Annotated in this window: 60 protein-coding genes and 2 pseudogenes (1 of these 62 cut by a window edge); 43 read left to right on the top strand and 19 right to left on the bottom strand. The window is 36.5% G+C overall.

From position 1 onward, the window contains the following. Positions 1 to 207 carry the 3' portion of a hypothetical protein gene (locus ACQKN3_RS07160; RefSeq protein ID WP_427710475.1) on the top strand. It extends 51 nt beyond the left edge of the window, so 207 of the gene's 258 nt are visible here — the last part of the coding sequence; its start codon lies off the left edge, out of view; the stop codon is at positions 205 to 207. Between the two features lie 56 nt (positions 208 to 263). Here ACQKN3_RS07160 and ACQKN3_RS07155 read toward each other — a convergent pair whose 3' ends face one another. Further along, positions 264 to 455, bottom strand: a complete 192-nt coding sequence (locus ACQKN3_RS07155) for a hypothetical protein (protein WP_008408460.1) — start codon at positions 453 to 455, stop codon at positions 264 to 266. 161 nt (positions 456 to 616) lie between these two features. On the opposite strand from ACQKN3_RS07155, the gene ACQKN3_RS07150 reads away from it, so the two are divergent. Together ACQKN3_RS07150 and ACQKN3_RS07145 are read left to right on the top strand one after the other, a co-directional pair. Then, the gene (locus tag ACQKN3_RS07150) at positions 617 to 2,833 is read left to right on the top strand and encodes a YcdB/YcdC domain-containing protein (RefSeq protein WP_427710473.1); all 2,217 of its coding nucleotides are present in this window, start codon (positions 617 to 619) and stop codon (positions 2,831 to 2,833) included. A 231-nt stretch (positions 2,834 to 3,064) separates the two neighbouring features. Continuing rightward, a complete protein-coding gene (locus ACQKN3_RS07145; protein ID WP_251688640.1) occupies positions 3,065 to 3,496 on the top strand; it encodes a homoserine dehydrogenase in 432 nt (143 codons plus the stop codon). Positions 3,497 to 3,627: 131 nt separating this feature from the next. On the opposite strand, the gene ACQKN3_RS07140 is transcribed toward ACQKN3_RS07145, so the two are convergent. After that, complete coding sequence (locus ACQKN3_RS07140; RefSeq protein ID WP_427710471.1) at positions 3,628 to 4,974, bottom strand: MATE family efflux transporter; 1,347 nt, start codon at positions 4,972 to 4,974, stop codon at positions 3,628 to 3,630. 323 nt (positions 4,975 to 5,297) lie between these two features. Between ACQKN3_RS07140 and ACQKN3_RS07135 the strand changes: the two genes are divergently transcribed. After that, positions 5,298 to 5,879, top strand: coding sequence for a 3D domain-containing protein (locus ACQKN3_RS07135; protein WP_427710469.1), 582 nt, complete (start codon positions 5,298 to 5,300; stop codon positions 5,877 to 5,879). A gap of 265 nt (positions 5,880 to 6,144) precedes the next feature. On the opposite strand, the gene ACQKN3_RS07130 is transcribed toward ACQKN3_RS07135, so the two are convergent. Next, positions 6,145 to 6,348 carry a hypothetical protein gene (locus tag ACQKN3_RS07130; protein ID WP_427710467.1) on the bottom strand — a complete coding sequence of 68 codons (204 nt, stop codon included), beginning with the start codon at positions 6,346 to 6,348 and terminating at the stop codon, positions 6,145 to 6,147. A 168-nt stretch (positions 6,349 to 6,516) separates the two neighbouring features. On the opposite strand from ACQKN3_RS07130, the gene ACQKN3_RS07125 reads away from it, so the two are divergent. After that, positions 6,517 to 6,849, top strand: a complete 333-nt coding sequence (locus ACQKN3_RS07125; RefSeq protein WP_251688632.1) for a redox protein — start codon at positions 6,517 to 6,519, stop codon at positions 6,847 to 6,849. A 51-nt stretch (positions 6,850 to 6,900) separates the two neighbouring features. Then, a complete protein-coding gene (locus ACQKN3_RS07120; RefSeq protein WP_241368462.1) occupies positions 6,901 to 7,110 on the top strand; it encodes a hypothetical protein in 210 nt (69 codons plus the stop codon). A 74-nt stretch (positions 7,111 to 7,184) separates the two neighbouring features. Here ACQKN3_RS07120 and ACQKN3_RS07115 read toward each other — a convergent pair whose 3' ends face one another. From ACQKN3_RS07115 to ACQKN3_RS07105, 3 genes are all read right to left on the bottom strand, one after another. Further along, positions 7,185 to 8,357: a hypothetical protein gene (locus tag ACQKN3_RS07115; protein WP_427710465.1), complete on the bottom strand. Its 1,173-nt coding sequence runs from the start codon at positions 8,355 to 8,357 to the stop codon at positions 7,185 to 7,187. 1 nt (position 8,358) lies between these two features. Continuing rightward, entirely contained in the window at positions 8,359 to 8,934 is a 576-nt protein-coding gene (locus tag ACQKN3_RS07110) for a hypothetical protein (RefSeq protein WP_427710463.1), read from the bottom strand. 142 nt (positions 8,935 to 9,076) lie between these two features. Beyond that, positions 9,077 to 10,369, bottom strand: coding sequence for an MFS transporter (locus ACQKN3_RS07105; protein ID WP_427710461.1), 1,293 nt, complete (start codon positions 10,367 to 10,369; stop codon positions 9,077 to 9,079). A 191-nt stretch (positions 10,370 to 10,560) separates the two neighbouring features. Here ACQKN3_RS07105 and ACQKN3_RS07100 point away from each other — a divergent pair, with 191 nt between their 5' ends. Beyond that, positions 10,561 to 11,811, top strand: coding sequence for a helix-turn-helix domain-containing protein (locus ACQKN3_RS07100; protein WP_427710459.1), 1,251 nt, complete (start codon positions 10,561 to 10,563; stop codon positions 11,809 to 11,811). A 58-nt stretch (positions 11,812 to 11,869) separates the two neighbouring features. Here ACQKN3_RS07100 and ACQKN3_RS07095 read toward each other — a convergent pair whose 3' ends face one another. After that, positions 11,870 to 12,289 (bottom strand): hypothetical protein, encoded by a 420-nt coding sequence (locus ACQKN3_RS07095; RefSeq protein WP_427710457.1) that lies wholly within the window; start codon positions 12,287 to 12,289, stop codon positions 11,870 to 11,872. A 166-nt stretch (positions 12,290 to 12,455) separates the two neighbouring features. Here ACQKN3_RS07095 and ACQKN3_RS07090 point away from each other — a divergent pair, with 166 nt between their 5' ends. After that, the gene (locus ACQKN3_RS07090; RefSeq protein WP_427710455.1) at positions 12,456 to 13,427 is read left to right on the top strand and encodes an alpha/beta hydrolase; all 972 of its coding nucleotides are present in this window, start codon (positions 12,456 to 12,458) and stop codon (positions 13,425 to 13,427) included. Positions 13,428 to 13,503: 76 nt separating this feature from the next. Here the strand turns inward: ACQKN3_RS07090 and ACQKN3_RS07085 are convergent, their stop codons facing one another. Beyond that, positions 13,504 to 14,877 carry a PLP-dependent aminotransferase family protein gene (locus ACQKN3_RS07085; protein ID WP_427710453.1) on the bottom strand — a complete coding sequence of 458 codons (1,374 nt, stop codon included), beginning with the start codon at positions 14,875 to 14,877 and terminating at the stop codon, positions 13,504 to 13,506. Positions 14,878 to 15,023: 146 nt separating this feature from the next. Between ACQKN3_RS07085 and ACQKN3_RS07080 the strand changes: the two genes are divergently transcribed. The 6 genes from ACQKN3_RS07080 to ACQKN3_RS07055 all read left to right on the top strand — a co-directional run bounded on the left by ACQKN3_RS07080 (position 15,024) and on the right by ACQKN3_RS07055 (position 21,164). Next, positions 15,024 to 15,911 (top strand): DMT family transporter, encoded by an 888-nt coding sequence (locus tag ACQKN3_RS07080; RefSeq protein WP_427710451.1) that lies wholly within the window; start codon positions 15,024 to 15,026, stop codon positions 15,909 to 15,911. A gap of 208 nt (positions 15,912 to 16,119) precedes the next feature. Then, the gene (locus ACQKN3_RS07075; protein ID WP_427710449.1) at positions 16,120 to 16,788 is read left to right on the top strand and encodes a response regulator transcription factor; all 669 of its coding nucleotides are present in this window, start codon (positions 16,120 to 16,122) and stop codon (positions 16,786 to 16,788) included. Continuing rightward, the gene (locus tag ACQKN3_RS07070) at positions 16,785 to 17,798 is read left to right on the top strand and encodes a sensor histidine kinase (protein WP_427710447.1); all 1,014 of its coding nucleotides are present in this window, start codon (positions 16,785 to 16,787) and stop codon (positions 17,796 to 17,798) included. The genes ACQKN3_RS07075 and ACQKN3_RS07070 overlap by 4 nt, the downstream gene beginning before the upstream one ends. Positions 17,799 to 17,960: 162 nt before the next feature. Then, the gene (locus ACQKN3_RS07065; protein ID WP_427710445.1) at positions 17,961 to 18,377 is read left to right on the top strand and encodes a hypothetical protein; all 417 of its coding nucleotides are present in this window, start codon (positions 17,961 to 17,963) and stop codon (positions 18,375 to 18,377) included. Between the two features lie 20 nt (positions 18,378 to 18,397). Continuing rightward, positions 18,398 to 19,165, top strand: a complete 768-nt coding sequence (locus tag ACQKN3_RS07060) for an ABC transporter ATP-binding protein (protein WP_427710443.1) — start codon at positions 18,398 to 18,400, stop codon at positions 19,163 to 19,165. After that, entirely contained in the window at positions 19,155 to 21,164 is a 2,010-nt protein-coding gene (locus ACQKN3_RS07055) for an ABC transporter permease (RefSeq protein WP_427710441.1), read from the top strand. Before ACQKN3_RS07060 ends, ACQKN3_RS07055 begins: the two co-directional genes overlap by 11 nt. 171 nt (positions 21,165 to 21,335) lie before the next feature. Here the strand turns inward: ACQKN3_RS07055 and ACQKN3_RS07050 are convergent, their stop codons facing one another. Then, positions 21,336 to 23,036, bottom strand: a complete 1,701-nt coding sequence (locus ACQKN3_RS07050; protein ID WP_427710439.1) for a M3 family oligoendopeptidase — start codon at positions 23,034 to 23,036, stop codon at positions 21,336 to 21,338. Between the two features lie 191 nt (positions 23,037 to 23,227). Here ACQKN3_RS07050 and ACQKN3_RS07045 point away from each other — a divergent pair, with 191 nt between their 5' ends. Next, the gene (locus tag ACQKN3_RS07045) at positions 23,228 to 24,184 is read left to right on the top strand and encodes an arsenic resistance protein (RefSeq protein ID WP_427710437.1); all 957 of its coding nucleotides are present in this window, start codon (positions 23,228 to 23,230) and stop codon (positions 24,182 to 24,184) included. A gap of 127 nt (positions 24,185 to 24,311) precedes the next feature. Further along, positions 24,312 to 25,241: a serine O-acetyltransferase EpsC gene (epsC, locus tag ACQKN3_RS07040; RefSeq protein ID WP_251688601.1), complete on the top strand. Its 930-nt coding sequence runs from the start codon at positions 24,312 to 24,314 to the stop codon at positions 25,239 to 25,241. A 56-nt stretch (positions 25,242 to 25,297) separates the two neighbouring features. Here epsC and ACQKN3_RS07035 read toward each other — a convergent pair whose 3' ends face one another. Continuing rightward, positions 25,298 to 26,050 (bottom strand): CPBP family intramembrane glutamic endopeptidase, encoded by a 753-nt coding sequence (locus ACQKN3_RS07035; protein ID WP_427710435.1) that lies wholly within the window; start codon positions 26,048 to 26,050, stop codon positions 25,298 to 25,300. A gap of 198 nt (positions 26,051 to 26,248) precedes the next feature. On the opposite strand from ACQKN3_RS07035, the gene ACQKN3_RS07030 reads away from it, so the two are divergent. The 3 genes from ACQKN3_RS07030 (at position 26,249) to ACQKN3_RS07020 (ending at position 28,556) form a co-directional block, all read left to right on the top strand. Continuing rightward, complete coding sequence (locus tag ACQKN3_RS07030) at positions 26,249 to 26,776, top strand: YceI family protein (RefSeq protein WP_427710433.1); 528 nt, start codon at positions 26,249 to 26,251, stop codon at positions 26,774 to 26,776. A 126-nt stretch (positions 26,777 to 26,902) separates the two neighbouring features. Further along, positions 26,903 to 27,496 carry an NADPH-dependent FMN reductase gene (locus tag ACQKN3_RS07025; protein WP_427711631.1) on the top strand — a complete coding sequence of 198 codons (594 nt, stop codon included), beginning with the start codon at positions 26,903 to 26,905 and terminating at the stop codon, positions 27,494 to 27,496. A gap of 121 nt (positions 27,497 to 27,617) precedes the next feature. After that, a complete protein-coding gene (locus ACQKN3_RS07020; RefSeq protein ID WP_427710431.1) occupies positions 27,618 to 28,556 on the top strand; it encodes a ring-cleaving dioxygenase in 939 nt (312 codons plus the stop codon). Positions 28,557 to 28,609: 53 nt separating this feature from the next. Here ACQKN3_RS07020 and ACQKN3_RS07015 read toward each other — a convergent pair whose 3' ends face one another. Further along, positions 28,610 to 29,125, bottom strand: coding sequence for an N-acetyltransferase family protein (locus ACQKN3_RS07015; protein WP_427710429.1), 516 nt, complete (start codon positions 29,123 to 29,125; stop codon positions 28,610 to 28,612). Positions 29,126 to 29,190: 65 nt separating this feature from the next. On the opposite strand from ACQKN3_RS07015, the gene ACQKN3_RS07010 reads away from it, so the two are divergent. The 4 genes from ACQKN3_RS07010 to ACQKN3_RS06995 all read left to right on the top strand — a co-directional run bounded on the left by ACQKN3_RS07010 (position 29,191) and on the right by ACQKN3_RS06995 (position 31,013). Then, positions 29,191 to 29,322 (top strand): hypothetical protein, encoded by a 132-nt coding sequence (locus ACQKN3_RS07010; RefSeq protein WP_427710427.1) that lies wholly within the window; start codon positions 29,191 to 29,193, stop codon positions 29,320 to 29,322. A gap of 13 nt (positions 29,323 to 29,335) precedes the next feature. Next, complete coding sequence (locus tag ACQKN3_RS07005; protein ID WP_427710425.1) at positions 29,336 to 29,575, top strand: hypothetical protein; 240 nt, start codon at positions 29,336 to 29,338, stop codon at positions 29,573 to 29,575. Between the two features lie 114 nt (positions 29,576 to 29,689). Continuing rightward, positions 29,690 to 30,169: a DUF2243 domain-containing protein gene (locus ACQKN3_RS07000; RefSeq protein ID WP_427710423.1), complete on the top strand. Its 480-nt coding sequence runs from the start codon at positions 29,690 to 29,692 to the stop codon at positions 30,167 to 30,169. 34 nt (positions 30,170 to 30,203) lie between these two features. Next, positions 30,204 to 31,013 (top strand): cytochrome c oxidase assembly protein, encoded by an 810-nt coding sequence (locus tag ACQKN3_RS06995; protein ID WP_427710421.1) that lies wholly within the window; start codon positions 30,204 to 30,206, stop codon positions 31,011 to 31,013. 78 nt (positions 31,014 to 31,091) lie between these two features. Here the strand turns inward: ACQKN3_RS06995 and ACQKN3_RS06990 are convergent, their stop codons facing one another. Further along, positions 31,092 to 32,630 carry a glycine betaine uptake BCCT transporter gene (locus ACQKN3_RS06990; RefSeq protein ID WP_427710420.1) on the bottom strand — a complete coding sequence of 513 codons (1,539 nt, stop codon included), beginning with the start codon at positions 32,628 to 32,630 and terminating at the stop codon, positions 31,092 to 31,094. A 245-nt stretch (positions 32,631 to 32,875) separates the two neighbouring features. Between ACQKN3_RS06990 and ACQKN3_RS06985 the strand changes: the two genes are divergently transcribed. From ACQKN3_RS06985 to ACQKN3_RS06970, 4 genes are read left to right on the top strand one after another with little or no spacing between them, the layout of a single operon-like run. Then, the gene (locus tag ACQKN3_RS06985; RefSeq protein WP_427710418.1) at positions 32,876 to 34,441 is read left to right on the top strand and encodes a spore germination protein; all 1,566 of its coding nucleotides are present in this window, start codon (positions 32,876 to 32,878) and stop codon (positions 34,439 to 34,441) included. Next, positions 34,438 to 35,484 carry a GerAB/ArcD/ProY family transporter gene (locus tag ACQKN3_RS06980; protein WP_427710416.1) on the top strand — a complete coding sequence of 349 codons (1,047 nt, stop codon included), beginning with the start codon at positions 34,438 to 34,440 and terminating at the stop codon, positions 35,482 to 35,484. The genes ACQKN3_RS06985 and ACQKN3_RS06980 overlap by 4 nt, the downstream gene beginning before the upstream one ends. Next, positions 35,460 to 36,521, top strand: coding sequence for a Ger(x)C family spore germination protein (locus tag ACQKN3_RS06975; protein ID WP_427711629.1), 1,062 nt, complete (start codon positions 35,460 to 35,462; stop codon positions 36,519 to 36,521). The genes ACQKN3_RS06980 and ACQKN3_RS06975 overlap by 25 nt, the downstream gene beginning before the upstream one ends. 48 nt (positions 36,522 to 36,569) lie before the next feature. Beyond that, on the top strand, positions 36,570 to 37,406 hold the full coding sequence (locus tag ACQKN3_RS06970; RefSeq protein ID WP_427710414.1) for an MBL fold metallo-hydrolase: 837 nt from the start codon (positions 36,570 to 36,572) through the stop codon (positions 37,404 to 37,406). An 87-nt stretch (positions 37,407 to 37,493) separates the two neighbouring features. Here the strand turns inward: ACQKN3_RS06970 and ACQKN3_RS06965 are convergent, their stop codons facing one another. Then, a complete protein-coding gene (locus tag ACQKN3_RS06965) occupies positions 37,494 to 38,351 on the bottom strand; it encodes a manganese catalase family protein (RefSeq protein WP_427710412.1) in 858 nt (285 codons plus the stop codon). A gap of 258 nt (positions 38,352 to 38,609) precedes the next feature. Here ACQKN3_RS06965 and ACQKN3_RS06960 point away from each other — a divergent pair, with 258 nt between their 5' ends. The 5 genes from ACQKN3_RS06960 to ACQKN3_RS06940 all read left to right on the top strand — a co-directional run bounded on the left by ACQKN3_RS06960 (position 38,610) and on the right by ACQKN3_RS06940 (position 43,097). After that, positions 38,610 to 40,604, top strand: coding sequence for a catalase (locus ACQKN3_RS06960; protein WP_427710410.1), 1,995 nt, complete (start codon positions 38,610 to 38,612; stop codon positions 40,602 to 40,604). 327 nt (positions 40,605 to 40,931) lie between these two features. Further along, positions 40,932 to 41,987 (top strand): YkvI family membrane protein, encoded by a 1,056-nt coding sequence (locus tag ACQKN3_RS06955; RefSeq protein WP_427710408.1) that lies wholly within the window; start codon positions 40,932 to 40,934, stop codon positions 41,985 to 41,987. A gap of 241 nt (positions 41,988 to 42,228) precedes the next feature. Continuing rightward, the gene (locus ACQKN3_RS06950) at positions 42,229 to 42,447 is read left to right on the top strand and encodes a helix-turn-helix transcriptional regulator (RefSeq protein WP_251688564.1); all 219 of its coding nucleotides are present in this window, start codon (positions 42,229 to 42,231) and stop codon (positions 42,445 to 42,447) included. Continuing rightward, positions 42,444 to 42,806 carry a hypothetical protein gene (locus tag ACQKN3_RS06945; RefSeq protein ID WP_427710406.1) on the top strand — a complete coding sequence of 121 codons (363 nt, stop codon included), beginning with the start codon at positions 42,444 to 42,446 and terminating at the stop codon, positions 42,804 to 42,806. The genes ACQKN3_RS06950 and ACQKN3_RS06945 overlap by 4 nt, the downstream gene beginning before the upstream one ends. Before the next feature lie 12 nt (positions 42,807 to 42,818). Continuing rightward, positions 42,819 to 43,097 carry a DUF3784 domain-containing protein gene (locus ACQKN3_RS06940; RefSeq protein ID WP_427710404.1) on the top strand — a complete coding sequence of 93 codons (279 nt, stop codon included), beginning with the start codon at positions 42,819 to 42,821 and terminating at the stop codon, positions 43,095 to 43,097. Positions 43,098 to 43,141: 44 nt separating this feature from the next. Here the strand turns inward: ACQKN3_RS06940 and ACQKN3_RS06935 are convergent, their stop codons facing one another. Genes ACQKN3_RS06935 through ACQKN3_RS06925 form a run of 3 tightly spaced genes read right to left on the bottom strand, consistent with a single transcriptional unit; the run spans position 43,142 to position 46,179 of the window. After that, on the bottom strand, positions 43,142 to 44,692 hold the full coding sequence (locus tag ACQKN3_RS06935; RefSeq protein ID WP_427710402.1) for a YndJ family protein: 1,551 nt from the start codon (positions 44,690 to 44,692) through the stop codon (positions 43,142 to 43,144). Then, positions 44,661 to 45,269 carry a DUF4166 domain-containing protein gene (locus ACQKN3_RS06930; protein WP_427710400.1) on the bottom strand — a complete coding sequence of 203 codons (609 nt, stop codon included), beginning with the start codon at positions 45,267 to 45,269 and terminating at the stop codon, positions 44,661 to 44,663. Before ACQKN3_RS06930 ends, ACQKN3_RS06935 begins: the two co-directional genes overlap by 32 nt. Before the next feature lies 1 nt (position 45,270). Further along, positions 45,271 to 46,179 (bottom strand): DoxX-like family protein, encoded by a 909-nt coding sequence (locus ACQKN3_RS06925; RefSeq protein WP_427710398.1) that lies wholly within the window; start codon positions 46,177 to 46,179, stop codon positions 45,271 to 45,273. 174 nt (positions 46,180 to 46,353) lie between these two features. On the opposite strand from ACQKN3_RS06925, the gene ACQKN3_RS06920 reads away from it, so the two are divergent. The 3 genes from ACQKN3_RS06920 (at position 46,354) to ACQKN3_RS06910 (ending at position 47,889) form a co-directional block, all read left to right on the top strand. Continuing rightward, positions 46,354 to 46,986, top strand: coding sequence for a hypothetical protein (locus ACQKN3_RS06920; protein WP_427710396.1), 633 nt, complete (start codon positions 46,354 to 46,356; stop codon positions 46,984 to 46,986). Positions 46,987 to 47,080: 94 nt separating this feature from the next. After that, positions 47,081 to 47,458, top strand: coding sequence for a peptidylprolyl isomerase (locus tag ACQKN3_RS06915; RefSeq protein ID WP_427710394.1), 378 nt, complete (start codon positions 47,081 to 47,083; stop codon positions 47,456 to 47,458). Between the two features lie 29 nt (positions 47,459 to 47,487). Continuing rightward, positions 47,488 to 47,889 carry a hypothetical protein gene (locus ACQKN3_RS06910; protein ID WP_427710392.1) on the top strand — a complete coding sequence of 134 codons (402 nt, stop codon included), beginning with the start codon at positions 47,488 to 47,490 and terminating at the stop codon, positions 47,887 to 47,889. Between the two features lie 118 nt (positions 47,890 to 48,007). On the opposite strand, the pseudogene ACQKN3_RS06905 reads toward ACQKN3_RS06910, so the two are convergent. Beyond that, positions 48,008 to 49,294 (bottom strand): annotated as a pseudogene (locus tag ACQKN3_RS06905) (alkaline phosphatase family protein). A 4-nt stretch (positions 49,295 to 49,298) separates the two neighbouring features. After that, a complete protein-coding gene (locus tag ACQKN3_RS06900) occupies positions 49,299 to 50,546 on the bottom strand; it encodes an MFS transporter (RefSeq protein WP_427710390.1) in 1,248 nt (415 codons plus the stop codon). A gap of 155 nt (positions 50,547 to 50,701) precedes the next feature. Here ACQKN3_RS06900 and ACQKN3_RS06895 point away from each other — a divergent pair, with 155 nt between their 5' ends. The 3 genes from ACQKN3_RS06895 to ACQKN3_RS06885 all read left to right on the top strand — a co-directional run bounded on the left by ACQKN3_RS06895 (position 50,702) and on the right by ACQKN3_RS06885 (position 53,848). After that, positions 50,702 to 51,874 carry an MDR family MFS transporter gene (locus tag ACQKN3_RS06895; RefSeq protein WP_427710388.1) on the top strand — a complete coding sequence of 391 codons (1,173 nt, stop codon included), beginning with the start codon at positions 50,702 to 50,704 and terminating at the stop codon, positions 51,872 to 51,874. Positions 51,875 to 52,047: 173 nt separating this feature from the next. Beyond that, positions 52,048 to 52,713: a metal-dependent hydrolase gene (locus ACQKN3_RS06890; RefSeq protein ID WP_427710386.1), complete on the top strand. Its 666-nt coding sequence runs from the start codon at positions 52,048 to 52,050 to the stop codon at positions 52,711 to 52,713. Positions 52,714 to 52,861: 148 nt separating this feature from the next. Next, positions 52,862 to 53,848 (top strand): GGDEF domain-containing protein, encoded by a 987-nt coding sequence (locus ACQKN3_RS06885; protein WP_427710384.1) that lies wholly within the window; start codon positions 52,862 to 52,864, stop codon positions 53,846 to 53,848. A gap of 172 nt (positions 53,849 to 54,020) precedes the next feature. Here the strand turns inward: ACQKN3_RS06885 and ACQKN3_RS06880 are convergent, their stop codons facing one another. Continuing rightward, entirely contained in the window at positions 54,021 to 54,878 is an 858-nt protein-coding gene (locus tag ACQKN3_RS06880; protein ID WP_427710383.1) for an XRE family transcriptional regulator, read from the bottom strand. 415 nt (positions 54,879 to 55,293) lie between these two features. On the opposite strand from ACQKN3_RS06880, the gene ACQKN3_RS06875 reads away from it, so the two are divergent. The 5 genes and pseudogenes from ACQKN3_RS06875 to ACQKN3_RS06855 all read left to right on the top strand — a co-directional run. After that, on the top strand, positions 55,294 to 55,845 hold the full coding sequence (locus tag ACQKN3_RS06875; protein WP_251688522.1) for a sigma factor-like helix-turn-helix DNA-binding protein: 552 nt from the start codon (positions 55,294 to 55,296) through the stop codon (positions 55,843 to 55,845). Then, positions 55,838 to 56,005 (top strand): YvrJ family protein, encoded by a 168-nt coding sequence (locus ACQKN3_RS06870; protein ID WP_251688520.1) that lies wholly within the window; start codon positions 55,838 to 55,840, stop codon positions 56,003 to 56,005. Before ACQKN3_RS06875 ends, ACQKN3_RS06870 begins: the two co-directional genes overlap by 8 nt. Before the next feature lie 14 nt (positions 56,006 to 56,019). Next, positions 56,020 to 56,205 (top strand): hypothetical protein, encoded by a 186-nt coding sequence (locus tag ACQKN3_RS06865; RefSeq protein ID WP_251688517.1) that lies wholly within the window; start codon positions 56,020 to 56,022, stop codon positions 56,203 to 56,205. Positions 56,206 to 56,574: 369 nt separating this feature from the next. After that, complete coding sequence (locus ACQKN3_RS06860) at positions 56,575 to 56,796, top strand: hypothetical protein (RefSeq protein ID WP_427710380.1); 222 nt, start codon at positions 56,575 to 56,577, stop codon at positions 56,794 to 56,796. A 26-nt stretch (positions 56,797 to 56,822) separates the two neighbouring features. Continuing rightward, positions 56,823 to 57,671: pseudogene (locus tag ACQKN3_RS06855) on the top strand (hypothetical protein); the annotation flags it as partial.

The raw sequence follows: 57,671 nt of genomic DNA, 5'->3' as shown, positions 1-57,671 counted from the left end.
TTTCAATTGATGGATACTGTGAAGGTAATCTTAATCGATGAACAACTGGATAGTGAAACTTATCATTATCGCAAATTTTATGAAGCCCATATTATCAATAAAGTAGGGGAAATTACTAATATTCATATAAGTACAGCTGGAATCATTACCTATGAAGTGGAAATATACGGATCAAAATATTATTTGCTTGAAGAGGAACTTATTTAAATAATGAATATGCAAATGGAAAAATCCCGAGTACTTAAAGTGGTACTCGGGATTTCCTATTTATTTTTCCGTTCAAGTTTCATACCGATAATACGGATGACGATACCAATTAGAATGAACACCCATCCGATGCCGATAAATACATAATTCAATGTTTGGTTAGTGTTAGGTAGGATGCCAAACAAACCTAAACAAACGACTATAATGCCGGAAAATGATACAAGCATTCCTGCTGTTACAATATTCACGAACTTCACCTCTGAAAGATTCTATCATGACTCACTTTTGAACACAATCTCTCCATCGATTCTTGGGTAAAAAGGAATAATTTTATTAAATAAACAATATATTGAAACTATTGCCAATAATTAGGCGTATAATAAAGAGAACATAAAAGGAGGAATTTATTATGAAAAAATGGACAACCGCTTTAGGCATGTCGATTGTTTCACTAGGATTGCTTGCCAGTCCTGCTCTTGCAGAGGCATCTGTGAACCCTAAAGAAGAAAGGGTACCCATCTATGTAGCGATGACAGATGAGAGTGTAACAAAAGAACAACTGATCCAAGTTTTAAAAACGAAATTACCAGATATGTTTGCTGGATACTCCAACAGTGATTTCCAAATGACATCAATGAGTTATCATTATGCCGATGATTTGACGACGCGCTACGAGTTAACATTCCAGAAAAAAGTTAATAAACAAATGGAAAGCGGCAGTGTTTCATTCAGATCGGACAATCTTGAAATAGAGTATTTATATTTCAGTCCTGCAAGTGTGAAGGATGCTTTATTCCCAGGTAAAATATCAGAAGAACAAGGACGTAAAATTGCGGAAGATTTTGTTAAAAAGGTGGCCTCGTCATCCAATTACGTGATATCAACTGAAACACCTAGTTATTTCAGCCGCTTAATTACGGAGCCAATCACTTATAACTACAACTTCACTTCAACTGAAAAAAATATTCCTATCCAGGATCAATCAATTGTAGTGAGTGTACTTGGCGACGGCAAAATCCAGTATTTCACACAAATGAGCCCGGATCAAAAACGCATGTCGTTTGAAGAAGCGACAAATGTTGTGACAAAAGAAAATGCGCTTGAAAAAATGAAAGATCAGTTAAATCTGACATTGCAGTACTCGCTTGATTATTCACTAACATCTTCAAAACCTTCTGTAAAACTTGTTTACTTGCCAGCGCCAAATGTAATTGGATTGCATGCAACATCGAATAAATGGGCAACAGCTACGGGCAAGGTGGACTCTTTAAATGGCAAGGTAGCATTACAACCGCTTGCTCCTAAACAATTAAAAGCACCATCGCCAATTACAATTGACGACGCTAAGGGAATTGCAAAACAGTTAGTAGAAAGCCAGGGGAACACAACTAAATTCACAATCGACCATGCTTATGAACATGAAATGAATGACCAAGCCGTAATCAGTGTTTCTTATTCATACCGTTACCGAAACGGTTCATTCGGCTCATCGATTGAATTCAATAAAAATACAGGGGAACTCATTTCATACTCTGACTTCTATAGCCCAATGCCGTTTGAAGATGATGAAACGGAAAACACAGTACCAAGATTGGATAAAGATAAAGTCCTAGCAGCAGCGGAAAAATATGTGAAGGAACTTGCTCCTACATCCGTACATGAATATGCAAAGGCAAATACAGATCCGGTTTATGATAAAGAATCGAAAGTGCACTATGTGAATTTCCCTCGAATTAAAAATGGACTGATTGTAAATGGGGACAGTCTATCGGTAACAATTGATGATGAAGGGAAATTAAAATCATTCTACCGCTATCCATTAGATATTGAGGAATGGCCAGATGCTGCTGCATCAGTTTCAAGCGAAGAAGCGAAGAAACTGTTTGCTGATGCATTGGATGTTAAGCTAGTTTACCACAGACTGCAAAATGAAGATGGGAAATACGAGCTTGTTTATGTGCCGACGGTTAATGGACAAGAGTACTACCAGATTGATGCCAACAGTGGCGAGATTATCAGCCCATATGCACAAACTGAAAAAGTGAAAGTTACTCATCCGACTGCCGAAAAGGAACTGAACTATTTAATCCAGGCAGGTGCAATTGAAGTGAAGGATCCGAAAACTTTCAATGCTGATACGGCCATTTCACAAGGGCAGGCGCTTCAAACAATTATAAAATCCATCACTTATTTCTATGAGGATTATTATGCATATCGCCAGGAGCAGCCACCAGTGTCGTTCGATGATATCAATCCGGATCACCCATACTATAATGTAGTGGAAACAGCAACACGTTTAGGCATTTTAAATCCGTTGGAAGACGAATTGAACATCGACCAAAAAGTAACAAATGAGCAATTAGCCGTTTGGTACATCCGTGCACTTGGACTTGAACAAGCAGCAAAGCATCGGGATATTTATCAGTTAACGATTAAAGATGCGGCTGATGTCGATCCGAAAAAAATCGGATATGTGGCGATTTCCCATGTGTTAGGACTTCAAGGTGCGGAACAATCGATGTTCCAGCCGAAAAAGGAAGTAACATATGCACAGCTGGCTAAATCTGTTATTGAGCTTGCTTACGTAATTGCAGAAAAGCGAAATAGTGGTTCGTATTACTACTAGGCTCTATTATATTTTTAAACTCGTGAAGTTTTAAAGACTTCACGGGTTTTTTTATATTTTTTTCGTAAAACAAGGAATATATGTTCTCTTTTGTGCAATAGTTAGTGGTTTAACTGTACCGACTTGTGATAAAATAATTTAAAGTGCTAAACTGAAAAAAATCGCGATAATTTTTTTAAAACGTTGTAAGATAGTACAAGTAACGAATCAATAATGGAAGTTGGGAAAAGAATGCAAAAAAATAAATACCGAATTCATAGTAATGTTCTATTTGAAATTGCGCAAAGCCGTTCATTCACAGAAAAGGATAATATCGATGAACGCTTTGATGAAGAGGGCAAAATTAAATTATTAAGTGACCGTGCTGGAGCGGACTTATCACTATCTATTGTAAAAACTGAAGATGGGATCGCTTATTCGGTGAAATGGGACGACTCTGAAGAAGTTTTCAAAGGTTGGAACATGGCATGGGAAGAATTTATTTGGTGCTTAGGTGTTGTCAACAAACCACTTGAAGAAGCGGCAAAAAAAGCAGCTGAAGAAGCAAAACGTCGTGCAGCTGAAGAAGCATTGCTTGCAGAAGAAAATGCAGAGCTTGATGAAGCTGTAGCAGAAGAAGCTTCAACTGAAGAGGCTGCTTCAACTGAAGAATCATCTAAATAATAATGGAAAACGCCTTCGCAAAAATTACGGAAGGCGTTTTTTCGATTCTGCCGTGCAAGTGTAAGTGCTAATGGTTTCCTACAGCAAAAAAACATCCAGCTCCTCATTAGGAAATGGATGTTTTTTTCATGCTATTTATCTGAACCAACAATCGCATAGCGTTCCCATTTTCGACTGCGCCAGCGGAAAATAACGAGCACTGCACGAATCCATTCATCACATGCAATAGCTAGCCACACACCGACAAGACCTAAATCAAGAACGAAGACGAATAAATAACCTAGAGATAAACCGATGACAATCATGGAAACGAATCCAATACGGACAGGATAGGCGGCATCCCCTGAAGCACGCAATGAGTTAATGATTGTAATGTTAATCGTACGTCCTGTCTCCAGGAATATACTTAATAACAGTACACTCGCCCCGATTTTAATAATTTCTTCATTATCAGTAAAGAGGCCCATGAATGGTTCTCTGAAGAGGATGATGATTACGACCATTGACAATGTAAAAATTAACGCCGATTTTACACCAAACCATACTTTATTATAGGCAAGTTCTTTCTCGCCTGCTCCGACATACCGGCCGACCAAAATAGCTGTTGCCATCCCGATAGCCATTGCGAAAAGATAAGTAAACATCGAGATATTCACGGCATACTGACGCGCTGACAATGCCTCAGCTCCTATAAATGTTACATAATAGAGAAGGACGATTTGATTTGTCTGGTAGAGCACCTGCTCAAGCGCAGATGGAACCCCGATTTTTAGGATTTTAGAAATATAGTTTTTAGACAATCTATAATAATCTGCCCATTCGATACGGACTTCTAATGCCTGGTATAAAAGCCAGAAAAATACAGCCGCGGCGAGCACACGACTAATAACAGAAGATATCGCTGCACCTTCCACACCAAGTTCCGGCATTCCGAATTTACCAAAAATTAAAATATAGTTTAAAACAACGTGCACAATATTCATCGCAAGCGACACATACATCGTTTGTTTCGTCCAGCCTTGTACACGAATAATTGAAGACATGGAAGTAATTAAAGCCTGAACGAATATAAATCCTCCGACTATGACTAAGTAGCTTTGGGCTGCTTCCAATACAGCACCCTGCAGATTCATCATCTTCATTAAAAAATCGGAAAACAAAATAAATAACCCGCTAATGACTAAACCGACGAGTAGGTTGAGTGTTACCGATAATGCTGCGATTTGTGATGCTTCTGCAATTAGGCGAGATCCTAAATATTGCGAAACAACAATGGATGCACCTGTACCGATTACCCCCAATATTAAAATTGCTATTTGTATATATTGATTGGCTGTTCCTACGCCTGCTACTGCATCATCCGACACAGCACTTAACATAAATGTATCTGCTAACCCCATCAGCATAAATAGGAACAACTCTAAAAATAATGGCCAAGTTAACTTAAATAAACTTAATTCCTTCGTGCTTTTTTCCAATCAGTTCACTCTTTCTATTGTTTAAATCAAAACAAAAAATATATTAGCATAAATTGTTACTGTAGGATAGTTTTTTACTTTTAGGTTTAAAAAGGGTAAAAAGTCATGAGAAAATTGTAAAAAAATAGGGCTAATTAAGTTGGACTATTAAGTTAATTCAGATATTTGTAATATATTATCGACATAATTCGACTTTTTGTTATCGAATTGTAATATAGGCGGTATGAAGTTGTCATGTTACTGAAATATTGAAAGGTTATGCTAGTTCATGTTGAATCAAAAAGATTTTTCACGACACTTTTTCTGGAGGGAAATATTCAAGTATGATCAAGAAATTAGTAGCATTTATTGCAGTTATGATCGCAAGCACATTTATTTTTGTAGGAACGTCAGAGGCAGCTTCACATACAATTAAAAAAGGCGAGAATTTAACAATGCTTGCAAAGAAATATGATACATCAGTAAAAGAACTCATGGCATTGAATGATTTAAAGACAACAAAAGTACAAGTTAAACAAGTCCTTAAATTACCAAGCCATATTAAAAATAAACCCGCTGTAAAGAAATCAGCAACGACAACAAAAAAATCTGCTACACATCCATCTAATGTAAAAAAGACGATTAAAATGTCAGCAACAGCTTACACTGCTAATTGCAAAGGCTGTTCAGGAATCACGAAAACGGGTTTAAACCTACGTAAAAACCCTAGTTTGAAGGTTATTGCAGTTGATCCGAAAATCATTCCACTTGGCTCTAAAGTTTGGGTGGAAGGCTATGGAATTGCAGTTGCAGGTGATATTGGCAGTGCCATTAAAGGAAAGAAAATCGACCTCTTCATGAGTAAAAAATCGACAGCTAAAAATTGGGGACGAAAAACAGTTACGGTTAAATTATTAAAATCATAAAACAAAGCCTATTGCGAAGAAACTTTTACTTCCCGCAATAGGTTTTTTTCATTTTAAGTTATAATAAAAAAAGATTTTGCGGAAGGAATGAATCAGAAATGTTTTTTTATGAGACAACTTGCCGATATTGCCGGAAGCCATTCAAATTAATGGAAGGCACTAAAAAATATCAGCAATTTAAAATAAATCGACAAGCGAGCATAAATTGTGATGATTGTGAACGACGGATTGAAGCAGATTCAAGAAAGTATTTGTTTAATCGGGATTAGGGTGTACCCATCATTTTCCTTATTTCCCGAAGTTCCCGAATTAATTTATCGGTTTCATCTTGCATTTGCTTAAAATCAGATTCACTGCCATACGAAGCCGAAGCCTGCTGTCCGTTTTGCTCCTCAAGCAGCTTTAATGAAATTCCTGTAGAAATCATAGACAAACACATCGCCAATCGTTGTAACAGCAGCACCTGCATAGGCAAGCCTGGCTGCGATTATTTCTAAAGAGGTGTAGAATCCGAACCATTTTGCAATTATATTCCTCCTATTCATAGGCAGATGCCTTTACCATATGTATATACGCCTGAAAAATTTTCATTACAGGTATCATTGCGTTAAGAACGAAATAAAAGGAGTTGGTAATCATGGATGGCAAAAAGGTAGAAATTGAATGTAGAAATTGTCAAGAACGAATGATAATAGACTTTTCTAAGGATCGTTTTTCGTCGCAAATACAAATATTTAACGGGAGAAAACAACAGAAAAGAACATATATTAAGGAGTGTCCGAATTGCCGTACAGTCAATTCTGTCACGAGCGATAAAAAAGAAGAGTGGGGCAATCGGAAAGGACCGAATATTAAACTGTTTATGTTTTCCGGATTATTTGGTTGCCTAGGATTTATTGTTGTTGGTCTTCTTTTACTTTATTTTGCGTTTAAAGGATTCGGTTTTGTGGTAGATTGGTTATTTAATTAAGGAAATAATAAACTTTCGTGCTATAATAAATAGCTTGTGGAGGTGTAGTTAATGTCAAAAAAATGGACAATCCATTCTATTCGTGAATATGTAGAAAAGAATACAGATACAAAATTATTATCAACAGAATTTAAAGGTTTTTCACAAAAATTAGATTTCCAATGTGCCTGTGGGAACACATTCCAAAAACCTTGGAAAAAGTTCAAAGAAAACAAGCAGCAAAAATGTGAAGTGTGCCAGCCACCGAAAGAATCACGCTAATCGAAAAATCGATTTGTATGTAACGCCAAAACGCTGTCTAGTTATTGCTAGACAGCGTTTTAATTGAAGCGGCTTTATTTATGACCGACGATTAATAGATTCAGTTCACTATATAATTCGTAAAAACTTCTTTGTTCGGTATTTTCTGCAGAACCGATATAAATTACATTATTTTTAAAGTGCCTATTATCCATCAGTACATTTTTATATTTTTCTGTTGTGATCAGTAAAAACTTCTGTTCACTGTAAGGGTAGATAATGAGCTGATTGTTGGCAGATTCACTGTCAATCAACTTAAATAATTCCCTGAAATTCATATGACTTTTAAGCTCTAATTTATACATTGAAATAAGGTTATTTTCTTTAATATGCTCTGTAAAAAAGATGTTGGCAAGTTGATAAAACTGCCTTGAGTTATAAATCAAAACACTTTGAGTCATTTTTAGTTCAGCAGGAATATATGACTTATGACGTTCAATTATTTGTTCGCAAAATGTCAATAGATCGCTATATAGCAAGTTCGCCTCAGGATGTTTCTTGATAATCCGATAAAAATGCCGTGCTAAAAACGACGTATACATAATTTCGTTTGATTCGTTAAATCTCTTTAACAACGAAGACATTGCAAAAATGGCCATTTCGTAATTTTGCTTTAAGAAGTTAGTACTTGCCTGAATAGAATGGACAAAAACAACTTCCGTATCGTTTTTACAATGCTCAATATACCAGTTGAACTGGTCGATATATTTTTTAGCTTCTTCAAAACTCCCGCTTTCCAATAGAGCGGTCACGAGCTGTAACTGGGCATTACATTCATAAAATAATCGGTCCTCTTTCATTTCCAAAGCATAAAAGTATGCACTTTTAGCATATTGAACCGCTTCCTGATTGTTATTGTTTTCAAGTGCATGGATGCTTAATAAATAGTGGCACATAGACAAATTTTGAGGGAAAGAATCTGTATCAATAGTGTGAATGATTGAGTTGATCAGCATATCGCTTTGTGGAATAGAAGAGACGATGGAAGCAAAATTAACACAGCAAACTAGCGCTTCTGTCACATGTTCCGGGGTGTTGGATCTTTCTATGACTGCCAAAATAAATTGAAGCTGCTCAAATGCTTCATCAAACTGTTTGTTCGCATAAAAAGTTTTAAATTGCTTTATGCTCCGTGTGAATGAGCGTTCGAACAATCGCAATTCGTTGTTCAAACTATGATGTAATGGTGTATCGGAACGAGTATGCATATTAAAACTCCTTTTGATGTATTAAATAATACCGATTTGTACGGTCAATAGTATCTTTTATCAATTGACTGAAGTAAGTGCCGACAAAAATTTGTTCTTTTAATCGTTGAAGGAACTGAATATGAATATGATTGACGGTCTGACTGGATGGGGATGTAATGAGATTGTTGTCGTAAAAGTTTATTAACTCCAATGGCAATTCCGATTCGAAACCGGTTTCCTCAACAATGTTTTGTATTGTCTGCTTTAATTTACTTTTTAGAAGAACAGAAAATATTAAACAAATTAATGTATCATTGCTTTTTCTCATTTTAAATCTCTGTAGCTCGTATTGCTTAATGATTATTTCATGAAGATAAGACTGAAAAGGATAGTGAAAACGTATGTGATCATCCATTATTAATACGTAATCTTCCGTAGTTAAATATGTATACAGATTATAAACAAATTGATAATAAAAATTATAACCTTGATTATAATCTTCTAATTGAACGTCCAGAGATGGGTTATTTGATAGGAGCTGCTGAAATTCTGAATATTTACCTTCTGGAATAAAATAATAGTTGTGGAAATTCAACGATATCAGCCTCTCTAATATGAAAATTATTACAATATAAATTGTACAGAAACTTTGACAGTATATCAAACTTATATAGGTTCAAATCAAATAAAAAAAAGAGCTAACATAGAAAATTAGCTCTAATTAGAGAAAATATATATTATTCAGTTACTGGTTCTGTTTCTAGCTTTACCTTTTTCAGTTCAGGGTGAGCCATTTCTAGTATTGAAGGGCGAAGTAATAATAAAACAAAACCAATTAAGATCAGCCCGCTGACGATTAAAATATATTGTGCCGGAATGAATTCATATAAAATTCCAAAGACTAGTGTACCGACAGGCATAGCACTCATCGCCATCATTTCGATTATCCCAAAAACACGCCCCCGATACTCTTCTTCAATTGAAGTTTGCATCAACACGCCAAGAGGAGTATTTGTAATAACACCCAATGCTCCGAATAAAAACATGATGATTAAATAATAGACGAAATTCATCATTGCCGAAAATGATATCATGAGCGGCAGTGCCGATAAAATGACAACAACAGACGAGCCGAACACGGATCGTTTAACTGTAAGTAAAGGAAATTTGACGTTTGTTCTTGATGCAAAATAAACCGATGTAACTAAAACCCCGATTGCACCACCAGCCTCTGTAAAACCGATATATTTTGGATCTAACTTCAAAATCGTCAATAAAATATAGTCACCGCCAACATTGATTGCTGTGAAAAATAAATTTAACCAAAGTGCAGTCCATAAAATTGCTTTTATAATCGGTTTTGAATTGACATAACGAAAACCGGCTTTGAAACTTTCAAACATCGATTCGTTTTCAGCATTCTCATTTACTGTTTCTTTCTTATAAAGAACAAAATTCATCGTAGATTCCAACATAAGTGTGATTACAGCAGCACAGATGAAGATTATGAGGAACATTTCCATCGATACAAAACCAAATAACATCCCGCCGAAGATCGGTCCGCCAATTCCCGAAATAGAATAGGACAACTGATTAAAGCTCATCGCCTTTTGCAGTCGAGCTTCATCGACCAGATTGGCAATCGATGCGGAAAACGCTACACCGGAAAAAGTACTGAAAATACTATTGAACACTGTTGCGATATAAATTGCGATTAGTGATAATCCAAATTCATGCGTGTAAAACAATAAGCCGCTTACTGTCAGGATAACTCCGGCTTGCCCGCCGAGTACAAGCCACTTTCTTGGTAAACGATCCCCTAAGAGACCTGCAATCGGTGAAAATATTGTTCGCGGCAAGTAGCTTAAAATAATATTTGTCGCAAAACTAAGCGAAGAGCCTGTCATCGATAAAATATACATACTGATTCCAAAGCTGTAAACATGTGATCCAAGCGCACCAATCATTTTACTTATTAGAAACGTGTATAAATGGTACGTTGCTTTTTTTAATTTCTGCTGTTCATTCATAAATAAAACCCCTTTGTTTAATTTAATTAAACTTATTATATGGTAGGCTTTTTTAAAATGCAATACGAAAGTTTAATTTAATTAAAATAAATTCGGGGGATTAAATGTAAAAATATATAAAATGTTTAATTTGGTTAAATCATTCGCCTTTTATATGATTTTTGGTAAACTATATTTAATGAGGTGACGACGTGTTAAATATTGGTGCCAAAATAAAAGAACTAAGAAAAGAGCGTAAAATGACGCTTGCCCAAGTAGCAGGAGACCGAATTACAAAAGGGATGCTCAGTCTGATTGAAAACGGGAAGGCACAGCCATCTATGGAAAGCCTTCAGCATATTGCAAAACAGCTCGACATCGATGTTTCCGAGCTCATGCAAACCGAAAATCATCAGCAAATGAAAGATTTATACCGGGATGTTGAAATAAAACGTTTAGCTCTTAATAAGGAGCATGATGATAAAAAAATAAACGAAAAAGTTCTCGAACTGTATCATCTTATCCATCCATTTTATGAAAACGGCAGTCTTAAAGGAGCTACTTTTGAGGAAGTACGCATTTACGAAGTGTATTTAACAATGCGCTACTTTGCGAAAATGGATTTATCGGAAAAACCTTTTGCGAAGTTAATCAAAATGTATGAGCAAGTACATGGCTACTCAAAAATATTGAAGATTTATGCCCGCATGGGAAACATTAAGTTTCTGGAAAATGATTATGTGGAAGGGCTTCGCTATTTACATGAAGGGGAAAAGTATATCGAGAAATACGGTGATTTGATAGACGACCTTGAAAAACTCGATTTATACTATAACATTACGGTTTCCTATGCAGCATTGAATGATGATTTGCAAATGGAGAACTACTTGGATAGAGCATTAAAATTAGCAAAAGAAAAGAAAATCGTCTATCGGTTAAATGATTTTTACCGCTTTTTGTTTTTCATTCACTGTTCAAAAGAAGAAGGGGAAAAGGCTTATTATTATTTAAAGAAAATACGGGCATTTGCAGAAATTATGGAAGACCCGAATGAAACACTCATGGAGCAGCTAGTTACGCTTCTATATACAAATCAAATCGAAAAAGATTACGAGAAAACGGTTGCGACCAGATTTGAAAAAAGTTTTGTATTAGAAGGCTTTTCATACAGCGCGGACATTTTCTTTAATGGTCAATATGGCTATGCCTACTACATGCTTGAGCGGTATGAAGAAGCATTGCAAACTTTGAAAGATATCGTAATAATAGAATACAATCAGCACCCGCTTGATTTGTCGATGATGTACTTGGCGTTTGCTGTAAGGGCATTATGCTACTTCAAGCTAGGGGACAAAGAAAACGCAAAGCGCGATATTTTATATGCAATGGATGGTGTAAAAGATTTAAAGGTCACAAGAGAAATCCGGTTCATTATCGATGCGTATGAGGAAATAATGAAATAATACAAGTACACGGATAATCCTGGAGATTATCCGTGTTTTTCTTCGTTATTAGTTTAAATTACTCCACTTGATTCAAAATATATTCCATACCATATTCATCTACAAGAATATGTTCTTTAAACTTCATAAATTCCATTGAAAAGCCTTCAATTAAAATAGTGTATATATTATTTTTTGTTGTAATTTTTACGTCATCGTATTCTTCAAATACAGTATCACCGGCTTTTTTTCCCTGATCGTTTAGGAAATCAGTCATGATGGATTTACTGTTTTCTATACTATAAGGGAGCCGCCCCGTAATAAGCATGTGATGATCGTTTAAGTAAATTTGATATTCATTGTTCGCAAAAGAGTATCCATGTAAGTCCTCCGCTTCAACCTTTAAATCGGATTGATAGCCGTTCGTCTCTTCTGAACAACTTGCTAAGATTAAAGAAAATAAAAAAATAAGAGTAGCGGAAAATAAATACTTTTTCATATGAGATCACCCCCTATATGTGTATTAACTCATTTACGATTGGTTATGGGAAAAGTTTCAAATTTTGTTTTAAGCAGCAATTTTCAAGGTTACTGAGTTCTATTCATTTAATTAAACGAATAGATTAGTAGGGTGAGTTTAATTTTTGAGACATGGAGGAATGAAGATGATCAAACGAGTAAATCCAGAATTTTTAGCCGGGTTAGAATCATTTACGGACTTTGATTTTAAAGTAGAACACTTGGAATCTATGCGTGAAGGTATGGCACAGGCGGTACTACCTTTAACGAGCACTGAAACAGTGAATATTATCAATAAAACAATTAATGGCATTGATGATAATGAAATCCGCGTTCGTATTTATAAACCAGCCCACCAGCATCAGGAATTACCGGTTTTACTATGGATTCATGGCGGGGGTTATGTATTAGGTTCCATTGAAGAAAATGATCATCTTTGTGTACAAGTTGTAGAGACAGCAAACTGTGTCGTTGTTTCCGTTGATTACCGTTTAGCCCCGGAACATCCTTATCCTGCACCGCTTGAAGATTGCTATAGTGCGCTGGCATGGATTGCAGACAATGCAGCAGAACTGCAAATCGACAAAAATCGTATTGGCGTAGCTGGAGCAAGTGCTGGTGGTGGTTTGACAGCCGGTTTAACATTGCTAGCGCGTGACCGTGAGTATCCTTCAATTTGTTTCCAAATGCCGCTTTACCCGATGATTAATGACAGCAACGATACACCTTCTGCGAACGAAATTACAGAAGGTATGATCTGGAACCAAAAAACGAATGATTTTGGCTGGAAATGCTATTTAGGCGACTTGCACGGGCATGATGTACCGATTTATGCTGCACCGGCAAGAGCAGAGGATTATCGTAATCTTCCATATACGTATACATGTGTTGGGCAATTGGATCCATTCCGTGACGAAACAATTACGTATGTATCTAAATTGGCACAGGCAGGTGTTGATGTGGAATTCCACTTATATCCTGGCGCATACCATGGTTTTGAATCATTGAACCCTCAATCAGAACTTGCTCAGAAAGTGATTAAAGAATATGTGAATGCGATTAAGGTAGGCTTCAAACGCGTGAAAGCAACTGTTGATCAAGTGGAAGAAGTAAAATAAATTCTTAGCTTCAGGTGGACGTATGCTCGGTTCTAAATTGAACCGAGCATTTTTATATTGAATACTGTTAATGAATTTAAAGATACGCTTTAAACGAGAGCGCATTATAATTCCGTTTTTCATATAGATCAATTATAAGAGCGGCTAATTGCTGAATACCGAGATGGATTTTGTTTTCGTTTACTTGTGAAATACTTAGACGAATTGCTTTCTGTCTGTTTTCGCTTAAGAACATCCTTGAAGCATTATCTACATAAACATGTTTTTCATTAAGCATGTAGATCAATTTATCGACATCAATAACGGAAGGCAAGAAGATGGTGAGGTAAAAACCGCTTTTGGGCTTTGTAAATTGTACATAGGAAGGTAAATACAAAGAACAAGCCTCTAATAATAGATTCATTTTAGTTGAATATAAATTTTTCACTTTTTCTAAATGGTATTGAAACATCCCGTTTTTTAAATAGATTTCCAAAGCCCCCTGTGAAAGAGGCGATGTATTGAAATCTGCACTGAATTTACTGTGCACAAAGGAGGGAATCATTTTTTCAGGTAGAACTGCTGTTGCGATTCGCAGTCCAGGCAAAAATACTTTGGAAAAGCTCTTAACATAAATGACTCTTTCATTAGGTTCATATGCAAACAAAGGATCGGACTTTAAATCTGTATCAAGTTCTGCCAAGAAATCATCTTCTACGATATATACGTCGTATTTTTCTGCAAGAGCGACGATTTTTTTCTTTTCCGCATTCGTGTAATGATGACCTAATGGATTGTGGCATCTTGGAATGATGTAAAAAAATTTAATGTCAGCGGAGCGAAATAACTTCTCCAGTTTTTCAAAATCGATTCCTTCCATCGTCACTTCTATTCCGAATGTTGTAACCCCGTTTACCTGTAAGGCATCGATCATCCCAAAATATGTAGGCTGCTCAATTAATACATTCTTTTTTCCGTTTGGAAACGGCATGGCTGAAAGAATATGAAGTGCCTGCTGTGATCCGGACGTAATGACCAGTCGATCGGGTTTCGCAAATACTTGTAAATGTTGCAAATACTTCGCAAGCTCCTTACGTAAAGAAAAAAGGCCCTGTTGATCACTATAAGTAAATAATTGTTCTTTATAATGATCGATTGCCTGGTTAATGCAATGCTGGAAATCTTCATACGGCATAATCCTTTTATCCGGACCGGCCGATAAGAAATCAATCTCACTTTCCTGATTGTCAAATGTTTGATGATCATCCACTACATAATAGCCGCTTTTAGGCTTCGCATAAATAATATGCTGTTTTTCCAATTCAAGTAATGCTTTCACAACCGTATTTTTACTGCATTGAAATTGTTCAGCGAGCCGTCTGATTGACGGTAACTTACTTCCTGTCTTTAAGTTCTCATCCATAATTTGTTGTTTGACCCATTCCAAAATGCCAATATATTTAGTTGTCATCTAGTTCTCCTTTGCTATCTGTCCCATGACAGACGGGAAATTCCCTTATTTTAAAAAGAGCAGATTTTCAATACAATCTATTTAATTAGTTTATTCGTATTAACTAATTATGGAATATTTTTTTGCAATTGTGAAGGGGGAACGAAATGGAGATCAGCATGAAAAAAGGGATGCTATTAGGCTTTATTGGAATCGTTTGTTTCAGTTTTACATTACCGGCTACAAGCATTGCTGTCCCTTATTTTGGTGAGACAATTGTCGGATTAGGCAGGACAGTTATTGCAGCAATTATTGTCGGAACAGTATTTACTGTAAAAAAACAGTCTTTACCGAGTAAAGCCCAATTTAAAAGTTTACTTATTGTCGCTGTTGGAGCTGTACTGGCTTTTCCGTTATTTACAACTTATGCGATGAAGTCATTACCAGTTTCACATGGTGCTATTGAATTGGCTTTACTTCCGCTTGCGACAGCTGGATTTGCGATGTGGCGAGGTGGTGAGAGACCTTCGAAACGCTATTGGATTGCGAGTGTAACCGGGGCAATAACGGTTATTATGTACGCTGTTTTTTTAGGATTAGGACAGTTGCATAAAGGGGATTTTGCGCTGATTGCAGCGGTCATATTACTTGGATTAAGTTACGCGGAAGGCGGCAAACTTTCTAAGGAACTTGGCAGCTGGCAAGTAATTGCTTGGGCCATTTTAATTGGAGCCCCCTTTTTTATTATTCCTGTAGGCCTCGGCTTATCTGACAGTATGCTGCAAGCACCTATCGAAGCTTGGATCAGTTTGTTCTATTTAGGGATAGTCAGTCAGTTTTTAGCTTATGTAGCATGGTACGGAGGTATGTCTTTAGGCGGCATTGCGAGAGTAGGACAGATTCAATACTTGCAGCCTTTTTTAATGATTGGCTTTTCTGTATTATTTTTAGGAGAATCGGTCACTTGGATCACAATTATTTTAGCTATGGTCGTTGTGCTTTGCGTTATAGTAGGAAAAAATGCTGACAGCAGACAAAGCTTGAAACAGAAATAGAGAGAGGCAAAATTTAAAGTTCAGATTAAGAATGATTTCCGTATTGGATTTCATTCTTTTATGTGGTGAAAAAAGGGTAAAAAATGTTTTTTGTTGAAGTTAATCACATAGATCTGCCTGGACATATGTTTGTGATAAATGATTAAGAATGGTATAAGTGTAAATGTGTTTTAATCTGGAATTCCAAACGTTATAAGGGAGTGAACGCATGTCAAAAATCGTTATTATAGAAGATACGGAAACGATAAGAGAAGAATTGAAAACCTTTTTAATCACATATGGATTTGATGCTGTTGCACCGACAAACTTTGAAAATATTATTCAGGAAACGCTAAATGAAGCGCCGGATCTTATTTTACTGGATATCAATTTACCCATTTTTGATGGTTACTATATTTGCAGAGAAATAAGGAAACAATCGGATGTGCCGATCATTGTCGTGACGAGCAGGGATAACGAGATGGACGAACTGATGAGTATGAATTTAGGCGCGGATGATTTTGTCACAAAGCCTTATAACACTCAAATTCTTTTGGCGAGAATTGAAACCATTTTAAGAAGAGTCCAGGGGTCGAGCATTCGGGATACTCTTGTTTATAATGATTTAAAGCTCAATTTATCCAACGGTTCTGTTACATATAAAGGGGAGAAGGCAGAGCTCACTAAAAATGAAATTAAAATACTTTCCTGCCTTTATAAAAACAAAGGAAAAATCGTATCAAGGGACGATCTCATGGATTATATGTGGAACGCAGATGTCTTTGTAGATGATAATAACTTATCGGTCAATGTTACGAGATTAAGAAAAAAACTGGAAGCGTTAGGTATGGAGAAAAATATTGAAACGAGACGCGGGTTAGGATATATACTTCCATGACACTAAAAGAATATGTTAAAGACAGAATCGTTTTCCTACTCATTAATTTCATCTTATTTATCATTATTTGCGGGATTATGATACTTGTCGGGGTGAATATCCAAATTGTTTTTCTTATTTTCTGTATTTGGTTTTTCCCTCTCATTATATATGTACTGATCGAATATTTTAAGCAGAAAACATTTTATAACGAAATAACTAGCATTATGGAAAATTTAGATCAGAAATATTTGCTGCCGGAAGTTATGAAAGAACCTGAAACTGTGGAAGGTAAGGCATTGTATGAGGTATTGCGTCAGGCAAACAAAGATATGCATGAGCATGTAAAGAGTTATCGGGACCGGGAAAATGAGTATAGGGAATATATTGAAACATGGATTCATGAAATTAAAACACCCATTGCCTCAACACGGCTGATTATTGAAAATAATCATAGTAACGTTACCCGAAATATTAAAGAGGAAGTAAAGAAGATTGAAGAATATATTGAGCAGGTTCTCTATTATTCAAGAAGTAACAATGTGAGCAAGGATTACCTCATAAAAGAGGTGTCTTTAGCAGGTCTTGTAAGAAGTGTTATAAAGAGAAATTCAAGGGACTTTATTAGTAAAGGGATTTCGATTGATCTTGAAAAAGTTGAAGGGACCGTTTTCAGTGATGCAAAATGGCTGGAGTTTATCTTAAATCAGCTGATCGGGAATGCAATTAAGTATATACGTGAACGTGATGGAAAGGTGATCATCCATACGGTCAGAAATGAAAATAATATTGTCCTTACGATTGAGGATAACGGGATAGGGATAACAGAAAAGGATATACATCGGGTTTTTGAAAAGGGGTTTACCGGGGAAAATGGACGAAAATTCGGAAAGTCTACCGGTATCGGTCTTTATTTATGTAAAAAACTTGCAGATCAGCTTGGTCTAGGTCTTACCATCACTTCAAAAATTGGCGAAGGAACAAAGGTGAGTATTATTTTCCCTTTAGGCAGTGTAGTCTTCATGCAGTAATTCAACTTTAGAATAGCGGATTTATAGCGATTGTACATTACAATTGCTATAAATCCGTTTTTTTATCTTGCAAAAATGTCACTTTAATAAAATATAAAGCAATATGTCTTCCCGATAGCTATTGATAAGATACAGTTAGAAATCAATTAGGGGGAATAAAAAATGAAAAAAGCAATTCCAATAATATTAGGAATCTTTCTGTTAGGTCTTGGAATTTTCCTGGTGTATGAATATGCAACAGAACCAAAAATTGTAGAAGGTGTCACGTCAAAAGCGATTGATGAAAAGGGCAAACCTTCTGATATAACGAATATATTTACACAAGGGGATACAGTTTATTTTTCCGCAAAGAGAAACCGATTCTGGACCAATGAAGCCGAAGTGGTTTGGTATAAAGGCGAAATAAAACAAGAGAATCGATTTTTAGTGGAAGAGGAAGTACTTGTGAACGATGCGAAATATTTCACTGCCGAGCTATACGTTCCGGAAGGTCTTGAAGAAGGGCATTACGGTGTCACGATATATGTAAAAGGGAAAAAAATTATGGAAACAAAAGCCGAATTTGATGTGAAAAAATAGATGTATCTTGGAGGAAAAGCATGCAACCGATATTAAGTGTAGAAAAAATAGAAAAATACTACGGAAACAAAGGTAATATTACAAAAGCAATAGATAATATCAGCTTTAAAGTAAATGAAGGTGAATTTTTAGGAATTATGGGTCCTTCAGGGAGCGGAAAGACAACGCTTCTGAATTGTATTTCGACAATTGATCATGTTACAACTGGCAAAATAATTATCAATAATCAGGATATTACAACTTTAAAGAAGAAAGGGCTTGAAGCATTCAGACGGGATGAGTTAGGTTTTATCTTTCAGGATTTTAATCTGCTGGATACTCTGACAGCTTATGAAAACATTGCTTTGGCTTTGACGATTCAAAAAAGAGAAGCAATGGAAATCGATCAACTCATTAAAGCCGTTGCGGAAAAGCTTGATATTTCGGGCATCCTTAGCAAATTTCCATTTCAATTATCGGGAGGCCAAAAGCAAAGAGTCGCTTGTGCAAGAGCGATTGTAACTGAGCCTTCCCTCATTTTAGCCGATGAACCAACGGGTGCACTTGACTCAAAATCATCACGATTATTGTTGGATTCCTTTGAAAAGCTGAATAAAGAATACCAGTCAACAATTTTGATGGTTACCCATGACTCGTTTACGGCAAGTTATGCCAATAGGATATTGTTTATAAAAGATGGTCGGATCTTTAATGAGCTCGTGCGCGGAAATGATACGAGAAAGGAATTCTTTAATAAAATCATTGAAGTGGTGACTTTACTTGGAGGCGATGTTGGCAATGTTCTCTAAAATCGCAATCAACAATGTTAAAAGAAGCTTTAAGGATTATTCAATCTATTTTCTGACATTAACTTTGGGAGTATGTATATTTTACAGTTTCAACTCTCTTGACTCGCAATATGCTATCCAGGAAATGAATAAGAATACGATTTTTCGTGAATCATTGGAATTGCTTATGTCTGGAACATCAGTGTTTGTATCAGTTATTCTTGGAGGTTTGATTGTATACGCCAATAACTTTTTGGTTAAAAAGCGGAAAAGAGAACTTGGCTTATACATGACATTAGGTATGTCAAAAGGGAAAATCTCGAGAATTTTAATTGTCGAAACTCTCCTAATCGGTGTAGTCTCTTTAATCGTAGGTATTGGACTTGGGATTATTGTATCGCAGGGTCTGTCAGTGCTGACGGCAAACATCCTGTCTATGGATCTTGATAAATATAAGTTTGTTTTTTCATTTGGCGCCATGATGAAATCGATTATCTACTTTGGCATCATCTATGTACTTGTCATGATTTTCAACCAGTTTACGATTTCCAAATACAAACTGATCGATCTATTAAATGCTTCAAAACGTAATGAAGAAGTAAAACTGAAAAATCCTTTCGTATCAGTGCTAACCTTTATTTTATCAGTAGCATTTCTGATATTCGCATATATGAGAATCCTAGAGACAGGCTTAAATGCTGAAGATACGGATCTGATAATTACAATCTTAATGGGGGTCTTTGGAACGCTCCTATTCTTTTTCAGCCTATCGAGCTTCTTTATACAAATTGCGCAAAAGAATAAGGGGTTCTATTTTAAAAATATAAATATTTTTGTCTTAAGACAAATAAACAATAAGGTCAACACGAACTTTCTTTCGATGACAATTATCAGTCTAATGCTTTTTTTAACTATTTCACTCATCTTTACCGCGTTTGATTTAAAAGGAACGATTGATAAAAATACAGCAAATACAACTCCTTTTGATGCTTCGGCATTTCTTGTTGTTAATCAAGAGGAAGAGGATCCTGCGGTAAATGATATTGAAGCTTACTTAAACAATATAGACTTTACATTTGAAGCATATGAAAAACATGCCTTCTTTGATGAATATCTTCTTGATTTAACGATTGAGGATCTGTTATCACAGTATTTAAGCGACGAGGAAAAGATTGCTATACAGGAAAATTACATGTATGGTCCGGTATCTGCACTAAAAATATCGGATTATAATGCAATTATCAATCTGACGGGGCAAGAGTCTGTTGATTTAAAGGAAGACGAAATACTCGTTGTATCAACCTATGGCAAGATGATTCAAGCTTTGCCTGAGTATATGAAAAATGAAGAAAATATTATCATTGAGGATAAAGCATATAAAATAAAAAATGATATGCCTATTGAAGAAAATATAAAAATTAACAGGGGCAGTAACTTCTTTTATCTTATTATTCCTGATAATTTTACAGGAAACCTTCAATTAGAGTATACAAGTTTTAATGTAATATATGAAGATCGCTACATTGAAAAATCAGAAGAGAAATTTACAACCTTGTTTAATGACCTTGATGAAAATAAATATAGATCCATTAATCCAGGATTAGTCATTGGAAGTACAGAGAATCAGATTAAAGAGCAAGAAAAGGGTTCAGCAGCATTATTTATATTCCTTGGCCTGTTTTTAGGGCTCATCTTTATTATATCGAGCGCGGCCGTAATGGCATTGCAGCAGTTATCTGACGCAAGTGACAGCTTGGAACGCTATAAATCACTGAAGAAAATCGGTGTCACGGATAAAATGATAAATGGGGCTATATTAAAACAATGTCTCATCTATTTTTTACTCCCTTTAGGACTGGCTGTCATTCATTCCATTGTCGGAATCAAGGCGGTAAGCGAAATGTTCCATTTCAACTACGAAAGCGTCCTAATCAGTTCAATAATTCTTGTCATCATTTATGGCGGGTATTTCTATGCAACGTATGTCGGTGTAAAGAACATTGTTAAAGGAAGTAACTAGGTAACAGGAAGAGCTTTAATTAAATGAAGAGGTTAGGTATGTTTGATCATTATAGAAACCCTTACTAAGAAATGGGGGTTTTTACCGCTTAGCAAAAAAATGCTATTTTTCCCAGAGGAAAATAGCATTTTTGGTTTATATCCTAGCTTCTTTCATATTGTTCTACACCGGTTATGAATTAATATCCTGAATCACTTTTTCCAAGAATTCACCCATTCGTTTTACAGTTGACTCTGAAAAATCAAAATCAACGCCGGTCTCTTTGTAAACCGCTGCAATGGATTGATTGTAATCCGCACCGGCACCTTTTTTATAAAATTCGACAGCCTGCTGGGGATTCTGTTGATATTTTTCAAGTAATTGAAGCGCACCGAGCATTGACATCGAGTATTCAATATCATAGAAAGGGTATTGAATAAAGTGCAGCGTACCGATCCAGCTCATGCCAATTTCCTCTTCATATCCATTAGTGTCGACTGGGTTCAAGCCGTAACGTTTTGAAATTTCATAGAACATTTCATCACGTTCCTGCGCAGTATGCTGAGGATTTGTATACATCCAGTGCTGGAAAAGGTCTCCTGACAATGGACCGAATAACATCGTAAATGCCCGTCTCAGCTCTTCACGTTGCGCGCTTTTGAATTCCTCTTCTTCCGGATAAAACAGGTCAAACTTATCCAATAATAACAATTCCATTCCGTGTGAATACAATTCAGCTACTTCCGCCCGCCACTGGAATTCTTCAATCGGGCCTTGCTCTGAAGCTTGGAGGTAACCATTCACCGCATGGCCCATTTCATGAATTAATGCAATGAGCGAGAAAAAGGAAGGACTAAAGTTTGCAAAAACGAATGTATCCCCGGATACAGGTAAAGGGACACAGAAGCCACCCGGACTTTTACCTTTACGGTCTCCAAGATCAAGCAATCCATTTGCTCTCATGTACTCCAAACGGTCAGAAAAGTACGGGTCGGTCTTTCCTAACATTTCAGCAACACCGTCCAAAAGCACGGACGTTTCAGCGTAAGGCGGATTTTTCAGCAGTTTTGCGGTGTTATCCCATGGGCGATATGTATCGACACCAAGTTTAGACTTGAAAACTTCTGCAAGCCTGTTCCAAGCCGGAATAATATGCTTTTCAACATTTTCATGAAAGTCATAACAATCCCGGATAGTGTACTCACGGTTTTTTGCGACAAACATATAATCACGGTAATTATCAAAGCCAGCATTGATTGCGATTTGGTGGCGTAGCTGAACGAGCTCATTCATGAGTGCATCCGTTTCAGGTTTAATTTGACGGTAGGCAGATCTAATTAAATGATAAGCTTTTTCCCGAACGCTTCTGTCCAAATTATCCAGCTGGGATTCGATAAACGGAAAAGGTTTTTCTTCTCCATCCCATTCAACTGTCAGTCCGCCCATAATTTCACTATACTTTGTGCTTAGTTCTTGTTCCTTTACAAACAGCGGGATATTTTCTTCTCTAAACAGTTTCACTTTTGATTCCCTAAAACGTCGCATTAAGCCGTAATGTTTTTCATCTAATTCATTGAAATAAGGTGATTCACAGCATTTTTCATTCAGCTTTGCTTCGTATTTCATTAACAGAGGCTGAATGATTTGCTGATCGTGAAGGTAAGTGGATTTAATATCGGGATCTTCTGTATTTCGGTAGAAGTCGACTAGGTGGCCTGTCAACGCTTCTTCAATTTCAAAACGTAACTTCTTTTCATCCTCAATCCAATTTTCCAGATCAGTTATGGATTCAATTGAAACATCAAGGAAACGTTGAAACCGGGCTTCAATTCCTTCGACATCTTTCAAATCAATTAATTGTTTATAATAGTTAACACTCTTCGCATAAGACATGAATAATTCTCCCTTTACCTTCAGATTATTTTGACTAATGAATTAATTATATTATAGTTTGCTGGTCATTCATTCTTTTTTTGAAAATAAATTACTAAATAATAAGAGGATGAAGAGAACAGTTTGTAAATGAAGAAATAAAAGGATAACATGTTCTCGATGGAATTCAATCGGATAAAGGAGTTTTTGTCATGATTTCAAGAGATAAACTGGAAAAGAACCAAGTAACAATATATATCATAACTTTATTATTGGCGGGATTTATAGGATTGAATTTTTCACAGTTCCAAAGTCAACTGGAAAATTTAATCCCGATTTTCCTTGGTATCTTAATGTACAGTATGTTTGTTCTAATTCCTTTTGCTGCTTTGAAAGAATCTTTATCAAACCGACGCTTTTTTTACGCCCTCTGTATAGTGAATTTTATTGCGGTACCGATTGTCGTATGGGGGCTTACGTTCTTTTTTCCAGATTATCCGCCACTATTATTAGGTGTTTATCTAGTTTTACTTACCCCATGCATTGATTACGTTATTGTATTTACAGCGCTTGGCAAGGGGAATGAAAAAGCGATGCTCAGTGCAACACCTTTTTTATTTGTTGCACAAATGCTGTTACTGCCATTTTATTTATGGCTGTTTATCGGCGAACAGGCGGCAAATATAGTAGAGGTCGCCCCATTTGTTAAAGCGTTTGTTACATTTATTGTATTGCCATTAATTTTTGCGCTGATCGTACAGCTCTTATCGAAAGAGGGGGGACGTGTCTATGAGGTGTCTTCCTGGCTCCCGGTACCATACATGGCTTTAACTCTTTTTGTAATAGTTGCTTCACAAATTGGCAAATTGGCGGGTTCATTTGAATGGATTTTGAAAGTAATACCCATTTACATAGCATTTATGATTATTATGCCTTTTATCTCAAAGATGGTCGGGAAATGGTTGAAGCTCGATATCCGGACAGGCCGTGCACTTATATTTAGCGGATCAACACGTAATTCACTTGTTGTATTACCGTTTGCACTTGCAATGCCTGTAGAAATCCGTTCGCTCGTTGTAGCGGTTATTGTAACCCAGACAATTGTTGAGATTATAGGGGAGCTTATATATATTCGTATTATTCCGCAATTTGTTTTGCGTGATAAATAGAGTATAAGCTCTTTACTGGCTATTGCTCCTGGGCTGCTTTACAATTTTGAAAAGAAGGACCAAACTGCGCGTTTTGTGTAGTATAATCTTCATTACTATGTATTTTAAATAGAAAAGGAGTTTTAACATGAAAATCGAGGACTGGTTAAATAAAGAAACATCAACAATCGCAAATAAGTTAATCGACTATAACAAAAAACATATTGAAGTTGAAAAATCGATTGGATTCACGGGCCGTGATCAAATCCATCATATATTGGATAGTTTTTATGAGGTTTTCTTCCCGACGATTTATAATCAAGGAGTTGTCGATGAAACACGTACACTGATGAAACTGAATAATAACCTTCGTCAATCAGCATTGGATTTGCGTGATATTATCGAAAAAGTATTAGTTTACCAAAACTTTGATAATTGTGATGGCCAATGCCGAGAAAAAGCGGATCATGTTGTGATGAAGTTAATGGACCGTTTCCCGGAAATCCGTGAAACGATTCAAACAGATATCCAAGCTGCTTATAATGGAGATCCGGCTGCTACATCGACAGAAGAAATCATGTTAAGCTACCCGTCAATCCGCGCTGTATTTATCCACCGAATCGCACATGAGCTATATAAAATGGATGTTACAATCGTACCGCGTATTATGTCTGAATATGCACACCAGTTAACAGGAATCGATATTCATCCAGGGGCGAAAATCGGCCATTCATTTTTCATTGACCACGGTACAGGTGTTGTTGTTGGTGAAACATGTACAATCGGTAACAATGTTAAAATCTATCAAGGTGTAACGTTAGGTGCTTTAAGTTTCCCGCTCGATGAAAACGGAAACCCGATAAAAGGTGTCAAACGTCATCCGAATATTGAGGATAATGTTGTCATCTACGCTGGTGCCACAATTTTAGGCGGGAAAACGACAATTGGTCATGACACAGTGCTTGGCAGTAATATTTGGCTGACATATTCGGTTCCGCCATATTCACGTGTATATAATTCTCAGCCATCACCGAATATCAGCAATAGTAAAGAAGTTGTAATTGAGTACGAAATTTAAGTTGAATAACCAGGTATGAGAGATAAAGTATTAACTTTATCTCTTTTTTATTTTGTTCATTTTTTTATTGTTTTGTGAATTTTACCCAATAATAAGGTTGTTATTAATACTAAGCTAAATATAAGGAACTTTATCAAGTCAGTCATATGTTTTGATAGAAGAATATGAATACCATCACTAAAATAAAAGACGTTCATCAATCCGTGAAAAAAAGCGGCAGGTAATACAGAATCGCTCCATTCCCTCAAATAGCTGAGGAGACAGGAAGTGAAAAAGAGAATTAAAAGATAACTTAATGTACCGATGAACAGATTTGTGTATTCTTTATAAAAAAGAGCGATTGGTAAATGCCAAATGCTCCAAATGACTGCAACAATAATAGCAGTCTTCTTAAATGTGTAGATCTTTCTTAAGCTGTTATGATAAAATCCTCGCCATACAATTTCTTCAAGAAGGGCAGATCCTGTTGAAGCTGTTAGTCCTATTAAAACTAGGAAGAGTAATTTAATGGGATTTTCAAATAAGAAGTGGCCTTGATTAATTGTAAAAAAGAATAAGTGAACGAGTAAACCTAAGACAATCGGGATAATAATGGAGAGCAGAAGGGGGGCCATTTTAGGTTTCTTAATAATAAACTGCTTCAATTTGATTTTTTTACGGGTAGCATATTGATAAATAAGTAGTGTTGTTAAAGGAATAATCATAATAAAACCTAAGTACAATTGTTCCAAAAGCGCTAATACATAAAAGTAAAGCATAGTAAAAGTAAAGATTAGAAACGTAAGTATCTTTAAATCTTTTAAATTCAATTCAATACCTTCCTTCATATGTATTCTTACGAGCTTATGTATAAGTTCAATAAAATATAGTACATAAAAAATTTATAAACAATACTTGACGGATATTATTATGTTTGTTATATTTATCTCAAGTTCGAGATATTTAATTTCGAAATTTTATTTTGGGTATATATCTTGAAATCGAGATAAATTGGAGGAGAATATAAAATGACAACATTTACAGTCGATCAAACACACTCAACAATCGGTTTTGAAGTAAAACACATGATGGTATCAAAAGTTAAAGGTCAATTCAATAACTATACGGCAAACGTGGAAGCCGCAGACTTAACGGATTTAACTACCGCATCAATCAGCTTTGAACTGGATGTAGCAAGCATAAATACAAACAATGAAGATCGCGATAATCACCTGAAATCAGCAGACTTCTTCAGCACAGAAGAGTTTGGGGAAATCAAGTTTACAGCAACAAATATTGAAAAAGATGGCGATGACTACAAAGTAACTGGTGACTTAACAATTAAAGACGTAACAAAGCTGGTAACATTTGATGTTGAATACGGTGGTAAAGGTACAAACCCATGGGGCGTAGAAGTTTATGGTTTTGAAGCAGAAACAAAAATCAACCGTGAAGATTTCGGATTAACATGGAACGCTGCTTTAGAAACAGGAGGCGTACTGGTAGGGAAAGATATCAAAATTAAAGTAGAGTTAGAATTAAACCCTGCTGCGTAATAATATTGAAGGTATTTATAAGGATAAATTGTCAGCAAAACGGAAATAATGATTTACGTTACTGATAAGAATGCATAAAAGTACAGTCGATATCTCGAATCCGAGATAATTGAAGGAGTGTAAGAAATAGGATTCATCAGTAAACTATTTGGAAATAAGAAAGTGGAGGAAACTACAATGGAAAAATTAAACATCGGTATTATTTTAGGATCAACTCGTGAAGGTCGTGTAAGCCCTCAAGTCGGTGCATGGGTGAAAGAAATCGCAGATAAACGCGGTGATGCTAACTATACAATTATTGATATTGCGGATTTCAAATTGCCATTACTAGGAGAGCCGGGTGCGGATGCATCGGGTGCTGCAGGCTGGTCTGAAGCAATCGCAAAACAAGACGGATTTGTATTCATTGTTCAAGAATACAATCATTCTATTACAGGTGCACTTAAAAATGCATTAGATTACTTACGTGATGAATGGAACAACAAAGCAGCGGGTATCGTATCTTACGGTTCTGTTGGTGGAGCACGTGCTGCTGAACATTTACGCGGTATTTTAGGTGAATTACTTGTTGCGGATGTGCGTGTACACCCAGCTTTATCATTATTCACTGATTTCGAAAACGGTACAACTTTCAAGCCGAAAGATGTGCAGGCAGATTCAGTAAACCAAATGCTGGATCAAGTAATTCCATGGTCAAAAGCTTTAAAAACAATTCGTTAATTAACATATCATCGATCTAGCACATGTTATGGCATGTGCTAGATTTATTACATAAAAATTGGACAGAGTGTTTTATCAAATGGAATGTTGTGTTCAGTTTTTACGAATGGAGGAAATGTACATGAAAAAACATACAACAGGAATTCATCACATTACAGCAATCGTTGGTCATCCTCAGGAAAATGTCGATTTCTATGCGGGTGTTCTTGGATTACGTCTTGTAAAGAAAACAGTCAATTTTGACGACCCGGAAACATATCATTTATATTTCGGGAATGAAGGCGGAGAGCCAGGGACAATCATTACATTCTTCCCTTGGCCGGCAGCATATAAAGGCAGAATCGGCAATGGTCAAGTTGGTGTGACAACATACGTTGTACCAATGGGAGCAATGGATTTCTGGAAAGAACGCTTAACAAAATTCAATATACTATTTAAAGAAGAAACAAGATTTGAAGAGAACTATCTACAATTCGATGATCCACATGGTTTGCATCTCGAAATTGTCGCACGTGAAGGGGGTTCTCTAAATGGCTGGACGTTTGGTGGAATATCTGCTGATGTAGCGATTAAAGGCTTTGGCGGTGCAATTTTATATTCATCAAAGCCGGAAGAAACGATCAATACATTAGTTGACGTGATGGGACTAGTTGAGATTGCCCGTGAAGGAGATTTTGTAAGATTAAAAGCAACAGCATCAATCGGCAATATTGTAGACGTGAAAATGACAGTCGGTAATCGAGGGGCGATGGGTGTCGGAACTGTACATCACATTGCATGGCGTGCAAATGACGAACAGGATCATAAAGAATGGCAGCAATACCTGATGGATAAAGGTGAGCATGTAACGGATATAAAAGACCGTAATTACTTTAATGCGGTTTACTTCCGTGAGTCGGGAGAGATTTTATTCGAAATCGCGACAGACCCCCCAGGGTTTGCGCATGATGAGACGCCGGAAACAATGGGTGAGCAGTTAAAGTTGCCGGTACAATATGAAGAATACCGTGACCGATTGGAAAACTCGCTGTTCCCGATTAAAGTTAGAGAGTTAGATTAATAGTGTGACAACTAAAAGGGGTTACTCAATTTTTTGAGTAGCCCCTTTTATAATTAAAGCAATTTCGCCATATACAGTTCATTTACATAGTGTCCGTCAATTAGTAACGAATGCATTTTCACGCCTTCAACTTCAAACCCCATTTTCTTATAAAGATGGACTGCTTGTTCATTATGTTCAATGACCGTTAATTCCAGGCGGTGAAGCTTCGACTCTTTGGCCCACTGAATCATATAGTCGAACAAAGCGGTACCAACGCCTTTACCACGACTTTTACTATGTACACCGACAGCAATTTGAGCTCGGTGAGAAGTACGTGATAACGTTTCCGCTTTTAATAGGAGATAACCTAAAATCTCATCCTGATGCTCTGCGATAAAGAAACCGGATGTTGGTGTCTGATTTATGGAATTGATTAACTTGCTTAAAGCAGCTGGTGCCAAGTTTCGTTCCTCGGGTGCAAAGAGCATAAATCCGGAATTTTCCGCATCTTTCATCACTGCAAGTATTTGTGAAGTATCATTTTCATTAGCTTTTCTGACTATACTTTTTTCACCGATTGTGTTCATCGAATTCACCTCATTCTCATTGTAATAAAATTATATCATTTCCAGAATATTTAAATTAAACTAAAATGGATAAGATTGAAGTATTGGATTTTACGGATAAATGGCTGATTCCAGGATTGATTGATATGCATGTCCATATAAAAAAACACTTTGCCAATTACTTCACAGTAGCAGGTATTACAGCAAGCTACAATTAATGCAGCGAAAGCTTTGAAAGTAGCTGATTTAGGAGATATAAAAGCAGGTTTTACTGCGGATCTATTAGTATTGAATGAAAATCCCCTTAGCTATATAGAAAATACAATGAAAATCGATAGGATAGTAAAGGATGGCAAACTGTATACGATTCCTGAGCTGCTTGAAAATATTCCGTCGGAGCAAGAGATAAACGATTATACCAAAGAATTAATTAAAACTTTTGAAGAACTAGGATTAAATGCAGGAAATTAGATATCATCAGGTTTAGTCTTGTGGGCAAGAGGGGAATTTCTATTATCGAATATGTTGTGAAGTATTTGGAGAAATTAAATGTAATTAATTACACGTAAAGGAGCTCTAAAGTACATGAAAAATAACAACGATAAAGAAGTTTCGCGCCGTAACATGTGGTCAGGAATCCTGTTTGGCGTCGGTTTGATTGCCTTTATTGATGAAACCGTTTTTCACCAGCTGTTAAGATGGCATCATTTTTACGACAAATCGACAACGGATATCGGGTTAATTTCTGATGGTATTTTTCATGCCTTCAGCTGGTTTGCTACGATAGCAGGGTTATTTTTATTTGCTGATCTGCGTCGGAGAAATGGGCTGATCTTTCAACGATGGCTTGGCGGCGTATTATTAGGGGTTGGTGTATTCCAATTGTATGACGGTATTATTCAGCATAAATGGATGCGAATTCACCAAATTCGATACGTGGACAATGTCATTGTGTACGATATTGTGTGGAATGTCGGTGCTTTGATTATTTTACTCATCGGTATTTATCTATTATTCCGCACATCAAAAAACAGTACTTTAAAAGAGAAGACTGCAAATGAATAGCCTACACTTGCTGCACAGTCATGGACAGAGTGCTATGAATCATTCAGTACCTGGAATGAACGTTCAATTATTGCTCGGGGTCGTTTTCATATTTTTATTGACAGCATATATAACCGCTGTCATCATAACGAATCAGCGCTTTAAAAAATGGCCCATTTTCCGTATGATTTGCTGGACAATTGGTATGATTATTGCACTCGCTGCAGTTGTCGGTCCGTTGGCAAACATTGCGCATTCTAGCTTTACGGCACATATGGTGAGCCACTTATTATTAAGTATGGTCGCACCAATTTTTTTGGCAATTGCTAAGCCGATAACTTTGCTGCTCAGAACAGCAAATACATTAATTGCACGTAAGCTGACGTCCATTTTGAAAAGTCGCTTGCTAAAATTCGTTTCGCATCCGATTACTGCCGCAGTTTTAAATGTGGGGGGACTTTGGCTGTTATATACTACGAATTTATTTGTTTACATGCATGAAAATGCGTTTTTTGCTTTATTTGTACATTTGCATTTTTTTATTGCTGGCTATGTATTCACGATCTCCATTATTTATTTCGATCCGGTCTACCATCAATATTCCTACCGATTCCGGGCGGCAGTTTTAATCATTGCAATTGCCGGCCATGATATATTGTCGAAGTATATGTACGCGAATCCGCCTGTAGGAGTATCACAGCAAGAGGCGGAAATGGGAAGTATGGTCATGTATTATGCAGGAGACTGGATAGAAGTCGCCCTCATTATTATTTTCTGTTGGCAATGGTATAAATCAGCAAAGCCACGCAAAAATGTTACAGTGGAGTTCAAAAGGAAGGAACAGGTTGCTGTACATGGAAAATAAGGTAGTTGTTACGGCTTATCACAATAGTATTAAAAAAAAAGCATCGCAAATTTGCGATGCTTTTTTATTTGGGATATATTAGCTCTCTTTCTTGTGAGCATTCGAAGGTGGCTGTTTTTTCGGTCGGATGTAGAGACCTAATTTTTTCCGCTCAGCCATTAATGATTTGTAAAGCGAAAGTATCATCAGCAAAATGATGAACGAGAATGGGAAGGCGACAATAATCGCCGCATTCTGCAGTGCGGTCAGACCACCTGAGAACAATAAACTTGCCGCAATCGCAGCCTGTAAAATTCCCCAAATCAACTTAATTCTGAATGACGGGTTCATCGAGCCGAATGTTGTTTGCATCCCTAATACGAATGTAGCAGAATCGGCTGAAGTAATGAAGAATATCGCTACTAGTAAGAGCGCGATAATCGACAAAATAAAGCCTAGCGGCATCTGATCAAATACACCGAATAAAAGCTGCTCTGTCGGTAAATCAACAAGCCCTTCATCTTTTGTCAAATATGTTTCAATCGCCGTCGTACCAAACGTAGCAAACCAGAAAATACTAACAAGTGTTGGTGCTAAAATAACACCCATTAAAAATTCACGGATTGTTCGTCCTTTTGAAATACGCGCAATGAAAATGCCGACAAATGGAGACCAGGACATCCACCATGCCCAATAGAAAATCGTCCAGCTGTTAATCCAATCACGGCTGCCCGCATCACCCGGTTCCATACGTAAACTCATTTGTACGAAGTTTTGTAAATAACTGCCGAGTCCTGAAGTAAAGTCGTTCATAATGGCAACAGTAGGACCAATAAATAAAGTCAATATTAATAAGACAGCTGCCAAATAGAGGTTCCAATTACTTAACAGTTGAATTCCTTTATCAAGACCGGTTGAAGCGGAAATGATAAACAATACCGTAACGATAACAATGATGATTAATTGAACAGTAAAGTTGATTGGAAGGTCAAATAAATAGGAAAGACCGCCATTAATTTGCTGTGCACCTAAACCGAGTGTTGTGGCAACACCGATTACTGTAGCGAAGACCGCGATAATATCAATTATATATCCAATAGGACCCTTTGTTTTTTCACCGAAAAGAGGAAAAAGTGTGGAACTTATTAAACCGGGAGCCCCTTTACGGAAATTGGAGTAGGCGAGTGCCAATGCGACTACACCATAAATGGCCCAAGCGGAAATTCCCCAATGGAAGAACGTGTATCGAAATGAATCTTTCAATGCTTGCTGGGAACCTTCAGGAGCCTGTGGGGAACTAATAGCAAAATGTGATAATGGTTCTGCTGCCCCCCAGAACACTAAACCAATTCCCATTCCCGCACTAAATAGCATCGCAAACCATGATGCATTGCTGTAGTCCGGCCGGTCAGTCGGCTTACCAAGACGTATGGCTCCAACAGGACTCAATATAAGGAAAACACAAAACGCAATAATGATTGCAACGACTAATAAATAATACCAGCCAAAATTATAAGTAAGTAAATTTTGAATGTTCTTGGTGACATTTTCTAATGTCTGTGGAGCAATTACACCGACTAGAACAGCCAGCATTACTAACGTAAACGAGCTCCAAAAAACAATGCCTACTTTTTTCATTTTATAACCCCCGTTCAATAACTGATGAATTCATTTCCGAATTTGAAAAATAAACACTTTTTTTCATTTATTAATTGTAAAAGTATAATAAGTAATTAAATTTTTACAATTTGCTCTGCTTTAAAATGTTTATACACAAATGAAGCCAATCTTTCTTTATTTTTCCCCCGTTTTTGCTCCTTAAACAAAAATGAATAACTCTTTTAAAAATATCCTATACTTGTCAAAAAAGGGGGGGAGTCGTATTGACACAAACAATGGAAATAAAGCAGGAAATTAAACGACTTAATAAGCAATTCCTCCATTCATCAGACTTTGTTGCAAAAGAAATTAAGCTTGGTAAAGAAGAAAACGTCATTTTATGTTATTACTCATCACTTGTTAATAAAAAGGATGTCGAACAAAGCCTTATTAATCTGAAGCAGTTGAATGGTTCTTCCTCGCAAGAAGATCAGGAAAAGAACGAACATACTGACAAACCGAAACAAAGTGATACAGAAGATAACGAAATTGATAAAGATGATGCACAAAATAAAGAGATAAGTGGTACAAAAATTAATAATGATTATGCTGCAAAAAAACAACTGGCTAAAGATGAATCGGTAATAATCACTACTGAAAAATATGATGAGCAAAAACTGGTTGATTATGTTTGTAACGGTGAAACGTTAATTATCCTATTGCAGTCAAACCAAATGATACGTTTGAACAATGCAGAATTTGCCCACAAAACACCTGAAGAGCCTGAAAATGAGCAAATTCTAAGAGGATCGCATGAAGGTTTTGTTGAAAATTTTGAAGTGAATATGCAACTGATTCGAAAACGTATAAAAAATAATAAGCTTGTTGTAAAACAAATCACTCTTGGAAATGAGACTAAAACAACGGTTTACTATATGTTTGTGGAAAATGTAGTTGACAACGAGGCTCTTAAAACGGTAGAAAACCGATTAAATGCGGTTGATGTCGATATGTTTTATAGCATCGGGCAGCTTAGTGACTATTTGGAAGATCAAGTATGGTCTCCGTTTCCACAACTTTTGAATACAGAACGCCCAGATCGTGTTGTAGCAAATATTTTGGAAGGCAAAATCGCCATAATGACCGATTTATCACCAAATGCTCTCATTGGGCCTGTAACATTTTTTTCTTTTTATCAAACACCGGATGATTTTAACGCACGCGTATTTGTCGGAACATTTTATCGGCTGATGCGACTATTCAGTGTCTTTTCCGCCATTTTTTTGCCGGCATTTTATATCGCCATTGTAAGCTTTCATTTTGAAATTTTGCCTCTTGAACTTGCAAATAAAGTGAAGACGGATATTAACCAGATTCCATACCGGCCGCTTATAGAAGCGATGATTATGGAAATAACGATTGAATTGATTCGTGAGGCGAGTGTTCGACTGCCGAAATCGATTGGACAGACAATCGGTATTGTTGGGGGGCTTGTAATTGGGGATTCGATTGTGAGCGCGGGGCTTGTATCAAATTTAATGGTAATTGTCGTAGCATTTACAGCAATATCAAGCTTTGTAGTCCCATCTGTCGAACTCAACACAACTATTCGAATGCTTCGTTTCCCATTTATGTTTTTAGCATCACTTTTTGGTTTTTTTGGAATTGTCATCGGAACATTTTTATTAGTTGTTCATTTATTGAATTTAAGCTCTTTAAAACATCCCTATTTTTCACCCATTATTCCTTTTGATCCAGTTGGAGTGAGAAAGATTTTTTTCCGAGGACCTTATTATGGAGCAAATAGGCAGGCAAAAGATTTTTCAATGAAAAAGGAAGATAAAGCATGAGTGTACAGTTGACAAAGGTTCAATTATTTCTTCTGATGTTCGTTATACAAACTGGCTTTGTCTATATATCCGTTCAACATCAAATTATCGAGCATGCACATCGGGATGCTACAATTCAATATTTAATAATAGCTATTGTTTTTTTCCTGCAATTATTATTTTATGAACGAATGCATCAATACCTCTATTTAAATAGTTTTGTAAAAGCAATTTATCTGATTTATTGGACGATTTATATTACGGTTTTTGTCAGTTATATTACGTATGTATTAACGATATGGGTGTTTCCAAATACACCTACATTGGTTTTAATAACAATATTTTTATCTGTATGTCTTTATGCCAGTATCAGTAGACCTGAAACTGCCGTTAATATAGGTGTTGTACTAATTCCAATGCTTTTATTGTTTTTAATATTCATGTTTTTAACAGTGCCGAATTTGAATGTGACCAATTTGCTTCCTCTTTTTTATGATAGGTCAAATACTTGGTTTAAAGGTTTTATTTATTGTACTTATGCATTTGGCGGTGCAGAAACGTATATAATTCTTCGAAAGTATTTGGAGAGTAATGGGAAAATTTCCAAAAAGGCAATTGCTATTTATTTCATTATCTTAACAAGCTTTTATTTATTATCGATATCTTTTACTTTAATGTATTTTTCACTAAATGAAATTACACTCATTCCTGAACCAATTTTGTATATATTACACTCTGTTGAAGTGACATTTGTAAAACGGCTGGATTTGTTTTTTGTATATATTTGGCTTTCCTGGTCATTGGTTACAATTGTCAATTATGTACTTGTGATGCGCCTCGTATATTTTGAGAAGAAAATAAAATCACCTAAAATAAAGCTATTAATTTTTTTTATCGTTGTTGCCATATCAGCCAATTTACTTATCCGTTTTTCAATAATTGATTTTTTTAAAGTTTACTTAGTTTATGGTACTGTTCTTTTTACCTTTTTGTTGCCGATGATTATTATTCTTTTCAATAGAGTGAGGGGGCGAACTTTATCCGAATCGGAAAAATCATCTTAATAATAACACCACTTATACTAGCGGGATGCTGGGATGAGAGGCTTTATAAGAATTCATCCGTCGTATCGCTTACTGGCATAGAAGGTGAAATAGGAGAATTGACTGCTTATTATGCCTATCCGGAAGCTACAGCAACAGAAATGAAAACCATTGTTATTTCCGGTGAGGGGGTTTCACCTCGTGATGTACGTCAGGATGCAGAGTTAAAAGTTGAGCAGACGATGGATTTATCTGTTTTATCAACAGTTCTTATATCAGAGGATACCGCAGAACATAATATTTATGAGTATTTGGATATTTATTTTCGGGATGCAAATAGTCCGATAACATCAAAAATGGCAATTATACAAGGGGATTTAAAACCGTTTTTTGAACTAAGCGAAAATAAGCAAAATACTGCAGGAGAATTTTATGACCGTTTTATTACAAGTTTGGAAGATAACTCTTTTGTAATACCTTATACATTGCAAACAGCTTCTACTGTAATTTTCGAAGATGCTCAGGATTTGGCTTTGCCCTACTTGAAAATGGGTGAGGATAATCGTCCCAAAGCAGAAGGGGTTGCCTTATTTTCAGGTAAATCTTTTACTGGCAAGACTTTAAACGCTGATGAAGGATTATTATTAAGTATTTTAAATGACTCACTTGGTTTTTCAACGCGTATTGCTTATTTATATAAAGATAGTCCTTTAACTGTCCGGGTCAATAAATTAAAAAGAAAGCTTAATATAACAGAAAATAATATTGTAATTGATTTGAAAATCGATTTTATGCTTTCTGAATTCCCTCAGGATAACATAGATAATGCAAATTTAAGAAAAGAGCTGGAAAAATTTCTTCAGGCAAAGATTGAGCAAGATTTGAACGAAGTCATTAAAAAATTGCAAGAAGCAAAGAGTGATGCCATAGGACTTGGACGCAGTGTTCGAGCATTTCATCCGGAATGGTTTAAAAAAGATTGGAACGAGCGTTTTTCAGAATGGGATATTTCGGCTAAGCTAAAAGTAGAAATTGTGAAAACGGGTATATTGGAGTAACTGTAAACAACAAAAACACAGTTGAATATTTGAAAAGGAGTGTCATCGATGGAAAAAAATATGAACTACGGCAACGATTATAAATTTATTCCTGCTACATCTGTACAAAGTGGTGTGAGCCAGGAATTATTGCCAGACTTGTACGCACATACAATTCAAATCGCCAATATTGCTTTTTACAGTTGTCCAGGAAGTAACGACTTTGTCTTAATAGACGCGGGGATGCCGAAAAGTGCAGAAGAAATTATTTCTGTAGCGGAAAAAAGATTTGGCAAAAATGCAAAAGCAAAAGCAATTATTTTGACACATGGACATTTTGATCATGTAGGCGCAATTATTGAACTTGTTGAGCACTGGCAAGTACCGGTTTTCGCTCACAAATTAGAACTGCCGTATCTAACGGGCTTAGAAAATTATCCGGAGCCGGACTCTACTGTTGATAGTGGGTTAGTTGCTAAAATGTCACCGATGTTCCCGAATGAAGCGATCGACTTAGGGGAATCTGTCCAGGAACTTCCTCCAGATGGTACCGTACCTTTTATGGAAGGATTTAAGTGGATTCATACACCGGGACATACACCTGGACATGTTTCGTTATTTAGGGAGCGCGACGGAGCACTTATTGCAGGGGATGCATTTGTTACGGTCAAGCAGGAATCCTTATATAAAGTATTTACCCAGGAAAAAGAAGTGAATGGACCACCAAAGTATTTGACGCCGGACTGGGGCGCAGCTTTTGAATCAGTAAAAAAGCTGGCAGCGTTAAATCCTTCTGTAGCGGTTACAGGACATGGGGTGCCGATGAGCGGGCCAGAGCTAAGCGAGGGCCTGCGTAAACTTGTCGATGATTTTGATCAAATAGCATTGCCAAAGAATAAGAAATAAGATAGTTTAATACAAAAAAATCATCCATTTACTCAGCTAATGAGCGAATGGATGATTTTTTAAAGTATATAGATAGTGGGGTTCAAATTAATTATTCAAATCATATAACCCAGGACTATGTTCATTTGGCATATCTGGCATTAATGGCACAGGGAAACCTACTGGTGGCGGTGTTACTTGATATTGTCCGCCATTTCGGCTTGGAGATTGTCCTTGGAGAATTTCACCTATTCTTGTCGGATCCAGACGGAAGTTAAATTGACAGTTATGGTAACCCATATCGACAAATTTCCGGCATTCAGGATATTTGTTGATATCATAATTCGGTACCGGGAATAGTTTGCCCCAATTTACGCCTAATGTTTCGAGTGCTTTGGCAAAAGCGTTTTGATGTGCGTTATCACGAACAATCAAAAATGCGAGCGTTTCACGGAACGTTTGGTTTGAGCTCATTTCATAAATTCGAGTTTTTTGCAGTACTCCTGTAGATTCCAATACGAGGTTATTCAGTAAATCGGCGATGAGGTTGCCGTGTGAGTAAACCCATGATCCATTCCATGGATTTCCTGCTGCATCTACAGGCAATGATGCTTGTGCGCCCATAATAAAATGGTGGGGATTTGCATGGCGGACCGCTTCATCTAATGGGGAATGGTCCATTCCATTGTTACCCGGAGCTGATGACTCTCCGGAATCGTTCAATAGCTGATTGATTGTATTTTGAACAAGCTCGACGTGGGCAATTTCTTCTAAGAAAATACCGCGCAGCAAGTCTCTAAATTGAGTATCTTTTCCTCGGAAATTGGAACTTTGGAAGAAAAATTGCATCATTGTGCGCATTTCCCCATAATGTCCGCCTAAGATTTCCTGTAAAACACGGGCAGCTGCCGGATCTGGTTTATCCGGTTTAATAATATTGATCAGTTCTTCTTTGTAGTAGTACATAGTTTCCCTCGCTTCTTTCATGGTATTTCATAAAGAATGCATTTTTCACATCCTTTTGAAAGTAGTATGTTCAATTCAAAGGAAGACATGCCAATTTTTTTTATAATTTAAGTTAGAAGGTACTAACTTTAAAGAATTAAACATTACGATTATATTTCATAGGACTACTTTTCGGGAAATAGGGTAGAAAAGTAACAGAGATGGTTGAGTATAACTAATCTTGTGGAACTTGCTATTTTGGAATTAGGAGGATGTAAATTGGAGAACAACAATAAAAAAGTCGAGCAATTGAAACAGTTTACTACGAAAGATGAAGGTCAGCCGCTAACAACGAATCATGGATTAAAGTTAACGAATGACGAGCATTCATTAACGATAGGTGAACGTGGCCCAACAATTATGGAGGACTTTCATTTTCGTGAAAAAATGACCCATTTTGACCATGAACGTATTCCGGAACGAGTAGTACATGCCCGAGGTTCGGGGGCGCATGGTGTATTTGAAAGTTATGGCGATGCATCAGATATAACGATGGCTCATTTTTTAGGAGAGAAAGGTCGCCAAACACCTGTCTTTGTTCGATTTTCAACAGTAGCAGGATCACGAGGTTCAGCAGAAACAGTTCGTGATGTGCGAGGATTTGCGACGAAGTTCTATACAGAAGAAGGGAATTATGATTTAGTAGGAAATAATATACCCGTTTTCTTCATTCAAGATGCGATTAAATTCCCTGATTTCGTTCATGCGGTAAAACCGGAGCCGCATAATGAAATTCCTCAAGCGCAAAGTGCTCATGATACATTTTGGGACTTTATTGTCAGTAATGAAGAGACTGCACATATGACCATGTGGCATTTGTCGGACCGTGCAATTCCAAAAAGCTATCGAACAATGGAAGGATTTGGAGTCAATACATTCCGCTTTGTCAATGCCAAAGGGGAAGCCCACTTCGTAAAATTCCATTGGAAACCTGTATTCGGTGCTCATTCTTTAGTATGGGATGAAGCTCAAAAAATTGCGGGGAAAGACCCGGATTTCCATCGCCGTGACCTTTACGATAATATTGAAGCCGGAAACTTTCCTGAATATGAACTTGCTGTTCAGCTAATTTCACAAGAAGATGAGTTCAAATTTGATTTCGATATTTTAGATCCGACGAAAATTTGGCCGGAAGAATTGATTCCTCTTCGCAAACTCGGAAAAATGACATTGAATCGAAATACTGATAACTTCTTCGCAGAAACAGAACAAATTGCTTTCCATGTAGGGCATGTTGTACCGGGAATCGATTTTTCAAACGATCCTTTATTACAAGGCCGTTTATTCTCTTATACAGATACACAACTGATTCGATTAGGCGGGCCAAACTTCCATGAATTGCCGATTAATCGTCCTGTATGCCCATTCCATAATAATCAGCGTGATGGGTATGGTCGAATGACGATCAATAAAGGACGTGTGGCATACGGGAAAAACAGTTTACAAAACAATACACCGCATGTAGTGACGCAAAAGGAAGGCGGCTATGCTCATTACCAGGAAAAAATCGAAGGACGAAAAGTACGAGCTCGAAGCTTATCGTTTGAAGACCATTATAGCCAAGCGCGTCAATTCTGGTTAAGCCAAACGGATGTGGAAAAACAGCATATTATAAATGCTTTCAGTTTTGAACTTGGGAAAGTAGAAACAATCGAAATCCGCAAAGCAGCAGTCGATATGTTTGCTCGTGTTGACCGTGCAATGGCTGAGCAAATTGCACAAAATATCGGGGTTACACCACCAGATGAATCGATCCAGCAAGTTGCGGATCAACAGCCATCTGATGCTGTGAGTATCTTAAAAAATCAGGTACCATTTTTAAAGTCGAAAAAAGTCGGTATTATTGTTGATACAAGCAGCAATTTGGAAGAACTTATCATGCCATTGGAAAATGAAGGCGTTACAGTTGAGTTGATCAGTGATAAACAAGGAAGAATCGGTGAGCGTGAAATTGATCACACGCTGGAAACGGCAGATCCTGTACTTTATGATGGTCTAATTGTTGCTGCAAATTTTGAAAGTGTCGTGCCTAAACGTAAAGTTCAACGATTTGCTGATGAAATTTTCAACCATTATAAAGCATTAGGGTATGCTTCAACTGAAATTTTAGATAAAGACTATGCAAATACACCTGGTGTCGTAGCAGGTATTTCAGAATTTGTAGAAGCATTGAAAAAAGGTCGCCACTTTGACCGAACAAATGCAACGGGTTGATTATTCTTAGAAGATTTAAGAATTACAAAGACTAAAAAAACATTTTTCTCATTGAGAAAAATGTTTTTTTATTGAACTATGTTTCAATCTATACCTCTATTTTCCTACTCACTCTCTAAAAAATGAATATTTTGAATAATAAAATATCGTAATAAAAGTATGCTATAATATTAAAATTGTAATTAATTTTGTGTCGGAGGAGGGATAACTAGGGAGAAATTTGAAAAGGGCTATAATAATCGGAAAAGTCGAAATGGGGATCATGGCCTTAGTAATTATTTTAAGAAAATACATATTGATCGAAGGATTAAAAGGGGAGTTAGACGTGTGAAAAATATATTGAAAATTGCAAGCGCTTTTATTGGCGTGATCGTAGGCGCAGGATTCGCTTCAGGACAAGAAATACTGCAATACTTTACGAGCTTTGGAATACTCGGGATATTCGGAGCTATTTTATCAACGGTACTGTTTTCGGGTATTGGTATGCTTTTAGTATGGCTTGGCAGTTATACAAAAACGACATCTCATAAAGACGTTATTTACAGAATTAGCGGGCGATATCTTGGAACTGTAATCGATTTTATTCTTATTTTTACGTTGTTTGGTGTAGGTGTCGTGATGCTGGCTGGAGCCGGTTCGAACTTAAATCAACAGTTTGGTTTACCGGTCTTTGTAGGTACGACTCTTATGACAATACTCGTATTACTAACAGGTTTTTTGAAAGTAAATCGGGTTGTTGCCATTATAGGAAGCATTACGCCGGTTCTCATTATTTTTGTTATATTTATTGCGATCTACAGTTTTCTAACGATGAGTGGAACTTTTACATCGTTAAACGATGTAGCGCAAGCAACACCGACTACTTTACCAAACTGGTTTATTTCCAGTATTAATTACGTTTCATTTAATATCGCGGTTGGAGCTTCAATGTCAATTGTAATGGGCGGAGCTGAAAAAAATCCAAAAACGGCAGCGATAGGCGGATTGGTTGGAGGACTTATTTTAGGAATTCTCATATTATTAATTCATTTAGCTATTTTCTCGAAAATCGAAGAAGTTGGCACGTTGGACATGCCGATGCTGGGAATTGTGAGTAATTTATCGCCGACACTAGGTATTATCATGTCATTAGTTATTTTCGGCATGATTTATAATACAGCGGTTGGAATGTTCTTTTCTTTTTCAGCACGTTTTGCGGAATCAGGAACACAGAAATTTAAAACTTTCTTTACGATTACAATGATTGTTGGTTATCTGGCAAGTTTTGTAGGCTTTACTGGTCTAGTGAGTTATTTCTATCCTCTGATTGGTTATCTGGGGATTATCCTCATCCTTGCTTTAGTGGCAGCACCCTTTATTATTAAGAAACAAGAAGCACGATAATTTTCTATTTATATATGCAAAAAGCTACCTTTTTCTGATAAAGAAAATTGGTAGCTTTTTGCTGTATTAAAAATTTGATTTTCATTTTAGTACCCACAGTTTTAACGGATTAAGTGTCATATATAATTGACTAAGTTAATTTATATGTTACAATATTAGGTGAAAGGTATTTTTTTCCTGACTTTATCATGACAGCAGTTTCAACAAAGTGACATCGATTTTAGGAAGGGAGGGTGTTGAATTGAAAGATATTCAAATACAAAACTGTGTAAAATTAAGAAGAACTGAATTGGGCAATTTAACACAAAGTGATTTAGCAAAGCAGATTGGTGTCACGAGACAAACGATGAATTTAATCGAAGCACAAAAGTATAATCCTACAATTAAAGTATGTTTGCTGATTGCGAATGCACTGGATACTTCTATTGAAAAATTGTTTTGGATGGAGGAAGAATCATGACAAAGTTATTCACCTATATCCCGGTTCTTTGCTGTATTATTGTTATTTTATTTATTGAAAGTTCATTATTGAAATGGATTCTGTTAGCGGGAATCGGTTGTTTAATGTTATTTGCGAAGTATAAGCGAGGTAAATTAATGAACGACGAGCTCGAATTTGATGATCGCGTAAACGCAAATATTTCGAAATGGTCATTACGAAGCATGATTATGTTAAATACACTGCTCATACTGATATTAGTGATTGGAAGTAAAGGGGACATGAATTGGACGATAAATATAGAATTGATTTTGGTGTATTTGGTAGCTACACTTTGCATTCCATTCTATATTATTCCAGCAGTTATAAAAAACTTTTAGGGGGACTGGGAAATGGAGATGAATTTGGTTTTAATTGGCGTAGTATTTTTAGTGCTGGGTTATTTAGTCGGAGTTAAAAAATTAACATGGCTATTAGCGGGGTATAATGAAAAGCGAGTAAAAGATAAAAATAAATTGGCTCTACTTGTCGGTGGAACATTTGCTTTACTAGGCATAGGAATCGCCATAAGCGGATTTGCAGGCATACAACAAGCAGAAACGATTATGTATGTTACAGTGGGCATCATCTTACTTGAATTGGTATATGTTAATGTAAAAATGGTTGAATAAATTTTACCCGGCCCCTTTATTGTACTTAGGGAAGCCGAGTATTTTTATTTTTTCCGTATTTGATAATCAATATGTAAAAACTTCATACCAAACAGTTTCATCTCATGGGTTGCGGTAAGGGTTCCTTGTTGTTCTTTAATCACAAAGTACTCATGTAACGGCAATTTGAATACATAAGAGCCGATCGCCAAATACGTACCGGCATCGCCTTGTCCATCACTTGTTAAGTACAGTGCACAGTCTTTTACGGAAAGCTGCAATATACCGTGCATTGTAGAGAAGGGCAGGGGCAAAGCAATATTCATATAGGTATTGGAGGCATCATGATGCTTCGAATATATCGCGTTGAATACCGGGTCACCATTAATCGATCTTTGCCAGACGCGCGGCTTTTCTCGGCCGTCATTTTGCGGATCAACTTGCCAAATTTCTCCGTCCATCACAATCGATTTTGAAGAGAACGGTAAATTCAGCTGTCCCATTTTCCTGCTAATGAACTGATACACAAAAGCAAAAGGTTTAAACCAAGCAGCCCATTTAACAGACGCTTTTAATTCAAAGTTTGTAGTACGTTCATAAAACTCACTTACCAATTCAGGAATGTTCTCTTTATTAACATAAGATGCCATATCATCGACCAATCCACGAGCCGGTTTGTTTGTTGGAGAAAATCGCCCGCGAATTTTACTTATTGGAAATGTATAGTCACGATGTTTTGAAGGTGGCAGTAATAAGCTCCAAGCGATCAATACAGAAATACCAAACCCTAAACAATTTAAAAGACCATGGAAGTCCAGCATATCCGGAATATCAACAAGATTCGTTCCTGTTAAATTGCTGTATGCGTATAAAAGCGACCAAATAATTGTAAAGCATAATGTCAAAAATGCCAGTCGGATGAACAGACGCTGCATACGCTGCAATGGCCATTTCATAACAAAAAAGCTAATGCTGAAGATGGCGACTACATATAGGCTAACAGAAATGATTTCAACAATCCTTGAAAAGGTAATCCCGACAGCTACTAGCATTGGTCCTGCAGCGATTACGGCGCAGCAAAACTTGTAATAGCGGGTCATATGAAGACGCCCAATCAAACCGACTGTTATGCATAGCAGAAAGGCCGAGTAATGAAAATGAATAGCGGTCAGCCATGTAATAATCGGACTGAACCCTGTATTCAGCTGCAGATGAAATGCCAAAAACCATAGTCCACCCATCACAATATATATTAGACCGATATCTATCATCATTTCAGCTGTATTGACAAAGCCTCTTCTCAAAAATCGTTTGACCCCATGGGAGGCAATAATAAGGGTACTTAGTAAGTAGGTAAGTACACAAAGCAGGATGAGGAAATCGTTTTGTGTGAAATATAGTATTGTAACTGCAAACTGACCAGTTGCAATAATGAATTTTTGCCAATTTTTCAGTAAAACTAACTGTTCCAGTATGACTGGAACAAAGATTAGTTGAGCTAGCGTCAAATAATAATACATAGATGTTGGTGCGTTAAATAATAGAAGCCAAGCCATACAAACAAGGCCAATGATTGTTAAAGGTCTACTGAGCACAAGGCGTAAATTGACCAGCATACATCATCATCCTTCCAATAAGATCATTATAAATGGAGACATGAATCGTATACACATCGAGCACATCATCATACCCTTCCGTTACAACAACTCGGCCTGTCAGTTTCTTCGGCAAGCCAACTTCTTTTTGACCGATTACGGCACGCTGTTCTGCGGAGCGGATCATTAAGGAACCGTCCTTTGTAACATCCATTTTTAAATCGGAGTAGAATAATGCCGGATCCCCTAAATAATCTTTTACGATTTGCCGTTCCAAATCGACTGTCATCGTTGCATTGAATTTGCGTATTGCCAGTGGAAAATGGAAAGTGCGCTCCCAATAGACTTCGGCTTCCTTTTCATTGTTCATTCTTGCGGTATTCGTTATTGTAAAAGGAATTTCCTTGCCGTATTCGGGAAAAAGGAAATTTGTTTTCGTAAACAATTGATACATCGTTCGTAAAAAACGTGGTCCGGAATGAATAACTTGCATTGTTCCTTGTGCATGAAATGGATTGCCTAATGGAAGGCGGTATCTTTCCTGCAACTTTGGATGCAACCTGTTAAAATCATTGGCAAGCAATGTTTCGTAAATCATATTAAGCACCTCTTTTTCGTTTGCAAAATCTTGCTGTCGGTAATTCTTTTGTCAGCAGTAAAGTAATAATTGAAGCAACCCACAAACCAATGTTAAATGTAACGACATTAAATGGAGCTGTTGCAACAGAAGGTGCAGCAATAATTGCGCTTAATGTCAGCAATGGGAATAATAAAATTTGCGCCTTTATCAGCAGCGGTTGCAATTTCGGGATCAAAAAGAGTAACCCGATGATCATCTCCAAAATACCTATCCAAATAATGGCCGTTGATGCTTGACCTAACGTTAGCGGTGACAGTTTCATCAGCATATCAATTTCAAGCGGATGCTTCATCCATACTTTCGGAATGAGACCTTGGTAGAGCCATGTAAAACTGAACAGGAAGCACAGTAAATAATAGCTGAAAAATCGCCGGTATTGGGTTGCCGGTTTTTCTCCGATTTCAATCCACCTAGCCAGTACATTAAAACTAAGTGCAGTTGCCCAACCGATAACAGGGCGGAACAGTAGATCAAATAATTGCCCCAATCGACCGAACCGGGCGTCATAGTCATACTGGGTCAGAAAGGTTACGCGGTCGCCATTCGGGATATATTGCCAATAGCCGCGTCCTTCCTTAATAGGGGAAATCAGTTGCGGTGTCCCGAAATGGAGAGATGAGGTTCTAACACCACTTGCTTTTTCATGTGTACCTTTACTTTCACCCCAACCTGCAACTGACAGGCCCGGCATTATTTTAGTTGTATATGTAAAAGTTTGAGGCGCGTCTACATGCTGTTTTTCATTGTAGATGATGGATGTAAAACGTAAATCCCATTGTTCATGCAGGTCGGGCTGTTGTGTATAATGCCATACTTCTTCAATCGAGCTGTCTATTACGGTTTCCACATAAATCGGCTTTTTCTTCAAGACATTCAGCTCCTCTATCAAAATGTATTTACTTATTCATCATACCTTAATATCATTACTGTGATTAGTCAGAATTTAAAGGGAATGAATTTACCGGAAAAAATGTTAATCTATTACTTTATCAAGTATTATAAGAGTGGATAGATCAAGTAACCGATTTTAAGGGAGGAAGCAATGGACTTTATTTTGGATTATAAGTGGTTTTTCCTCATTACTGCAGAAGTTGTATTCTGGGTATGTGCGATTGCCTTTTTGCTCTTGCGCTACTGGTTTCAGCTAAAAAAGCTGAGTTTATTCGTTTTTATTATTTTTATCGTAAATGATTTATGGATTGCGCTTTTGGCTTATTTTGATTATCAGCGAACAGGTGAATTTTCGATTTATCAAATTATTATTGTCATCATTATTGTGTATGCGATGACATTCGGGAAATCCGACTTTAAAAAGCTCGATGCCTTTATAAAAAGGTGGGTTGCTAAAAAACGAGGGGAGCCGATCAATGAATCACTCCAACCTGTTAAATTGTATGGTAAGGCTTATGCGATACAAGAATGGAAGCAATTTGCGGGGCATTTCGTAGTTTTTATCCTTGTTCATATAGGATTTGCTATTGCGGTCGGCTTTTCAGACAGTTTGCAGCAAACGCCCCTGAATGAATTATTCGGAATGTGGTTTGATGACGAGAACGGTAATTTCCCTTTTAACAATGAAGGGATCAATAAATTCAGTCAAGTATGGCTGCTTATTCTTACCATTGATTTTGTAATTACATTATCGTATACATTATTTCCGAAAAAGAGATCATAAAAGTGATATTTTAAATCCGGCGAACCAAACATTTTAAATTTAACAAATAGCCACTTGTATAAAACGAGGGCCAATCAAGGAATGGGGACTTAACTTGAGAAAACTATTATCATTAATGTTTGTTTCAGTAATAATATTAGCAGCTTGTAGTTCATCACAATTGAGTATTACGGAAGTGCAAAAAATTCCTACAAAAGTGCAAGAGATTATTGATACCGATTACACATTGCAGCTGATTAATGACAGTAAAAGCGATGTGAAGTATATTATTTTTCAATCTGCAGGAACAGTAACAGCTGAAATTGAAGAGAGGGGTAACATATTAGATATAAAGTTGGAGACTGAAAACGAAGAACATAGTGAGTTAAAACAATACGTCTATAAAATTACTCGTGGTGATGCACAGTATGATTCAATTAATGTAAAAATAAACGGTCAAGATACACCTATAGGTAATTCCACAGGTTTTTAAAGAGTCGGCTAGATTAGATGGAGGAAATTTTGAAGAAATTATTAATAGTGTTTGTTATACTAATTTTATTTTTTATTGTAAAGGGATTTAATAGTAATTCCCCTAATCCAATCAAAGCGGATTACTTCGATATCGGTTATGGGCAGAGCTTGTATGAGGGTCTAAACAAAGTAGATAAAGAAACGGTCCAGTCACTTGTGAAGGCTTACAATCAAATTGAAGATAGTGGACAGACAAACGTGGAAATTGATTATGATAAGGCGTTAACGATCCATTTTATTTATAATGACCAAATATCAGGGACTTTAGTGATCGATGATATGGGGATTTTCCATCTGGGAGATCGTTCTGGAAATTATCAAATCGATGCAAATAATGATATTTATGAAAATGCATTAGACATTTATAATGAAGTGAAGAAACAATATTAAATTTTCGTGATAGAGACTTTATAAATTAAAACTATTACTATGCAATAAAAATCCCTTTTGATTTATTCAAAAGGGATTTTCTAAACACTTTTTTATGGGAGAAGATATATTGGCTATATTATCGCTTAAAAATTTCAGTCAATGCTCTGCCATCTGTATTTCTAAAGTCCAAATCTAAAATATGCGCAATTGTCGGACCGATATCAACGACACAAGCTTCGCCAATATGAGAACCGGCTATAACACCGTTGCCGGAAATAATAAGGTTGCTCGTATAATCGGGTTTGTTTGGTGAGTAGCCGTGTGTCGCATACTTTTTGCCGAGTGCATGTAAATCGATGATAGCTTCCTGTAAATGGTCATCTTCAAAGGCATACCCTTCTTTTGCTTCAATCATATATCGGAATGTACTGGCTATATGAAATTCCTGCAATTCCTGAGTACCTAAAATGGCTTCTATACCGTAAGATTCTTTCCGTGCAGCATCCTGTAAAATGGTAAGGGCTATTCGTTCTGCTTCCGTATCGTCTTGCTGTACATGTAAATAAGCGGCTCCACCTGCACCTTGAACATATGCGCGCCAATGCCATTTTCCGTTTTTCTCATAAATAAGACCTTCTTCGTATAAAATCCGATTCAAATACACTTTGTACTGAACATCGAGCTGACTATGGTCTCCGACGATTATAAAAGTCGTTTCTTCATAAATATCTGCATCTTTTGTCGCCTGGACAAGCTCTCCTATTCGGCGATCCATCCGTTCAATGACTTCTTCAATATGAGGTCCATTTGTTCCATGTAAATGCTTCGTATCATCGAGATCAATTAAATGCATTAAAAGTAAATTCGGCTTTTTCTTTTTAATCGTATCTACTGCACATAGGGTTGTGAAATCATCCAAATAAGGCTGCTGAATCCCTTGCCGAACTTTTCCGTACTTCATTTCCATTTGCAATGTAAACAATTTACTGCCGCTTTTCAGTATTTTTAGTGCCTGGTTTTCATTTTTTATCGCTTTTATTTCAGGGATATTAAAGTTAATATTAGCTTTTCCTGATACTGGCCACAAAAGCCCGGCTGTCGTTAGTCCTTTTTCTCGAGCTACTTCATATACAGTTGGAGCTTGGATATCACTGCGGAACCAGTGCCAGTTTTGCTCGTTTTCAGGGACGAAAGGCTAAAAAGGATTATTATGGAAAACCCCGTGCCGGTCTGGATAGACACCAGTCACATAGGAACTGTGTATGACATACGTGAGGGTTGGGTACACACTTTTCAGTAAATTTGTAGAGGCCCCTCGTTCAATCAGTTTGGCTAAATTCGGTTTAGACGCTGCACTTTCCCAATTATCCTTAGAAAAGGCGTCATACGAAACAACGATCACATAATTACTTTTATTCTGCATCTGATCACCTTACTAATTTAGTTTGTTCATGCGCATCTTTTGGCAGCATTAAAAAGACTATGAGCCCAATTATGAATAGAGGGATAATCGATAAAATGCTATATCGGGCATCACCAGTCATCGTTGTTGTCAGTGCCATTAGAAAAGGTCCGATAATTGCAGCAAATTTACCGGAAATATTATAGAAACCAAAAAATTCGTTGGAACGTTCTTTCGGAATAATTTTACCATAATAGGAACGGCTTAATGCCTGAATACCGCCTTGAGCAGATCCAATCATAATGCCTAAAATAAAGATATGCCACATTTCCGAAATGAAAAATGCTGCGATACAGGCGATGACATAAGTCGTTATCCCGACAATAATTAATGCCCGTGTCGAATATTTTTTAGCAAGCGACCCATAAAGCAGCGCAAACGGGAACGCTACAATTTGAATGACGAGTAAAATGGCCAAAAGCATAAAGGTATTTAATCCATCGGAACCTAAAACACTTGTCGCGTATGGAACAACCATTTTTATAATTGTATCGACACCATCGATATAGCAGAAATAAGCGATTAAAAACATGAATACTATTTTATAGTCTTTAATATTTAAAAAGGTTTGACCTAGACGTTTGAAACTATTGCCGATCGGATTTGGTTCGGGTTCTATATAGTGGCGCTGTTTGACGTCTTTAATCATCGGAATCGTCAGTAATCCCCACCATAGCGCGGTAATACAAAATCCGATTTGATATCCGATCGCTGCATCCATCCCCATGATTAAGATGACGACTAAACTAATCCCAAATGGAATGACACTTGAAATATAGCCGAAAGCAAAGCCGGATGATGATACTTTATCCATTTTCTCATCTGTAGTCACATCGACCAAGAAAGAATCATAGAAAATATTGGCGCCGGCAAAGCCGATACATGAAAGAATGTACATGACGATTAAAAGCTGCCATTGCCCGCTATCCGGTGAAATAAATGTAAAGGAAAGAGTAGAAATAATGCCGACTAACGCAAAAAATGTGAAGAAACGTTTCTTCTTGTCCTTATAATCAGCAAAGGCTCCTAAAATAGGACTAAGAACGGCGACAAATATACTTGCGAGTGAATTGAAATAGCCTAAATCCATGTTGTTCACACCTTGAAACATCCCAAAGACAATGGGGAAAAGGGCGGTCGTGATCGCAATGGAATAAGCAGAATTCCCGCAATCGTATAAAATCCAGGACTTTTCTTCTTTTGTCAGCTTCACTTACATAAAACCTCCCAACCTACTATTTTCAGTCATTATACCATTATCTTGTAATTGATAAGTGGAACCAAAAAGAAATTTCATATTAAAGAAATATTCTTTACGCAAACTCTGTATAATGGAAGTTATCTCTAAAAATTTACAGGAGGCGGGCTATGGCAAGAATTATTAACTATTTTCACCCACTTGTATGGATCATATTAAGTGGGACGATTTTTGTACGGACTGCGAGCTTTATGGCAATCCCGTTTTTAGCTTTATATTTACATAATGAACTTCAAGCCTCGCCTTTATTAATCGGGGTTACTATTGGGATTGCCCCTCTGTTTTCAACATTCGGCGGATTAATCGGCGGCTATTTAACTGATCGATTCGGACGAAAAGTGGTTATTGTTATTACGGTCTTTATATGGAGCCTTACATTCGTTGGGTTTGCACTAGCTCCTTCAGCTGGTTACTTTGTCGTGTTGAATGCGGTGAATGGGTTATGCCGCTCATTTTTTGAACCGGGTACTCAAGCATTGATGATTGATTTTACGGAAGATCCGAAAAAAAGACGGTTATTTTCTGTACGCTACACGGCCATTAATATTGCGGCCGTTATGGGTCCATTGCTTGGTGTATGGGTCGCAAGCTTATCAAGCCCGGCGACACCTTTTATGATTACCGGAATAATGTATGCTTTGTATGGCATATTTTTACTCGTCGTGTTAAATCGCTATGAAATGAAACAAAAAAGACTTGGTTCAAACCAACAAATCCGAACGATATTACGTGCAGTTATCCAAGATCAAAAGCTGTTGCTGTTTATCGCAGGAGGTATTTTGATTACAGTTGGTTATTCCCAGTTCGACTCGACACTGCCGCAATTCATTAATATGAATGTGGAAGATGGGGTGAAGCTCTTTTCCTATGTGATTGTCGCAAACTCCATTACAGTGCTGGCATTTCAGCTGCCATTAACAGTATTAAGCGAAAAAATTTCAATTTACAGTTCCCTGAAAATCGGCGTTGTCATTTTTGCGGTCGGATTATTTCTGTTTGGTGTTTCCGATAGTTCTTGGATGTTCATTGCGAGTATGATTGTATTTTCAGTTGGAGAGATTTTCTGTTTTCCGATGATGAACGCGGTTATTGAGGAAATTGCACCTGAGGATCAGAAGGGAACATATCTTGGTGCGTCACAGTTTAAGAATATAGGAGGATTTATCGGACCAATTATCGGTGGCTGGCTGTTAACGGTTCATATAGATTATATGTTTGCGATTATTTCATTAATCATGCTTTGCAGTATTTTTATATATAACCGCGCTCAAAGACTGGCTTGAAATGTTGAACAACGGTAAGTAATAAAACAAATGGACAGCTCATAAAGTGAATCAGGTTCCTATAATGAAAAAACTTGATTAATAGAACTTCGTTAAGTACAATGAACACTTTGAATACATAAGAAGTTCGCGGTATATTCCGTTAAAAGACTTTACAACAAAGAGGTGACAACATGAAAGGTCGAACACATTTAACAATTGGTTTAGGAATCGGAGCAGTCGCATCTGTCAGTCAAGAACCAGAAATGATCCCGGTCGTTTTAGCTGTGTCCGCTGTGGCTTCGCTTGCTCCGGATCTGGACGGAAACAACTTGTTGAATAAACATGTAACGAAGACGGCGAAAAAAATAAAAAAGGGCGGACAAATGGTCGGTGGAATCATAATGATTCTGTCCTTGGCAGCCTACTTAAATCTTTTGCCTTTTCTGGATGGTGAATGGTTTACCCAACAAAATAAACTGCTGTTTTTAGCATTGGGCGCAATTATTATCGCATTGTCCATGAGAAGTCAGGAAACGCTGAAAAATATTTTAATGACTATTTTAAGTTTATTCCTTCTGTATTATGCAATTACCGATGAGCTGTGGTGGCTCGTACTGTTTGCTGTATATATAGGGGCAGCTGGATGGTTTCCGCATCGAGGGTTTACCCATACAATTTGGGCAGTGGTCTTTTGGGCATATATGTCCCATCTGCTGGAAGTGAGTACAGGCGCGGAAAATTTAGCAATCATCTCAACGATGGCGTATTTATCTCATATTTTAGGTGATATGATGACGGTAAAAGGCGTTAAATTTCTCGCTCCGATTACGAATAAAGTATTTAAAATACGAATATAGATTTTAGGGGAGGTCTTTCATCAGTTTCAATGAACTGTCGGGAGATCTTTTCTTTATTTAGTTAATTATTATTCAACTGCATAAGCTATAATAAATTAAATGTTTACAATAATTTTTGCCCAATACGGATGTTAGAGGAAGGTGAATTATGATTGAAATGCATCGTAGAAATTCATTATTGCTTCTATTAATAAGTATTTTTTATTTTACACATATAATAATTAATATTTTTATTGAAGGAATAGAGAGTATATTTCCTCCAGCAATGTTTTTTGGGGTATTTGGGCTCATCATGATATTGCTGATTCAAAAGAAAGTGAATGCCAAATTTACAATGTATGTAATGATCGGCAGTATGTATATTTATTTTTATTACTTGCTTAATGAATCTCCGTATTTAGTAAATTATTTCTTCATGTGGCTCGCACTTCCGCTAAGTGCCATTTATCAACAGATAAAAGCCGTATTGATGGCAGGGGTCGCTTCGATTATTCTTACATTCTATTCATTTTTTTACCTTCACGATGATATTTTTCCGAATGTCATCCAGGAAGACTTTATTTATTTAGTACTGTTTGGAATATTTATAACCATTTTCCTCATTGTTTTCATTCTTAAAGTGAGGGAGGCCAACGACAAGTTACAAGATTTAGCCTACCACGACCCTTTAACCGGAGCAGCAAACCGTTCAATGCTTAAGGAAAAGTTTGATTTGATGAAGCATGAAAATGTCGACTCACTTGCAGTATTGTTCCTTGATATGAACGGCTTTAAAAAAATAAATGATACATATGGACATGAAGTTGGGGATCAATTACTGCAGATTATTGTTTTGAGGATAGATGGCGTATTAAGAGAGACGGACTTACTTTGCCGATTGGGTGGAGATGAATTTGTCATTTTAACGGCTAATATTAATCAATCGATCGTAAAAAAGATTACCGATAGAATAAAATCTGCACTTGAGAAACCAATGATTTTAGATCAACATATAATTCATGTTTCGGCAAGTATTGGATCATACTTCACAATAGAAGTTTTAGATGCAAATTTAGATGAGATGATTAAAGAAGCCGATCGAGCGATGTATAAAGAGAAAGAATTAAGAGGTTTGCCAGACGATACGATTAACTAATTCAAAATCAAAAGCCGTTCAAATTTGAACGGCCTTTTTTGTGTCTGCTTCGTTGCCGTTGTTCCCCATTATGGCTGAGGTTTTTCCAAAAGGCAAGAGGACAACTCGCCGTTTTTACTCCGAACAAATAATTTCATTTAGCAGATGTTTATTTCCTCGTTACAAAACTAAATTAATTTGAGTATTTTTCGACTTCTGTCTCTAAAATAGAAAGCAAATCGATCTCATCCAAAGCTACTAACATATTCATCCCTTTATTTCGCCAATATAATCCGCAATGGCCCAAATTATTTAAACAAATTCCCTTACGTATATAACATATGGACAGATTAATAAAAAGCTTTTCTATTTTACATAGTTCGATAGAATTTTCTAATTGTTTTAAAGCCATATTATAATCTTGTTTTTTTAGATATAACAAGGATAGATTAATTAAAAAATTTATTTTTATACGGTTTATATTCTGGAAATTTTTATACTTTTCAATATGCCGAAAAGCAAATTTTTTCATTTCGACAGCGGTTTCAATTGGAAAAATATAAAGTATAGAATTTAGTAAAAAGATATCGGACAAGTACAAGTCGTCTCTGCGAGATAATTCTATCCAAATGGGCTCGGCAAGTAATTTTGCATGATGAATGTCGTTAGTATTGGCTAATATTGCTAAACTTTTTATTATGATAAATATTTTATTAATTAATTTATCCTCAGGAAATTCCTTTAAGAATGAAATACAACTCCTCTGTAATTGCAATAAATTTTCCGAATTATTATATGTTTGATTATAAAAATTGTTAATGATTTCATCCCTTAAAGGCATGGTATAACCATTATCAATATATCTAAATTCTTCATATGAAGTTTCTATTCGTACTAGAAATTCACTTAAGGTTGAATGTTTAATATCTTTATTTTCACCTAGTTCAAATTTGGAGAAATTACCTTGTGTACAAATATTGTTGGAAACATATTTCTGTGAAAACCCTTTGCCAACTCTAATTTTTTTTAATGTTTTCCCGTAATTGTTCATAATACCCTCCAAATATTCATTTACTAATATTATAAGTTGGCAGGGAGTAATTTATGTAAAATAAGTAAAAAAAGGGGGGTGAGAAAATGATTGAATTAATTATTATCGCTCTGGATTTATGGATAGTAGGAATTGGTGGGGGTTAAAAAGATATTTTCACAGTAACATTTGGTGTAATAAAATGATGGCACCAGTCGTAATAAGATTCCAACTCCTACGCCTGGTGCTCCTCTTTTATTAATGCATTGTATATTTGGAAGTAATTTTAATATCCCTATAATTTTATGTTCTGGTTGTATTATTCTTTAGAAATTCCCCTTTATATAATAAGGGATAAGCATTCTATTCGGTCTTTTTAATTTAAAAACGAACAGAGGTTCATGTTTTATAACTAAAAAGATAAGGGGTATGACGAATGAAGATTTTAAATCCTGATGTCGTGAATAGTAATGTATTTAAAAGGTTTTTAGAAATTGAAGAATATAACAAACTGTATAATGCATACTTACAGGAGCCGACAAGTACTAATGCGGATTCTCTAAATGAACGATTTAAATATTTTGAAAAACTGATTATACGTATCGCCTATATAAAAAAAGCAATTATATATGAATCCAAAAAATTTGATTCAAAGGTAAGAGAGTACAATAAAAAATACGAATTAAATTTGGATGCTCCTATTAATGAAAGTCTGGCAATGGTAGACACAGTTCAAGATGAAAATTCTTATATACAATTCGAAAGTATTTTTGAGAATGACTTAGAGAGCTTGTTGAGTGATGAAATGTTAATAACTTTGTTAAAACGTTTAAATACTAAGCAAAAACAAGTTTTGTATTACCGGTATGTAAACGAGTTAACTGAGAAGGAAATTGCGAAGATTTACAACGTATCCCAACAAGCGATTTCTAAGATGATTCATAAATCAATAAATATATTAAGAGAAGGGAGGGAGGGGAATGATTGAGGGCCAGCTGTTTCAAATATTGGGGAATTTCGGGTTTCCAATTACTATTGCGGTTTATTTATTAATGCGATTCGAAGGAAAAATTGATTCATTACGAAATTCAATTGACTTATTATCGAACGACCTCACTAAGACAAACCATGAAAGGAGTAAAAAATAGAGGGGAGGTTAACTATGGTCGAGCAATTTGATCCAAATGAAATTATTCAATTATTAAAAAGAATTGAACCTGTCATTTCTTATTCTTCACTGCAAACGAGAATGGAAAATCGGGATGACCTTAAGCAGCACCTTTATGAAGTTACCATTAAAACTTTAAAAAATACGGTTTTTGTACAACCAAAAGGATTGTTTAAATGAATAGAATAGCTGGCGAGGCATTTTGATATCTAAGGAGTTCGTTTCATCTTTGGATTATTAAAATGCCTTTTTAATTTATATGGACTTGGATGTTGTAAGGAAACTCTGGTATTACAAGAATGTAAAAATGCATGATACATAATAAATAAGGTGTGTTACCGGATAAACTCTATTATTTGATAGTACTTTAACTTTTATATTTTTCTGTCGGTAATAATAGGGAGAAAAATGTCTTAATTGTTTAGACAATTTTTACTGTCTCGTGATATATGTAAAATTATTTCACCACGTTAAACAGTAAAGGAAATTACATGAAATATCTAGAGCACAAATATGGAAGCGTAACCATTCTATTAAAAGAACTTGATTTTGGCTGAATATATTATTTCTTATATTGCAAAATTCGAAAAATTCGTAATGGAGACATCAACTATTTTAATCAGAGTAAAACAATATCGTAATATAATTTTGTTATATTCTAGACAGGCAGTAGATGGTGCTGCCAAAAAAATTGAGGAATCATTTTACTCGGTTCAATCAGAGGTGAAACGATCAATACCGGGATCAATGAAAAATCCATCCTATCAGTAAAAATACGAATTAGGAGCGATCAAGTAATGAATAAAAAACAAATGGACTCTAAAACAGCAAATAAAAATTTTTCTAAGAAAGTAGCGCCACTCGTGATGTCAACATCATTTATAGCAGCATCATTTTTAGCTGCTGGTGCACCTATTTCTGCAGCGGAATTGGATGCAAAGGATGTAAATCCGGAAATTACTGAACACGCAAAAAATCATGGACAGAAAGTGTCTGAATTTGCAAAGAGCCTGCCAGGTTCTCCTGAAAAAGGGAAGCTTATCAGCCAAGTTGCCCAGCAGAAAACTGAAACTACGGATGAATTAGAAGATAATGATAATATAGATGATACAACGAATGATGTTGTTGAAGATGGTGTAGCAGAAGAGCCGGAGACACCGGCGACTGAAGATGATGTAACAGTAGATGCACCAGTAACTGACGATGATCAAGCACAAGATGTAACAGAAGAACCGACAGCACCAGTAACTGATGATCAAGCGGGAGAAGGTGAAACTGAAGAAAAAGAAACACCGGCAACTGAAGATGGTCAGGCAGAAGAAGTTGTAACTGATGAGACAGAAACACCGGTATCTGAAGAAGAGCAAGCAGACGAGGATGTAACAGAAGAATCGGCAGTACCAGTGTCTGAAGAGGATCCAACAGAGGAGGTTGAAACTGAAGAAACAGAAACACCGGTATCAGAAGATGATCAAACGGACGATGTAACAGAGGAACCGACAGGACCAGTGTCTGAAGAGGAACCAGCAGAAGAAGATGTAACTGAAGAAACAGAAACACCGGTATCAGAAGATGATCAAACGGACGATGTAACAGAGGAACCGACAGGACCAGTGTCTGAAGAGGAACCAGCAGAAGAAGATGTA

The sequence above is a fragment of the Solibacillus sp. NPDC093137 genome, assembly GCF_050280445.1.
GTDB lineage: Bacteria > Bacillota > Bacilli > Bacillales_A > Planococcaceae > Solibacillus > Solibacillus isronensis_B.
This window is presented reverse-complemented; position numbering and strand designations above follow the sequence as displayed.

Bases quoted from the DNA above. Each gene is read 5' to 3' on its own strand.
- ACQKN3_RS06940 (WP_427710404.1), top strand. From the start codon at position 42,819: ATGGAGATGAATTTGGTTTTAATTGGCGTAGTATTTTTAGTGCTGGGT.
- ACQKN3_RS06945 (WP_427710406.1), top strand. From the start codon at position 42,444: ATGACAAAGTTATTCACCTATATCCCGGTTCTTTGCTGTATTATTGTT.
- ACQKN3_RS06890 (WP_427710386.1), top strand. From the start codon at position 52,048: ATGAAAGGTCGAACACATTTAACAATTGGTTTAGGAATCGGAGCAGTC.
- ACQKN3_RS07055 (WP_427710441.1), top strand. From the start codon at position 19,155: ATGTTCTCTAAAATCGCAATCAACAATGTTAAAAGAAGCTTTAAGGAT.
- ACQKN3_RS07135 (WP_427710469.1), top strand. From the start codon at position 5,298: ATGATCAAGAAATTAGTAGCATTTATTGCAGTTATGATCGCAAGCACA.
- ACQKN3_RS07030 (WP_427710433.1), top strand. From the start codon at position 26,249: ATGACAACATTTACAGTCGATCAAACACACTCAACAATCGGTTTTGAA.
- ACQKN3_RS07130 (WP_427710467.1), bottom strand. From the start codon at position 6,348: ATGCAGGTGCTGCTGTTACAACGATTGGCGATGTGTTTGTCTATGATT.
- ACQKN3_RS06970 (WP_427710414.1), top strand. From the start codon at position 36,570: ATGGAAAAAAATATGAACTACGGCAACGATTATAAATTTATTCCTGCT.
- ACQKN3_RS06965 (WP_427710412.1), bottom strand. From the start codon at position 38,351: ATGTACTACTACAAAGAAGAACTGATCAATATTATTAAACCGGATAAA.
- ACQKN3_RS06870 (WP_251688520.1), top strand. From the start codon at position 55,838: ATGATTGAGGGCCAGCTGTTTCAAATATTGGGGAATTTCGGGTTTCCA.
- ACQKN3_RS06880 (WP_427710383.1), bottom strand. From the start codon at position 54,878: ATGAACAATTACGGGAAAACATTAAAAAAAATTAGAGTTGGCAAAGGG.
- ACQKN3_RS06935 (WP_427710402.1), bottom strand. From the start codon at position 44,692: ATGCTGGTCAATTTACGCCTTGTGCTCAGTAGACCTTTAACAATCATT.
- ACQKN3_RS07145 (WP_251688640.1), top strand. From the start codon at position 3,065: ATGCAAAAAAATAAATACCGAATTCATAGTAATGTTCTATTTGAAATT.
- ACQKN3_RS07095 (WP_427710457.1), bottom strand. From the start codon at position 12,289: ATGAAAAAGTATTTATTTTCCGCTACTCTTATTTTTTTATTTTCTTTA.
- ACQKN3_RS07000 (WP_427710423.1), top strand. From the start codon at position 29,690: ATGAAAAATAACAACGATAAAGAAGTTTCGCGCCGTAACATGTGGTCA.
- ACQKN3_RS07120 (WP_241368462.1), top strand. From the start codon at position 6,901: ATGTCAAAAAAATGGACAATCCATTCTATTCGTGAATATGTAGAAAAG.
- ACQKN3_RS06995 (WP_427710421.1), top strand. From the start codon at position 30,204: ATGAATCATTCAGTACCTGGAATGAACGTTCAATTATTGCTCGGGGTC.
- ACQKN3_RS07060 (WP_427710443.1), top strand. From the start codon at position 18,398: ATGCAACCGATATTAAGTGTAGAAAAAATAGAAAAATACTACGGAAAC.
- ACQKN3_RS07105 (WP_427710461.1), bottom strand. From the start codon at position 10,369: ATGAATGAACAGCAGAAATTAAAAAAAGCAACGTACCATTTATACACG.
- ACQKN3_RS07065 (WP_427710445.1), top strand. From the start codon at position 17,961: ATGAAAAAAGCAATTCCAATAATATTAGGAATCTTTCTGTTAGGTCTT.
- ACQKN3_RS07070 (WP_427710447.1), top strand. From the start codon at position 16,785: ATGACACTAAAAGAATATGTTAAAGACAGAATCGTTTTCCTACTCATT.
- ACQKN3_RS07045 (WP_427710437.1), top strand. From the start codon at position 23,228: ATGATTTCAAGAGATAAACTGGAAAAGAACCAAGTAACAATATATATC.
- ACQKN3_RS07085 (WP_427710453.1), bottom strand. From the start codon at position 14,877: ATGACAACTAAATATATTGGCATTTTGGAATGGGTCAAACAACAAATT.
- ACQKN3_RS07050 (WP_427710439.1), bottom strand. From the start codon at position 23,036: ATGTCTTATGCGAAGAGTGTTAACTATTATAAACAATTAATTGATTTG.
- ACQKN3_RS07075 (WP_427710449.1), top strand. From the start codon at position 16,120: ATGTCAAAAATCGTTATTATAGAAGATACGGAAACGATAAGAGAAGAA.
- ACQKN3_RS07115 (WP_427710465.1), bottom strand. From the start codon at position 8,357: ATGCATACTCGTTCCGATACACCATTACATCATAGTTTGAACAACGAA.
- ACQKN3_RS06980 (WP_427710416.1), top strand. From the start codon at position 34,438: ATGAGTGTACAGTTGACAAAGGTTCAATTATTTCTTCTGATGTTCGTT.
- ACQKN3_RS07010 (WP_427710427.1), top strand. From the start codon at position 29,191: ATGGATAAGATTGAAGTATTGGATTTTACGGATAAATGGCTGATTCCA.
- ACQKN3_RS06895 (WP_427710388.1), top strand. From the start codon at position 50,702: ATGGCAAGAATTATTAACTATTTTCACCCACTTGTATGGATCATATTA.
- ACQKN3_RS06920 (WP_427710396.1), top strand. From the start codon at position 46,354: ATGGACTTTATTTTGGATTATAAGTGGTTTTTCCTCATTACTGCAGAA.
- ACQKN3_RS06930 (WP_427710400.1), bottom strand. From the start codon at position 45,269: ATGATTTACGAAACATTGCTTGCCAATGATTTTAACAGGTTGCATCCA.
- ACQKN3_RS06885 (WP_427710384.1), top strand. From the start codon at position 52,862: ATGATTGAAATGCATCGTAGAAATTCATTATTGCTTCTATTAATAAGT.
- ACQKN3_RS06865 (WP_251688517.1), top strand. From the start codon at position 56,020: ATGGTCGAGCAATTTGATCCAAATGAAATTATTCAATTATTAAAAAGA.
- ACQKN3_RS07020 (WP_427710431.1), top strand. From the start codon at position 27,618: ATGAAAAAACATACAACAGGAATTCATCACATTACAGCAATCGTTGGT.
- ACQKN3_RS07150 (WP_427710473.1), top strand. From the start codon at position 617: ATGAAAAAATGGACAACCGCTTTAGGCATGTCGATTGTTTCACTAGGA.
- epsC (WP_251688601.1), top strand. From the start codon at position 24,312: ATGAAAATCGAGGACTGGTTAAATAAAGAAACATCAACAATCGCAAAT.
- ACQKN3_RS07090 (WP_427710455.1), top strand. From the start codon at position 12,456: ATGATCAAACGAGTAAATCCAGAATTTTTAGCCGGGTTAGAATCATTT.
- ACQKN3_RS06990 (WP_427710420.1), bottom strand. From the start codon at position 32,630: ATGAAAAAAGTAGGCATTGTTTTTTGGAGCTCGTTTACGTTAGTAATG.
- ACQKN3_RS07125 (WP_251688632.1), top strand. From the start codon at position 6,517: ATGGATGGCAAAAAGGTAGAAATTGAATGTAGAAATTGTCAAGAACGA.
- ACQKN3_RS07015 (WP_427710429.1), bottom strand. From the start codon at position 29,125: ATGAACACAATCGGTGAAAAAAGTATAGTCAGAAAAGCTAATGAAAAT.
- ACQKN3_RS06875 (WP_251688522.1), top strand. From the start codon at position 55,294: ATGAAGATTTTAAATCCTGATGTCGTGAATAGTAATGTATTTAAAAGG.
- ACQKN3_RS07080 (WP_427710451.1), top strand. From the start codon at position 15,024: ATGGAGATCAGCATGAAAAAAGGGATGCTATTAGGCTTTATTGGAATC.